Origin of the sequence: Rhizobium leguminosarum, from assembly GCF_019798305.1 — a bacterium.
Taxonomy (GTDB): domain Bacteria; phylum Pseudomonadota; class Alphaproteobacteria; order Rhizobiales; family Rhizobiaceae; genus Rhizobium; species Rhizobium leguminosarum_U.
Genome location: NZ_JAAXDD010000005.1, coordinates 115,344 through 170,897, shown reverse-complemented (window position 1 = coordinate 170,897; position 55,554 = coordinate 115,344). Strand labels below are relative to the sequence as shown.

General features: G+C 59.7%; 56 protein-coding genes and 2 pseudogenes (2 of these 58 running past the window's edge). 28 read left to right on the top strand and 30 right to left on the bottom strand.

Annotated features, from left to right (window positions below; all coding sequences use genetic code 11):
* Window positions 1-829, bottom strand: the 5' portion of a protein-coding gene (locus tag HFO99_RS10925) for a LysR family transcriptional regulator (RefSeq protein WP_222252279.1). The gene continues 71 nt to the left of window position 1, outside the view; 829 of the gene's 900 nt are visible here — the first part of the coding sequence; the start codon lies at window positions 827-829; its stop codon lies beyond the left edge, outside the window.
* 101 nt (window positions 830-930) lie between these two features.
* Between HFO99_RS10925 and HFO99_RS10920 the strand changes: the two genes are divergently transcribed.
* Entirely contained in the window at window positions 931-1,953 is a 1,023-nt protein-coding gene (locus tag HFO99_RS10920; protein WP_222361144.1) for a zinc-dependent alcohol dehydrogenase family protein, read from the top strand.
* Between the two features lie 55 nt (window positions 1,954-2,008).
* Here HFO99_RS10920 and HFO99_RS10915 read toward each other — a convergent pair whose 3' ends face one another.
* Entirely contained in the window at window positions 2,009-2,419 is a 411-nt protein-coding gene (locus tag HFO99_RS10915; RefSeq protein ID WP_222361142.1) for a rhodanese-like domain-containing protein, read from the bottom strand.
* A 68-nt stretch (window positions 2,420-2,487) separates the two neighbouring features.
* Between HFO99_RS10915 and ftrA the strand changes: the two genes are divergently transcribed.
* Together ftrA and HFO99_RS10905 are read left to right on the top strand one after the other, a co-directional pair.
* A complete protein-coding gene (gene ftrA / locus HFO99_RS10910) occupies window positions 2,488-3,489 on the top strand; it encodes a transcriptional regulator FtrA (protein WP_222308888.1) in 1,002 nt (333 codons plus the stop codon).
* Window positions 3,490-3,684: 195 nt separating this feature from the next.
* Window positions 3,685-4,695, top strand: coding sequence for an SDR family oxidoreductase (locus tag HFO99_RS10905; RefSeq protein WP_222252275.1), 1,011 nt, complete (start codon window positions 3,685-3,687; stop codon window positions 4,693-4,695).
* A 166-nt stretch (window positions 4,696-4,861) separates the two neighbouring features.
* On the opposite strand, the gene HFO99_RS10900 is transcribed toward HFO99_RS10905, so the two are convergent.
* Window positions 4,862-6,547 (bottom strand): glycoside hydrolase family 13 protein, encoded by a 1,686-nt coding sequence (locus tag HFO99_RS10900; protein WP_222361140.1) that lies wholly within the window; start codon window positions 6,545-6,547, stop codon window positions 4,862-4,864.
* Between the two features lie 180 nt (window positions 6,548-6,727).
* On the opposite strand from HFO99_RS10900, the gene HFO99_RS10895 reads away from it, so the two are divergent.
* The 3 genes from HFO99_RS10895 to HFO99_RS10885 all read left to right on the top strand — a co-directional run bounded on the left by HFO99_RS10895 (window position 6,728) and on the right by HFO99_RS10885 (window position 10,404).
* Window positions 6,728-8,371, top strand: coding sequence for an alpha-amylase family protein (locus HFO99_RS10895; protein WP_222361138.1), 1,644 nt, complete (start codon window positions 6,728-6,730; stop codon window positions 8,369-8,371).
* Window positions 8,368-9,405 carry a TIGR03885 family FMN-dependent LLM class oxidoreductase gene (locus HFO99_RS10890; protein WP_222361136.1) on the top strand — a complete coding sequence of 346 codons (1,038 nt, stop codon included), beginning with the start codon at window positions 8,368-8,370 and terminating at the stop codon, window positions 9,403-9,405. Before HFO99_RS10895 ends, HFO99_RS10890 begins: the two co-directional genes overlap by 4 nt.
* A gap of 246 nt (window positions 9,406-9,651) precedes the next feature.
* A complete protein-coding gene (locus HFO99_RS10885; RefSeq protein ID WP_261316844.1) occupies window positions 9,652-10,404 on the top strand; it encodes an SIR2 family protein in 753 nt (250 codons plus the stop codon).
* On the opposite strand, the gene treZ is transcribed toward HFO99_RS10885, so the two are convergent.
* From treZ to HFO99_RS10860, 5 genes are all read right to left on the bottom strand, one after another.
* A complete protein-coding gene (gene treZ / locus HFO99_RS10880; RefSeq protein ID WP_222361134.1) occupies window positions 10,401-12,389 on the bottom strand; it encodes a malto-oligosyltrehalose trehalohydrolase in 1,989 nt (662 codons plus the stop codon). The genes HFO99_RS10885 and treZ overlap by 4 nt on opposite strands.
* Window positions 12,390-12,546: 157 nt before the next feature.
* Window positions 12,547-13,860 (bottom strand): NAD-dependent dihydropyrimidine dehydrogenase subunit PreA, encoded by a 1,314-nt coding sequence (preA, locus tag HFO99_RS10875; protein ID WP_222361132.1) that lies wholly within the window; start codon window positions 13,858-13,860, stop codon window positions 12,547-12,549.
* A 15-nt stretch (window positions 13,861-13,875) separates the two neighbouring features.
* Window positions 13,876-15,237 carry an NAD(P)-dependent oxidoreductase gene (locus HFO99_RS10870; protein WP_222361130.1) on the bottom strand — a complete coding sequence of 454 codons (1,362 nt, stop codon included), beginning with the start codon at window positions 15,235-15,237 and terminating at the stop codon, window positions 13,876-13,878.
* Window positions 15,238-15,644: 407 nt separating this feature from the next.
* Window positions 15,645-16,640, bottom strand: coding sequence for a sensor histidine kinase (locus tag HFO99_RS10865; protein WP_222361347.1), 996 nt, complete (start codon window positions 16,638-16,640; stop codon window positions 15,645-15,647).
* 191 nt (window positions 16,641-16,831) lie between these two features.
* Entirely contained in the window at window positions 16,832-17,626 is a 795-nt protein-coding gene (locus HFO99_RS10860) for a response regulator (protein WP_064248309.1), read from the bottom strand.
* 368 nt (window positions 17,627-17,994) lie between these two features.
* Here HFO99_RS10860 and HFO99_RS10855 point away from each other — a divergent pair, with 368 nt between their 5' ends.
* Both HFO99_RS10855 and HFO99_RS10850 read left to right on the top strand, forming a co-directional pair.
* Entirely contained in the window at window positions 17,995-18,201 is a 207-nt protein-coding gene (locus HFO99_RS10855; protein ID WP_024319398.1) for a NepR family anti-sigma factor, read from the top strand.
* Window positions 18,202-18,212: 11 nt separating this feature from the next.
* Window positions 18,213-18,770 (top strand): RNA polymerase sigma factor, encoded by a 558-nt coding sequence (locus tag HFO99_RS10850; RefSeq protein ID WP_003542247.1) that lies wholly within the window; start codon window positions 18,213-18,215, stop codon window positions 18,768-18,770.
* Between the two features lie 221 nt (window positions 18,771-18,991).
* Here the strand turns inward: HFO99_RS10850 and HFO99_RS10845 are convergent, their stop codons facing one another.
* The 7 genes from HFO99_RS10845 to hemP all read right to left on the bottom strand — a co-directional run bounded on the left by HFO99_RS10845 (window position 18,992) and on the right by hemP (window position 24,023).
* Window positions 18,992-19,393 (bottom strand): hypothetical protein, encoded by a 402-nt coding sequence (locus HFO99_RS10845; RefSeq protein WP_222361128.1) that lies wholly within the window; start codon window positions 19,391-19,393, stop codon window positions 18,992-18,994.
* A gap of 9 nt (window positions 19,394-19,402) precedes the next feature.
* Window positions 19,403-19,747 carry a hypothetical protein gene (locus tag HFO99_RS10840; RefSeq protein ID WP_222361126.1) on the bottom strand — a complete coding sequence of 115 codons (345 nt, stop codon included), beginning with the start codon at window positions 19,745-19,747 and terminating at the stop codon, window positions 19,403-19,405.
* A 147-nt stretch (window positions 19,748-19,894) separates the two neighbouring features.
* Complete coding sequence (locus tag HFO99_RS10835; protein ID WP_222361346.1) at window positions 19,895-20,689, bottom strand: heme ABC transporter ATP-binding protein; 795 nt, start codon at window positions 20,687-20,689, stop codon at window positions 19,895-19,897.
* Between the two features lie 37 nt (window positions 20,690-20,726).
* Window positions 20,727-21,839, bottom strand: a complete 1,113-nt coding sequence (locus HFO99_RS10830; protein ID WP_222361124.1) for a FecCD family ABC transporter permease — start codon at window positions 21,837-21,839, stop codon at window positions 20,727-20,729.
* Window positions 21,840-21,841: 2 nt separating this feature from the next.
* On the bottom strand, window positions 21,842-22,771 hold the full coding sequence (locus HFO99_RS10825) for a hemin ABC transporter substrate-binding protein (protein WP_222361122.1): 930 nt from the start codon (window positions 22,769-22,771) through the stop codon (window positions 21,842-21,844).
* 11 nt (window positions 22,772-22,782) lie between these two features.
* Window positions 22,783-23,832, bottom strand: coding sequence for a hemin-degrading factor (locus tag HFO99_RS10820; RefSeq protein ID WP_222361120.1), 1,050 nt, complete (start codon window positions 23,830-23,832; stop codon window positions 22,783-22,785).
* A gap of 8 nt (window positions 23,833-23,840) precedes the next feature.
* Entirely contained in the window at window positions 23,841-24,023 is a 183-nt protein-coding gene (gene hemP / locus HFO99_RS10815; RefSeq protein WP_222361118.1) for a hemin uptake protein HemP, read from the bottom strand.
* 176 nt (window positions 24,024-24,199) lie between these two features.
* Here hemP and HFO99_RS10810 point away from each other — a divergent pair, with 176 nt between their 5' ends.
* The 5 genes from HFO99_RS10810 to HFO99_RS10790 all read left to right on the top strand — a co-directional run bounded on the left by HFO99_RS10810 (window position 24,200) and on the right by HFO99_RS10790 (window position 27,219).
* Complete coding sequence (locus tag HFO99_RS10810) at window positions 24,200-24,622, top strand: hypothetical protein (RefSeq protein WP_222361116.1); 423 nt, start codon at window positions 24,200-24,202, stop codon at window positions 24,620-24,622.
* Between the two features lie 158 nt (window positions 24,623-24,780).
* Window positions 24,781-26,112: a TonB C-terminal domain-containing protein gene (locus tag HFO99_RS10805; RefSeq protein WP_222361115.1), complete on the top strand. Its 1,332-nt coding sequence runs from the start codon at window positions 24,781-24,783 to the stop codon at window positions 26,110-26,112.
* Window positions 26,113-26,218: 106 nt separating this feature from the next.
* The gene (locus HFO99_RS10800) at window positions 26,219-26,626 is read left to right on the top strand and encodes a DUF2325 domain-containing protein (protein ID WP_222361113.1); all 408 of its coding nucleotides are present in this window, start codon (window positions 26,219-26,221) and stop codon (window positions 26,624-26,626) included.
* A complete protein-coding gene (locus HFO99_RS10795) occupies window positions 26,623-26,895 on the top strand; it encodes a hypothetical protein (RefSeq protein WP_222361111.1) in 273 nt (90 codons plus the stop codon). Before HFO99_RS10800 ends, HFO99_RS10795 begins: the two co-directional genes overlap by 4 nt.
* Before the next feature lie 9 nt (window positions 26,896-26,904).
* Window positions 26,905-27,219 (top strand): antibiotic biosynthesis monooxygenase family protein, encoded by a 315-nt coding sequence (locus HFO99_RS10790; protein WP_222361109.1) that lies wholly within the window; start codon window positions 26,905-26,907, stop codon window positions 27,217-27,219.
* A 242-nt stretch (window positions 27,220-27,461) separates the two neighbouring features.
* On the opposite strand, the gene HFO99_RS10785 is transcribed toward HFO99_RS10790, so the two are convergent.
* Window positions 27,462-27,833, bottom strand: a complete 372-nt coding sequence (locus HFO99_RS10785; RefSeq protein WP_222361107.1) for a DUF423 domain-containing protein — start codon at window positions 27,831-27,833, stop codon at window positions 27,462-27,464.
* Window positions 27,830-28,240 carry a group II truncated hemoglobin gene (locus tag HFO99_RS10780; RefSeq protein ID WP_222361105.1) on the bottom strand — a complete coding sequence of 137 codons (411 nt, stop codon included), beginning with the start codon at window positions 28,238-28,240 and terminating at the stop codon, window positions 27,830-27,832. Before HFO99_RS10780 ends, HFO99_RS10785 begins: the two co-directional genes overlap by 4 nt.
* A gap of 165 nt (window positions 28,241-28,405) precedes the next feature.
* On the opposite strand from HFO99_RS10780, the gene HFO99_RS10775 reads away from it, so the two are divergent.
* The 6 genes and pseudogenes from HFO99_RS10775 to HFO99_RS10750 all read left to right on the top strand — a co-directional run bounded on the left by HFO99_RS10775 (window position 28,406) and on the right by HFO99_RS10750 (window position 32,319).
* A complete protein-coding gene (locus HFO99_RS10775) occupies window positions 28,406-28,969 on the top strand; it encodes a TetR/AcrR family transcriptional regulator (RefSeq protein ID WP_222361103.1) in 564 nt (187 codons plus the stop codon).
* 18 nt (window positions 28,970-28,987) lie between these two features.
* Window positions 28,988-29,329 (top strand): DMT family transporter, encoded by a 342-nt coding sequence (locus tag HFO99_RS10770; protein WP_222361100.1) that lies wholly within the window; start codon window positions 28,988-28,990, stop codon window positions 29,327-29,329.
* Between the two features lie 191 nt (window positions 29,330-29,520).
* Complete coding sequence (locus HFO99_RS10765; protein ID WP_222361098.1) at window positions 29,521-30,306, top strand: ThuA domain-containing protein; 786 nt, start codon at window positions 29,521-29,523, stop codon at window positions 30,304-30,306.
* A 9-nt stretch (window positions 30,307-30,315) separates the two neighbouring features.
* Window positions 30,316-31,359 carry a Gfo/Idh/MocA family protein gene (locus HFO99_RS10760; RefSeq protein WP_222361096.1) on the top strand — a complete coding sequence of 348 codons (1,044 nt, stop codon included), beginning with the start codon at window positions 30,316-30,318 and terminating at the stop codon, window positions 31,357-31,359.
* 40 nt (window positions 31,360-31,399) lie between these two features.
* Window positions 31,400-32,007, top strand: a pseudogene (locus HFO99_RS10755) (tetratricopeptide repeat protein); the annotation flags it as partial.
* A 99-nt stretch (window positions 32,008-32,106) separates the two neighbouring features.
* Entirely contained in the window at window positions 32,107-32,319 is a 213-nt protein-coding gene (locus HFO99_RS10750) for a hypothetical protein (RefSeq protein ID WP_222361094.1), read from the top strand.
* Here HFO99_RS10750 and HFO99_RS10745 read toward each other — a convergent pair whose 3' ends face one another.
* The 6 genes from HFO99_RS10745 to HFO99_RS10720 all read right to left on the bottom strand — a co-directional run bounded on the left by HFO99_RS10745 (window position 32,320) and on the right by HFO99_RS10720 (window position 38,535).
* The gene (locus HFO99_RS10745) at window positions 32,320-32,715 is read right to left on the bottom strand and encodes a DUF1236 domain-containing protein (RefSeq protein ID WP_222361092.1); all 396 of its coding nucleotides are present in this window, start codon (window positions 32,713-32,715) and stop codon (window positions 32,320-32,322) included.
* 131 nt (window positions 32,716-32,846) lie between these two features.
* Window positions 32,847-33,956: an ABC transporter permease gene (locus HFO99_RS10740; RefSeq protein WP_222361090.1), complete on the bottom strand. Its 1,110-nt coding sequence runs from the start codon at window positions 33,954-33,956 to the stop codon at window positions 32,847-32,849.
* Between the two features lies 1 nt (window position 33,957).
* Complete coding sequence (locus HFO99_RS10735) at window positions 33,958-35,085, bottom strand: ABC transporter permease (protein ID WP_222361088.1); 1,128 nt, start codon at window positions 35,083-35,085, stop codon at window positions 33,958-33,960.
* Complete coding sequence (locus HFO99_RS10730; protein WP_222361086.1) at window positions 35,082-36,827, bottom strand: ATP-binding cassette domain-containing protein; 1,746 nt, start codon at window positions 36,825-36,827, stop codon at window positions 35,082-35,084. Before HFO99_RS10730 ends, HFO99_RS10735 begins: the two co-directional genes overlap by 4 nt.
* The gene (gene hlyD, locus HFO99_RS10725) at window positions 36,824-37,837 is read right to left on the bottom strand and encodes a secretion protein HlyD (RefSeq protein WP_222361084.1); all 1,014 of its coding nucleotides are present in this window, start codon (window positions 37,835-37,837) and stop codon (window positions 36,824-36,826) included. The genes HFO99_RS10730 and hlyD overlap by 4 nt, the downstream gene beginning before the upstream one ends.
* Entirely contained in the window at window positions 37,834-38,535 is a 702-nt protein-coding gene (locus HFO99_RS10720) for a CerR family C-terminal domain-containing protein (RefSeq protein WP_222361082.1), read from the bottom strand. Before HFO99_RS10720 ends, hlyD begins: the two co-directional genes overlap by 4 nt.
* An 828-nt stretch (window positions 38,536-39,363) precedes the next feature.
* Here HFO99_RS10720 and HFO99_RS10715 point away from each other — a divergent pair.
* On the top strand, window positions 39,364-39,678 hold the full coding sequence (locus HFO99_RS10715) for a hypothetical protein (RefSeq protein ID WP_026154313.1): 315 nt from the start codon (window positions 39,364-39,366) through the stop codon (window positions 39,676-39,678).
* Window positions 39,679-39,797: 119 nt separating this feature from the next.
* Here the strand turns inward: HFO99_RS10715 and HFO99_RS10710 are convergent, their stop codons facing one another.
* Window positions 39,798-40,814 carry an NAD-dependent epimerase gene (locus tag HFO99_RS10710; protein ID WP_222331227.1) on the bottom strand — a complete coding sequence of 339 codons (1,017 nt, stop codon included), beginning with the start codon at window positions 40,812-40,814 and terminating at the stop codon, window positions 39,798-39,800.
* 246 nt (window positions 40,815-41,060) lie between these two features.
* On the opposite strand from HFO99_RS10710, the gene HFO99_RS10705 reads away from it, so the two are divergent.
* Window positions 41,061-42,017: an endonuclease/exonuclease/phosphatase family protein gene (locus HFO99_RS10705; protein ID WP_222361079.1), complete on the top strand. Its 957-nt coding sequence runs from the start codon at window positions 41,061-41,063 to the stop codon at window positions 42,015-42,017.
* Between the two features lie 97 nt (window positions 42,018-42,114).
* Here HFO99_RS10705 and HFO99_RS10700 read toward each other — a convergent pair whose 3' ends face one another.
* The 3 genes from HFO99_RS10700 to HFO99_RS10690 all read right to left on the bottom strand — a co-directional run bounded on the left by HFO99_RS10700 (window position 42,115) and on the right by HFO99_RS10690 (window position 45,426).
* A complete protein-coding gene (locus HFO99_RS10700; protein WP_222252243.1) occupies window positions 42,115-42,420 on the bottom strand; it encodes a hypothetical protein in 306 nt (101 codons plus the stop codon).
* A gap of 117 nt (window positions 42,421-42,537) precedes the next feature.
* Window positions 42,538-43,965 (bottom strand): mannose-1-phosphate guanylyltransferase/mannose-6-phosphate isomerase, encoded by a 1,428-nt coding sequence (locus tag HFO99_RS10695; RefSeq protein WP_222361077.1) that lies wholly within the window; start codon window positions 43,963-43,965, stop codon window positions 42,538-42,540.
* Between the two features lie 36 nt (window positions 43,966-44,001).
* The gene (locus HFO99_RS10690) at window positions 44,002-45,426 is read right to left on the bottom strand and encodes a phosphomannomutase (RefSeq protein ID WP_222252241.1); all 1,425 of its coding nucleotides are present in this window, start codon (window positions 45,424-45,426) and stop codon (window positions 44,002-44,004) included.
* A gap of 237 nt (window positions 45,427-45,663) precedes the next feature.
* Between HFO99_RS10690 and ung the strand changes: the two genes are divergently transcribed.
* From ung to HFO99_RS10675, 3 genes are all read left to right on the top strand, one after another.
* A complete protein-coding gene (gene ung, locus HFO99_RS10685) occupies window positions 45,664-46,365 on the top strand; it encodes a uracil-DNA glycosylase (RefSeq protein ID WP_222331230.1) in 702 nt (233 codons plus the stop codon).
* A 139-nt stretch (window positions 46,366-46,504) separates the two neighbouring features.
* Window positions 46,505-47,437 carry a VOC family protein gene (locus HFO99_RS10680; RefSeq protein WP_222361075.1) on the top strand — a complete coding sequence of 311 codons (933 nt, stop codon included), beginning with the start codon at window positions 46,505-46,507 and terminating at the stop codon, window positions 47,435-47,437.
* A gap of 11 nt (window positions 47,438-47,448) precedes the next feature.
* Entirely contained in the window at window positions 47,449-48,054 is a 606-nt protein-coding gene (locus tag HFO99_RS10675) for an alpha/beta hydrolase (RefSeq protein ID WP_222252238.1), read from the top strand.
* Between the two features lie 204 nt (window positions 48,055-48,258).
* Here the strand turns inward: HFO99_RS10675 and HFO99_RS10670 are convergent, their stop codons facing one another.
* On the bottom strand, window positions 48,259-48,510 hold the full coding sequence (locus tag HFO99_RS10670; protein ID WP_018481622.1) for a KTSC domain-containing protein: 252 nt from the start codon (window positions 48,508-48,510) through the stop codon (window positions 48,259-48,261).
* A 284-nt stretch (window positions 48,511-48,794) separates the two neighbouring features.
* On the opposite strand from HFO99_RS10670, the pseudogene HFO99_RS10665 reads away from it, so the two are divergent.
* Window positions 48,795-49,335: pseudogene (locus tag HFO99_RS10665) on the top strand (TolC family protein); the annotation flags it as partial.
* An 80-nt stretch (window positions 49,336-49,415) separates the two neighbouring features.
* Entirely contained in the window at window positions 49,416-50,207 is a 792-nt protein-coding gene (locus tag HFO99_RS10660) for a metallophosphoesterase (RefSeq protein WP_222252237.1), read from the top strand.
* 115 nt (window positions 50,208-50,322) lie between these two features.
* On the opposite strand, the gene HFO99_RS10655 is transcribed toward HFO99_RS10660, so the two are convergent.
* Window positions 50,323-51,651: a UDP-glucose dehydrogenase family protein gene (locus HFO99_RS10655; protein ID WP_222308860.1), complete on the bottom strand. Its 1,329-nt coding sequence runs from the start codon at window positions 51,649-51,651 to the stop codon at window positions 50,323-50,325.
* 269 nt (window positions 51,652-51,920) lie between these two features.
* Window positions 51,921-52,520: a transglutaminase-like cysteine peptidase gene (locus HFO99_RS10650; protein WP_222252236.1), complete on the bottom strand. Its 600-nt coding sequence runs from the start codon at window positions 52,518-52,520 to the stop codon at window positions 51,921-51,923.
* Window positions 52,521-52,828: 308 nt separating this feature from the next.
* Between HFO99_RS10650 and HFO99_RS10645 the strand changes: the two genes are divergently transcribed.
* Together HFO99_RS10645 and HFO99_RS10640 are read left to right on the top strand one after the other, a co-directional pair.
* The gene (locus tag HFO99_RS10645; RefSeq protein ID WP_222361073.1) at window positions 52,829-54,253 is read left to right on the top strand and encodes an O-antigen ligase family protein; all 1,425 of its coding nucleotides are present in this window, start codon (window positions 52,829-52,831) and stop codon (window positions 54,251-54,253) included.
* A 287-nt stretch (window positions 54,254-54,540) separates the two neighbouring features.
* On the top strand, window positions 54,541-55,554 hold the 5' portion of the coding sequence (locus HFO99_RS10640) for an SLBB domain-containing protein (protein ID WP_222331232.1). 198 nt of this gene lie beyond the right edge of the window; only the first 1,014 of its 1,212 coding nucleotides appear in the window; it begins with the start codon at window positions 54,541-54,543; its stop codon lies beyond the right edge, outside the window.

Below are 55,554 nucleotides of genomic sequence, written 5' to 3'. Positions count from 1 at the left end.
GTGAGCGCAGCCAAACGGCATGGGCATCGGAGATATTGGGCGGTTCGTGCTTCAACACCTGAATGAGCCGGCCTGCCAGCACCTCCTCGCGGACCAGCCAGCAGGGGAGCCAGGCAAGACCGCGCCCGGCGACGGCGGCATCGGAAATCGAAGCGAGGTCGTCGAGCCGCAGTCGCGCCTTTGGCACCAGCCGCCGCCCGGGATCAGCCGCAGTCGGAAAGATCCAACCCTTGTCATCATCGCCCCGCCTGTAGACGATGCCTTCATACCTCGGAATATCGAAGACCGTCTGCGGTGCGCCATGTTTTTCCAGATAGGCGGGCGATGCGCAGACGGTCATGCGCTGGCGCGCAATCGCCCGGGCCATCAAATCCGGATTGTCCTTCAGCGGCCCGTTGCGGATGACAAGATCGAACCCGTCCTCGAGCAGGTCGACGATACGGTCGTTGAAGGAAAGGTCGAGTTCGAGGTTCGGATGTTCATCGAGCAGGCGTGCGAGGGTCGGCGCGATGCAGTGGCGGCCGAAAAGCACGGGCATCGAGATGCGCAATCGGCCGCGCACGTCACGCCGGCCGGATTCCAGCATGGCTTCCCCGAGGCGGATTTCCTCCACCGCCCGCAGGCAGCGCTCGTAGAAGAAGCGGCCTTCCTCGGTAAGGCTCTGCATGCGTGTTGTACGGTTGAAGAGGCGCACGCCGAGACGCTGTTCCAGACGTGCGATCGTCTTGCCGACGGCCGAGCGCGTGAGATGGAGTCGCTCGGCGGCAGCCGAAAAGCCACCTGCCTCGACGGCTTCGACAAAGATCGAGATACCCTTCAGCTGTTCCATTTGTTTCCCCTTTGGAACCATTCTGGTGAATTAATATCGCAACTGGTGCGAAATATTCAACGATATCCTTGTGCTCCCTGCAATGAACAAGGAGCAAGGCAATGCAAACAACACGGCAATGGCAGATCGACGCGGTTGGGCCGGAGCGCCAGCTGACGATCGGCGAGCGGAGGCTCGAACCGGTTTCGGGAAACAGGATTCTGGTCCGGACGGAAGCCGTTTCGCTCAATTTCCGCGACCGGCTGGTGATGGAGAGCGGCATGGGGTTGCCGCTGCAGTTTCCCTTCGTGCCGGCTTCCGATATGGCGGGGGTCGTCGAGGCCGTCGGACCCGAAGTCAGCCGTTTCAAGCCGGGCGATCGGGTCATCTCGACGTTTTCGCCCGACTGGACCGACGGACGCGGGTTGGGCGATGCGCGCACGCCGCCTTACAGGACGCGCGGCGGCTTTTATCCCGGCGTCCTCTCGCAATATACCGTGCTTTCCGAAGAATGGTATTCACGCGCGCCCGACACGCTCGATGCGGCGCAGGCGAGCACCTTGCCCTGCGCCGGGCTGACTGCCTGGTTCGCACTGATCGAACGCGGCGGTCTGAAGGCCGGCGACAAGGTGCTGGTGGAAGGCACCGGCGGGGTGGCGCTCTTCGGTCTGCAGATCGCCAAGGCGCATGGTGCGGAGGTCTTCATCACATCAGGCAGCGCGGAGAAGCTCGAGCGCGCCGTTGCCCTCGGCGCCGATCACGCGATCAACCGCCATGAGGGCGACTGGGTGGAAGAACTCTATCAGTTGACCGGCGGCTATGGCGCCGATCACGTGCTTGAGATCGTCGGCGGCCCGCATCTCGGCCAGGCGCTGAAGGCGGTGGCGATCAATGGCCGCATTTCCCTCATCGGCGTGTTCGAGGGGTTCGAGGTTTCCGGCCCGACCGGGCCGTTGCTGCTCAAGGCGCCTGTTGTGCAGGGCATTTCCGTCGGCCACCGCCGTGCGCTTGAAGATCTGGTGCGGGCAATCGACCAGACCGGGCTGAAGCCTGTGATCGACAAGCGCTATGCCTTCGACGAATTCCCTGAGGCGCTCGATCATCTCTATCGCGGGCCTTTCGGCAAGGTGGTCGTCGAGTTCTGACGGTCGCGATTTCCCGTCTCCCCGCTGCATGATTGTAGGGGGAGACGGGAGGCCATCAGGCGGCAGCGGGGATGCCCTGTTCGAAGGCGAAGCCTTCATCGGCCCAGCCGGTCATGCCGCCGATCATCAGCTTCACCTGGAGGCCGAGATTGGCGAGGCGGAAGGCGGCCTTGTCGGCGCCGTTGCAATGCGGGCCGGCGCAATAGACGACGAAGAGTGTATCGCTTGCCCATGTCGACATGCGGTGTGCCGTCATCTTGCCGTGCGGCAGGTTGATGGCTCCGGGAACGTGGGACTCTGCGAAGAGCTGCGGCGAGCGCACGTCGAGGAGAACGAAATCGACTTTGCCGGCCGCAAAGGCGGCATGCACATCCGCGCAATCGGTTTCGAAAGCGAGCTTGGCGGCAAAGTGAGCGACAACGGCATCCGGAGCTGCAGCAGGTATTTGGGAAACGGGGCTTAGCATCGGCTTTTCCTTTTTCTGAAGTTGCCGCCTGGTATCGCCGATGCTAGAGCTTTGCGAAATTGGCCATCATGACTGACAGCGTAAAGATCATGCCAAACTCATTGCCGCAGCAAACCAAAGGACCGCTGGTCGCCGCACTTGCCTATGACGGGCTCTGCACCTTCGAATTCGGCATTGCCTACGAGGTCTTCGGCCTGCCGCGACCGGAAATGGGCGAAGGCTGGTATCGCTTTTCGGTCTGCGGCATCGAACCAGGCCCGCTTCGCGCCGCCGGAGGACTGACGGTCGCGGTAGACAAGGGACTGGAAGTGCTTGACGAAGCGGACCTGATCGTCGTGCCGGGTTGGCGGTCGATCGATGCCGCCGTTCCCGAGCCGCTGGTTTCAGCGCTCAAGGCCGCACATGAACGCGGCGCAAGGATCATGTCTCTTTGCTCGGGTGTTGCCGTTCTTGCCGGGTCGGGTCTGCTGACGAACCGCAGGGCGACGACGCATTGGCGTTATGTCGCCTCGATCGCCGCGCGTTATCCCGATATCGCACTCGATGCCGACGTTCTCTACATGGACGAGGGCAGCCTGCTGACGGCGGCGGGCAGTGCCGCCGGCATCGATCTCTGCCTGCATGTGGTGCGCGGCGATTTCGGTTCGGAAGCCGCAAACAGCGTTGCAAGACGCCTCGTCGTGCCGCCGCACCGCGAAGGCGGACAGGCGCAGTTCATTCACGCGCCGGTTCCCGAGGAACGCGAGGGTATCCGCTTGGGGCCGCTGATCGAATGGATGCGCGAAAGTCTTTCCGAGGAACAGCCAATCAGCCTGCTTGCGAAAAGAGCGGGCATGAGCATGCGCACCTTCCAGCGGCGCTTCGAAGCGACGACAGGCCTCAGCGTCGGCGAATGGCTGCTGAAGGAGCGGCTGCGGCATGCCCGCGATCTGCTGGAGAAGGAACTTGCCGTTTCGCTCGATGACATCGCCGCTGCCAGCGGCTTTGGAACACTGGCAACCATGCGACATCATTTTCGCAAGCGGATCGGGACAAGCCCTCATGCCTATCGAAAATCATTCGGTGGCTAAGGCATCCTTTGCCTGCATTTAACCTAAATGGCCGCTCTGGATCGCATCTCGAGAGGGCGTGTGGTGATGAGCGACATCTCAGCACGCTCCGAGACAGCAAGAGCTGCCTGAAAAGGCGCGATGTCCGCTGGCCGGGAACTTCAATGGCGCCGGGTTGTTTGCGCAGAAAGGGTAAATCGAAAGGACGATTCGACTATGACAACCAATCTCAAGGATGCTGTTGTCGTCATTACCGGTGCATCGAGTGGTATCGGCCAAGCCGCAGCCGAGGCATTCGCCAGGCAGGGTAGCAGGCTGGTGCTCGCGTCGCGCAACGGTGCCGCATTGGAAAAAGTGGCAGAGGACTGCCGCCGCCTTGGCGGCGAGGCCACTTCAGTTGTTGCGGATGTCACCGACCCCGATGCCGTCAAGGCTCTTGCCTCGAAAGCTGCCTCGTTCGGCAAGATCGATGTCTGGGTCAGCAATGTCGGCGTCGGCGCGGTTGGTCGGTTCGAGGAGACGCCAATTGAGGCGCATGAGCAGGTCATCCGCGCGAACTTGCTGGGACATATCAACGACGCACACGCGGCTCTCCCGGTGTTTTTACGCCAGGGTAGGGGCGTATTCATCAATATGATTTCACTCGGCGGTTTTGCAGCGGCGCCGTTCGCCACAGCCTACAGCGCCAGCAAGTTCGGGCTTCGCGGATTTTCCGAGGCCTTACGGGCGGAGGTGGCGGATAAGCCTTACATCCATATCTGTGACATTTACCCCGCCTTCGTCGATACGCCCGGCCTGATGCATGGTGCCAACTATGTCGGCCGAAAGGTCTCCGCGCCGCCGCCGCTGATCGATGCCCGGCGCGTTGCCGAAGCCATAGTCCACGTGGCAAAACATCCGCGAGCAACGACCACCGTTGGCGCCGTAACCAACGCAACGCGCCTCGCCCACCTGCTGGCGCCAAACCTGGCGGCGCGGTTGCTCGGCCGCTTCATGGCGGCCTATTTCAACCGCGCGTCACCCGTCGCGAAAAGCGACGGTAATCTCTATCGGCCTTCCCAGGACACGGCGCATATCGATGGCGGATTACGCTCGCGCTCGCGGTCATCGCTGTCGACGCCTCTGATGCTGGGCCTTACAGCCCTTGCTTCCATCGCGGTCGCCGTGGCCATTGCATCGAGAGGCAGCCGGCGCCAGCCTCTTTCGCTGCCCCGGCGCTTGCGATAGCCGAGAAGATCGGAGCACCGAGCACCATCAAAAGCCCGAGCAACTGTAACCGGATCCCAGCTTCACCTAGAGCATGATGCCGAAAAGTGTGAGCGGTTTTCGGACGACATCATGCTCTAACTCTTTAATTGAGAACAGGATGACTTTAGGCCGACCCGGCCTAAAGTCATCCTGTTCTAGACACTATGGCGAAGGCCTCGTATGGGCTGAGTTCAATGGTCTCGTTGATCATGTTCACCGGTTCATAGTTGCAAATGAGACATTCTCCGTTCATCCCGAGCTCCGATGGCAAACTCAGCGCAATGTGCCGCGGCGTGAAATTAGCGATGACAATCATCCGTGTCCTGTCGAATGTACGGGTATAGACGAAGACATCAGGATGTTGGTCGAGCCAGGACCGATATTCCCCGTAGACGATGACAGGGTGGGTCTTCCGGAGCGCTATCAGTTTGCGATAGTGGTTCCAGATCGACTTCTCATCCTTGATGGCCGCTTCGGCGTTGACCTTCGAGTAATTGGGATTGACCTCGATCCAGGGTACGCCGGTCGAAAAACCGCCATAGGGGGCCGCACTCCATTGCATCGGTGTGCGGGCGTTATCGCGGCCGTTCTCGTTTGCTCCGCGAATAAACTCTTGTGGGGAAAGGCCGGCCTCCACGTGCAGCCTGTGCATGTTGAGGGTTTCGATGTCCCGGTACTGATCGATGGAGGTGAAGGGAACGTTCGTCATGCCGATCTCCTCACCCTGATAGATGAAAGGCGTGCCTTTCAGGAGATGCAACACGGTCGCCAGCATCTTGGCGGACTCGATATGAAAGCCGGTCACGTCGCCGTAGCGGGAGACGGCGCGCGGCAGATCGTGATTGCCCCAGAAGAGCGAATTCCACCCGTCTTCGGATAGGGCAAGCTGCCATTTGCTGAGGACGGTCTTGAGATTGACAAGGTCGAACGGTTTCGGGCGCCATTTTCCATAGACCTCGTCCCACTGTTGGGTGACGTGTTCAAACTGGAAGATCATCGACAGTTCTTGGCGGTCACGCCCGGAATAGAGGAGGGCTGCACCGGGAGTGGCGCTCCAGGCTTCGCCGACCGTCAGGATATCGCGGCTGCCGAAGGTCCTGGCATTCATCTCCTGCAGATAGTCGTGCAGATGCGGTCCGTCCTTGACGAGCTCCCTGTCCACCTGCTTGCCGATATAATCGATGACGTCCATGCGGAAGCCGCCAATGCCTCGCTCAAGCCACCAGTTCATCATGTCATAGATTTCCGCCCGCACTCGTTCGTTCTCCCAGTTGAGATCCGGCTGGCGGCGAGAAAACATATGCAGGTAATATTCGCCGCTCGCCGGGTCGAGTGTCCAGGCCGGTCCACCGAAGGAGGATTTCAGGCTGTTCGGCGGGCCTCCGTCGCGGGCAGGTTTGCGCCAGATGTAGAAGTCGCGGAATGGATTGTCCCGCCTCTGGCGGGATTGGAGAAACCACGGATGTTCGTCCGATGTGTGGTTGACGACGAGGTCGAGCATGATGCCGATCCCGCGGTCTCTTGCCTCAGCCACCAGCTGGTCGAAATCTGCGAGCGTGCCAAACTCGGGGGCAATGTCCCGATAGTCCGATATGTCATAACCATTGTCGTCCATCGGCGACTTGTAGATCGGCGACAGCCAGATGATGTCGATCCCGAGCTTTTTGAGGTAATCGAGCTTTGAGGTGATGCCGGGGATATCGCCAATGCCGTCTCCGTTGGAATCGCTGAAGCTGCGCGGATAGACCTGGTAGACAGTTGCGGTATGCCACCATTTCGGTTGGAGAGGTGATCGCTCGGAACTTGCCAGCGGTGTCGTGGAGTGATCCATCGGAGGCTTTCCTATCTGTTCGGAATATTGGGAAAACACCGGTGATGTCTGCAGGTTCCACCGGGCCAGACCTTCCTTCCGCTTCCCCCCGCACCCGTGGACTTGGCGCAATCCGAGGAACCGCCTCGTTCCGGAACCGTTAGAAGGGGTGGCAACAGAGATTATCGGGAGACCGTCGCGGTGCCGAACCGAAGCAGCAGCTGGTATGAGGAGGTAGTGATCTACAGCATCGATGTCGAGAAATTCGCCGATGGAAATGGCGACGGCATTGGCGACTTCGTGGGCCTGACTGAAAAGCTGACCTACCTTTCAGAACTCGGAATCACATGCATCTGGCTCCTGCCGTTTTATCGCAGTCCGGATCGCGACAATGGTTATGACGTCAGCGATTTCTATTCGATCAACCCAAAGGTCGGAACGCTTGATGACTTCCTGACATTTCTGCACAGCGCCGGTGAGCATGGCATTCGGGTGATCATCGACCTCGTCGTCAATCATACATCCGATCAGCATCCCTGGTTCCAGGCCGCCAGGCGGGACGACGAGACGCGCTACCGCGGCTATTATGTCTGGAGCGCCGATCCTCCGCCTGTCGCTTCCGGGGCAAGGTCGATTTTTCCGGGCGAAGTGGACAGCCTCTGGACCTATGATGAAGTGGCGAGGGCGTATTATTTCCATAGTTTCTACGAGTTTCAGCCTGAACTGAACGCTGCTAATCCGCGGGTTCGCGAAGAGATCTTGCGCATCGTCGACTATTGGATCGCGTTCGGGGTGAGCGGGTTCAGGCTCGACGCCGCGCCGCTTATCATTGCCGATAAAGGACTTGAGCATGCCAATCCTCGTGATCCACATGGTATTCTAAGGGAGATCGGCAGCTATCTACAAAGCAGGCGGCCGGGTGGTGTGCTCCTTGGCGAAGTCAATCTTCCGCCGGAGGCTTCCGATGCCTATTTTGGTGAAGGAGACCAACTCCAGCTTCTGCTCAACTTCATGCTCGCCTGCTATCTCTTCGCGGGCTTCGCGAGGGAAGACGCGGCCTCGATCAATCAGGGACTGAGCCTGCTTCCGGAGCCACCGCCCGGCTGCGGCTGGGTCAATTTCCTGCGCAATCTCGACGAGCTCGATTTTTCCCGGGTTCCTGCGGATTTGAAGAAGAACGTCTTCGACGCCTTCGCGCCGCAGGAAGAGATGCAGGCATTCGGCCGCGGCATCAGACGTCGCGTCGCGCCGATGTTGAACGGCGAGCAGCGACGGTTGGAACTCGCCTTCAGCATCATTTTTTCGCTAGGCGGGCCGCCGCTTATCGTCTACGGCGACGAGATCGGTATCGGCGAGGACCTTTCCCAGCCCGGACGCAATGCAGTGAGGGTACCGATGCAATGGTCGGCGGAAAGGAATGCCGGTTTCTCCGGTGCCAGCGCCGGAAAACTGTGCCAGCCGATCGTCGCTGACGGGCCGTTTTCCTACAAGAAAGTCAATGTTGCCGACCAATCCAGCGATCCTAATTCCCTGTTGAACGGGATCAGGCGCTTTATTTCTCTTCGCAGGAATCAGCCGATCTTCACGAAGGGGCGGCTGGTGCGATTGAGCGCCGAGGATCCGGCCATTTTGGTTCACGGCTTTGAAGACGCCGGGTCGCTTCTGTTGCTCGTCCACAACCTCGCAGGCCGGCGTATTAAGACGGAAATCAATTTTGGCGGAATGCAGCCTGGGAAGTTTCGAGATCTGATCGGCGAGGTGGAGTACGCAGGCGCCATCCAGCCACGCCTGGAACTCGAGCCCTATGCCTACCACTGGTTTATTTCTGAGGGCAACGGATCATGACTCTCATCGGCTATCACGCGTCCCATGAACAATTTTCGCCAAGCGAGCTCCTCGGATATGTGCAGGCTGCGGAGGCTGCAGGCTTCGGTGCCGTGATGTCGTCCGATCACCTGACGCCGTGGAGTGAGAGGCAGGGCCAGTCGGGCTTCGCTTGGGCTTGGTTAGGGGCGGCGCTCCAGGCCACGCGATCTATTCCCTTCGGTATCATCACAGTCCCTATGGGCTGGCGTTATCATCCGGCGATTACCGCACAGGCTGGCGCGACGATCGCGGAAATGTTTTCCGAACGGTTGCCGTGGATAGCGGTGGGCAGCGGGCAGGCCATGAATGAACACGTCGTCGGTGAACGCTGGCCTTCCAAGGCCGAAAGAAATGAACGGCTGCTGGCGGCGGTAGAAATCATGCGGGACTTGTGGTCGGGGAAGCTTGTCAGTCGGAGAGAGCCGATCAAAGTCGATCAGGCCCGCGTCCATACTCTCCCTGATGAGATCCCGCGCATCGTTGCCGGCGCTCTTTCGCCAGAAACGGCCGAGTGGGCGGGAGGCTGGGCGGATGCGCTTATCACCATCAATCAGCCGCCCGACAGGCTCGGCAAAGTCGTCGAAGCCTTCCGGCGTGGCGGCGGGCAGCAAAAGCCGCTCTACTTACAAACGCATATTTCCTATGCCGGCTCCGAAGAGGAAGCCAGAGCAAGCGCCTTCGAGCAGTGGCGGAGCAACGCGATTTCTGCTGCGATCTCGGAAACCCTTCGTTTGCCCGAGGAGTTCGATGAGGCGTGTCTGAAGGTGCGGCCGGAAGATATGGATGAGCATGTGCGCATTTCGGCCGATCCACGACAGCATGTCGAGTGGTTGAAAGCCGATGTCGCGATGGGATTTGAAGAAATCTATATTCACAATATCGGGCGCAATCAGCGCGAGTTCATCGAAGTTTTTGGTCGAGAGGTACTACGCTCATTCAGGACTGGTGCGCCGGTCGATCCATCCGATCTTTCAACGGAAGATGGCTTGAAGGGCAGTCCAGGTATCAGTTGATGAGGAGCGAATGCGGCTGGCGGTCGCAATTGCCCGCGCTGTCGGGAATATGCTGCTCCGAAGAACAGCGAGCTCCAATCCGAAGTGCGCCACCGAGTGCGCTACCGCACAGAAACAAGTCTCTCCAGACGACGTTCGGTCTTACGGTAGTCAGGAGGATGCGTGCCACACGACAAACAAATATCGGCGATTGCCACCGCGATTGAACGCCGGCAGGCCATTTTGTTCGTTGGCGCAGGAATATCGATGAACGTCGGCCTGCCGTCATGGAGCTGTCTCATCGATCATATGCTGATGGATCTCGGCCTGCCTTCGTCGTTCGCCGCCGCTCACGGCACGACCTACCAGGAAATTGCCGAATATTACCGGTTGAAGCACGGTTCATTGTCTCAGTTGGTCGAATGGATGAAACGCGAGTGGCAGATTTTGCCGGAGCAACTGAGGACATCGGAGCTGCATCGGCTCATCGTCGAATTGGATTTTCCTCTCGTTTACACCACTAACTACGATGCAAATCTCGAAATGTCCTATGAGACGTTCGGGCGGCCATTCACGCGGATCACAAGCGCGAAAGACATGGCGACCGCTCCAGTCGGCGAAACTCAAATCGTCAAATACCACGGCGATTTCTCCGATCCGGACACACTGGTGCTGACAGAGTCGGACTACTTCGATCGCCTGTCCTTTGATGCTCCTCTGGACATTAAATTCAGGAGCGATGCCTTCGCCTCGACATTGCTGTTTATCGGCTACAGCATGTCCGATCTGAACATTCGCTTTTTGCTCCATCACCTGTGGTCGACATGGCGACGGACTGGACTAGACCGACACCGGCCGCCGTTATTTCTCTTCATGCACGAGCCGACCGAAGTTCAGGTGCATGTTCTGAAGAGGTGGGGCGTTACCGTCCTCAGCGGCGATGGCGAGAGTTCAGGCGACTCCCTCTCTCATTTTCTCGAACGTCTGCTTCAACGACGAAACTCGAATGCCCGCAGTTAAGTGCCAGGGGCCCCGGCTCGCAAGATGCCGGCTTGCCAGTCCCCTGTGGGCATTGCCGCGACGTTTTGCCGGTTCTGGAGTTTTAAGGGGGCGAGGACCAGAGCAATATCCCCGTTCAATACCCAACGCTTCCGAAAATCGTATGGGCGGCATCCGCTGCCACCGTAGGCGGCATCCTCACTCGACCAAGAGAGATGCCATTGGTGAGCTTCTGGTGGAGCAAAAAGCGGATCCGGTAGGCTATCGATCACGAGGTCATTGCCGAAGTTGATCAACAATATTCTCTCGTCCGGCGGTTTCTCTGCGAAGAACCTCAGGAGGAAGGCGGAGCTGGACAAAATATTGCCGTCCATCTGGCCGTCACGAGCGCAGGCTTGGCGAGAAAATGCCTTGTTTGTCTGACGTAGATTCAGCAGGTCGCGATGAAGCAGCACGACTGCCGCGTTCCTCTCCCATTCGGCCCAATCGAGCTTCACCTTCTCAAACGTCGTGCGAGCACACGGATCCGCCATCTGTCTGATGAGCTCTTCATCCCTCAGGTTCGGGAATTGGCTGATGAAACTGCGCCGCCCCTGCCGGACCATGTCGGCGATTTCCCCTTCGTGATCTGCGAAATAATAAAACGGAGAGGATGCACCAAATTCCTGCCCCTGAAAGAGCATGGGCGTCTGCGGCCCCAGCAGTTGGAGCGCCGTCAGAGCCCGAAGGCGGGCTGGCGATGTTATGTGGCCGATCCTCGCGCCTGTGCCGGAATTGGCGACCTGGTCGTGATTCTGGAGGAAGTGCACGAAATTCCACGGCTTGAGGTCGAGCCCAGCCGTTCCACGCGCTTTATCCTGCCAATCATACCGCTGCCCCTGAAACAGGCAGCCATATTTGGCGGCAGAAACGAGCTCCTGGGCCGTACCGCGGTGATCATGATAATAGGCTTCGTTGCGGCCGGTCAGCGCCACTGTCGCGGAGCGGTGAAAATCATCATTCCACAAGGCGTCCAGCCCATGCCCTCCGACATCAGCCGGCCGTACCATGTTGGTTTGTTGCGGCTCATTTTCGCTCACGAGATAGATCTGCCGCTGTCCCGCTGCCGCCCGAGATTCCCTGACGATGACCGTGACGATATGTTCGCGGCTTGAGTCGAACAACGCCTGCGTTGCATCGATACGCAGTCCATCGAAATGGAATTCGTCGATCCAGTAGCCCGCGTTCTTTGCTATATATTCCCGAACACCGTGGCAGTTCGGACCGTCGAAGTTGATCGACTTGCCCCATTCGTTCGAGTACCGCTCCGTGAAATAGTCGGGCGTGAACTCGCAGAAACGCTCGCCGACACCGAAGTGGTTGTAGACCACATCGAGAATCACGCCAATGCCGATCCGGTGGGCTTCATCGACGAAGGCGCGCACATCATCCGGCGATCCATATAGCCGGGTCGGAGCATAGAGCAATGTGCCGTCGTAGCCCCAGCCGAATTCGCCTTCAAATTCATTGATGGGCATTACTTCCAGGCAGTTGATGCCAATCGCACGAAGTTTTGCCAATTTTTCCTTGGCAGCCGCAAAGGTGCCCTCCCTTGTGAAAGTGCCGATGTGCAACTCGTAGAGGGTAGTTCCGAAAGTGGAGATTCCATGCCAATCGTGATCATTCCACTGATACAGCGCGGGATCCACGACGACTGAAGGGCCCGATGGTCCATTCGGCTGGAAACGCGAGGCGGGATCGGCAAGAAGATCATTCGCGTCGCCAAAGTGGAACTGGTATCGCGTGCCTGCAGCCAAACCGCTGAGATAGAGGCTGTAGTAGCCGCCTTCCTCCCGTTTCATCTCGTATTCGGCGTTTCCCTCAATCACGAGGAAACAGCGTTTCCTGACGGGCGCCCATAGTCGGAACGAAACGCCGCCGGCCTCAACCTCCGCTCCGATCGGGAAGCGTCGGCTCGAACTGGGAGGCTTCGGTTTCGACTTTTCGCTGCTTGAGTGGTCGTGCATGGCTCTCTCATGGAATCGCCTGCGCTAACTTCGGCAGCCTTATGATGTTCCCATAATCGCCTTTCGCCACCTTTGGAGCCGCCCATCAAAACCGAAACTTGTATTTGCGGTACAGCGCAATGCCGCGAACCGAGCTTGTCCGCGGCATTGCGCGCCCTCACTCCGCCGCCTGGCGCGCCATCGGGTTGTTCGGGTGCGTCGTCCAGTTGGCGTAGTTGGGGTCGACGACGCGGCCGGTGCGCTTGTCGAGAGTGCCGGCGGGAAGCTGCTCCATGGTGATGCAGTTCTCGACCGGACAGACGCTGACGCAGAGATTGCAGCCGACGCATTCCTCGTCCATCACCTCGAAATGGCGAGCGCCGTCGACGAAGTTGGTGATTGCCTGGTGCGAAGTATCCTCGCAGGCGATGTAGCAGCGGCCGCATTTGATGCAGGCGTCCTGGTCGATCTTCGCCTTGGCGATGTAGTTGAGGTTCAGATATTGCCAGTCGGTGACGTTGGGCACGGCGCGGCCGGTAATGTCGTCGAGGCTGCGGTGGCCTTTTTCGTCCATCCAGTCGGAGAGGCCAGTGATCATCTCCTCGACAATCTTGAAGCCGTAGGTCATCGCCGCCGTGCAGACCTGGACGTTGCCGGCGCCGAGCACGAGGAATTCGGCCGCGTCCCGCCAGGTGGTGATGCCGCCGATGCCGGAGATCGGCAGACCGTAGGTTTCGGGATCACGGGCGATCTCGGCCACCATGTTGAGCGCGATCGGCTTCACTGCCGGGCCGCAATAACCGCCATGGCTGCCCTTGCCGCCCACAGTCGGGTTGGGGGCGAAGTTGTCGAGATCGACGGAGACGATCGAATTGATCGTGTTGATCAGCGAGACGGCATCGGTGCCGCCGGCCTTGGCGGCGCGGGCGGGGCGGCGGACATCGGTGATGTTGGGCGTCAGCTTGGTGATAACAGGCATGCGGGTGTACTGCTTGCACCAGCGCACGACCATTTCGATATATTCCGGCACCTGGCCGACCGCCGAACCCATGCCGCGCTCCGACATGCCGTGCGGACAGCCGAAATTGAGCTCGATGCCGTCGGCGCCGGTCTCTTCGACCAGCGGCAGGATCGCCTTCCAGGCCTCTTCCTCGCAGGGAACCATGATCGAGGCGATCAGTGCCCGGTCCGGCCAGTTCATCTTCACCTGCTTCATTTCGCGCAGGTTGGTGTAAAGGTCGCGGTCGGTGATGAGCTCGATATTGTTCAGACCGAGCAGGCGGCGGTCGGCGCCCCAGATCGCGCCGTAGCGCGGGCCGTTGACGTTGACGACGGGCGGGCCTTCCTCGCCCAGCGTCTTCCAGACCACGCCGCCCCAGCCGGCGTTGAAGGCGCGCTCGACGTTGTAGGCCTTGTCGGTCGGCGGCGCAGACGCCAGCCAGAATGGGTTCGGGGATTTGATGCCGACGAAATTATTGCGTAGATCAGCCATTGTTCATTCTCCCCTTCAAGCAACGGCGACAGCCGGAGCGGCTGCTGCGGTGAGGGTGCGATGGATGGATTCAGCCGCGTCGCGGCCGTGGGCGACGGCCGAAACCGTGAGATCGTCACCGCCGAAGACGCAGTCGCCGCCTGCCCAGACGCCATCGAGCGAGGTATGGCCTTCGCCATTGACAGCGATGCGGCCGGATTCCATGCGCAGCGAACCGAGACCGGAGGCGTCAAAGCTCTGGCCGATCGCCTTGAAGATCTGGTCTGCGGCAATCACACCGGTTTCGCCGGTTCCGACGAGGCGGCCTTCGAGCATCCTCGTATATTCCACTTCGATGGCAGCGACCTTGCCGTCCTGCGACAGGATCGATTTCGGCGCCAGCCAGTGGCGGATGATGACGCCCTTGGAGCTTGCCAGATCCTGCTCGTATTCGGAGGCGTTCATCTGCTCCTTGCCGCGGCGGTAACAGATCGTCACCTCCTCGGCGCCGAGCAGCTTTGCCTGCACGCCAGCGTCGATGGCCGTCATGCCGCCGCCAAGGACCACGACGCGGCGGCCGATCGCGATGTCACTTTTGTCTTCGGCCTGGCGGAGTGCGGCGATGAAATCGACGGCGTCGTCGACGCCTGCAAGTTTCTCGCCCTCGATGCGCAGAGCGTTGACGCCGGCAAGGCCGATACCGAGGAAGACGCCGTCAAATTGCGCCTGTAGATCGGAAAGCGAGAAGTCGCGACCGAGACGCTGCCCATGCCGAACCTCGATGCCGCCGATCGAAAGGACGTAATCGACTTCCTTCTGGGCGAAGTCGTCGACGGTCTTGTAAGTGGCGATCCCATATTCGTTGAGACCGCCGGATTTTTCCCTGGCATCATAGATGACGACGGAATGGCCGTTCACTGCCAGGCGATGGGCGGCGGCAAGGCCGGCCGGGCCTGCGCCGACGACGGCGATCGTCTTTCCGCTCGGTTCGGCTCTGGCATAGAACTGTCGGCCCGCCTGCATGGCGGCATCGGTCGCATAACGCTGCAGGCGGCCGATCTCGACCGGCCGCTCTTCAGCCGTGTTGCGCACACAGGCCTGTTCGCAGAGCTCTTCGGTGGGACAGACGCGGGCGCACATGCCGCCGAGGATGTTCTGGTCAAAGATCGTCTTTGCCGAGCCGATGGGATTGCCGGTTGAAATCTGGCGGATGAACAGCGGTATGTCGATCGAGGTGGGACAGGCCGTCATGCACGGCGCGTCATAACAGAAATAACAGCGGTCGGCGGCGACCAGCGCCTCGTGATTGTCGAGGCGCGGATGAAGATCGGAAAAATTAGCCTCATACTCGGCGGGCGAAAGCCGGCCGGCATGAATCCCTGTTTCCAGTCGTTCCATTGAAGTTCCCTCATTATTGGTAAACGGCCTGTAAGGGAAAGCGTAACTCAGGTTTAAAAATTTATCAAACGGTAAAATTTTGACGACTTTCTCTTCTTATCTCGCGCGTAATCCCCTGTTTTTGCTGGAAGAATTTATTCGGCCTGAATCAGTGAAATGGCTGAGCGCGCGACGAGGGAAGGGCACCCGAAAAAAGATTCAAAAAAGTCGAATTTTTTTCGGATGGCAGGGAACCAAAGTTTGAGGTCGTCGTTATTGCGATATCCGGATGGTGATCGCATCGACCCAACATGCGCGCCCCCAACCCACTATCCGGACGTACTCACGGTCCCCTCCCGGTGAGTGAAGACAGCTGGTGCGCCGCCCTCGCACCGGCTGTTTTTCGTTCTCGGCTGTCTCCAGGGCTTTCACACCCGCTTGAAGATCTCGAATTCGGTTTCCGGAATGGTCAGACGGTACTCGATGCGGCCGGGAACGAGGTTCAACTCCGCTTTGCCATTGACCGACGAAGGCACGACACGCTCCAGCACGGTGCGACCGAAGCTGTTGTCGCTGAATTCGTGGACTTCCGACTGATCATGCAGAACTTCCGCCCAGGCAACTTCGATCGCCTTTCTGTCGTTGATCATGGCCTCGCGGCAATTCAGCGTGATGGAGGCGGCGCCGCCTGATATTGCGCCAAAGGAGGCGGAATTGACGATGAGCTCGTGGAGGGCGAGCCCGAGGTGCACGGCGGCATTCGGTGTCAGATGAGCGTTGATGCCATAGATCGGCATGGAGCCGGCCGTCTCCGGCCAATAGGGGGCGAACTGCTTTTCGGCGAGTTCGAAGAGGTAGGCGCCGCGCCAGCTCGAATCCGTGATCAGGTCCTGCGAATTGGAAAGCGATTGCAGCCGTCCGCGGAACTTGAGGAGGAAGCTGTCGAGAGAGAGCGTATTGCGCGCCGTCTGCGTGGCAATGCCCTGGATGATGGCGAGAAGGTTCTTCGAGCGGTGAGAGAGTTCGCGCAGCAGCGATTTCAGAACTTTTTCGCGATGCCGGCTTTCGGTGACTTCAGTCATGACGGACAGAAGTCCATGTGCGCCGCGTTCGCCGGTGCGCTGGATCTTCAGTTCATAAGTGCGCCTTTCGCCGTCAACGTCGATCTCGACCTCGGCATTGTTAGGGATGCCGGTTTCCAGCACCTTGTGTTTCAGCGCTGTCAGATATCGCCCATGGGCGTCGCCGAAAAGGGCGGCGTCGCTGCCGCCGGGCATAAAGAGCGCTGCGAAATGCAGTGGCAGATTTTCGGCGTAGAAGATCGACAGTCGGGCGTCCTGGCAGAGGATCGAAATCCCGGCGCTGCCGAGCGCGCGTTCCATCATTGCGGCTTTGCCTTCGAAGGTAAAAGGCATGCCGGACAATGGTTCAGTCGTATTCACGCGGCCGCCTTTCCTTGTGACATCTTGACCGTCGCTGAAGGGAGCGCCCTTCCAGACACGCCTGCCAACTCTAGAACAAAGCGCTGCAAAAACCGTTAAAGCCATCGGAGCGTCCCGGTAGCACCGGAACGCCTGTTTTGGCGATTTGGTTCCGAAAGCCGGAAAATTGCCTCTCAGGCGGCCACTCTGGTCGATTCATTGAAGAAAAGAGCCTGGCTGATCAGTGCCTTGACCATGTCCGGATTGAAGGGCTTGGTGACAAGGAAAGTCGGTTCCGGGCGCTCGCCGGTCAGAAGCCGTTCCGGGAAAGCGGTGATGAAGATCACCGGCACGCTCGACGTCTTGAGGATGTCGTTGACTGCGTCGATACCGGAACTGCCGTCGGCAAGCTGGATGTCGGCCAGCACCATGCTCGGCTTGGTCTTATTATAGAGCGCCACGGCCTCGGCATGCGTACGGGCAATGCCGGTGACGCGATGGCCGAGGCTCTCGACCATCTGCTCGATATCCATGGCGATCAGCGGTTCGTCCTCGATGATCATGATATCGGTTGCGACCTGTCGGGAAATCTCCTGCGACGCTACGTCGAGCAACTGCATGACATCCTGCTCCTCGGTTTCCAGGATTTCGGCGATTTCAGCGACGCGGAAATTCTCTACAGAGGCGAGCAGGAAAGCCTGACGGGCGCGCGGCGAAACCTTGGAAAGGTTCAGCGTGGCGCGCTGCTCCCAAGCATAGGGCGAGGTTGGCTCCGGAATCTGGACTGCGGTGGAACCAAACAGTTGCGTGAACAGTTTGTAGAGTGCGACCCGGTCATTCGCCGTATCCGGGAAAATCGACAAATCGGCGATGATGGCTTCGAGAACGGCGGCGACGTAAGCGTCGCCCGAAGTCTGAGTGCCGGTAAGGGCGCGGGAATAGCGGCGCAGATAAGGAAGGTGCGGCGCAATTCGAGTAGAAAGTGTCATTAATGGCTCCTGAATGCAGACCGGCATTGGCTTCAATGAGCGGTTAACGCCGCCTTGATAAAAAAGTTCCGGAAAGGCAGGAACTTTTTTCGTCGCGCCGCATTATTCCAGCCGACGAAGAAAGGGCGTAGCGTTTTGACCCATGCAGCGGCAAATACCAGCGATATCGACAATCGAACGTTCGATGTCGATGGTTGAAATCGTGATTGATCCCATCCACGCCCCTAGAATAGGATGACTTTCGGCCGGGTCGGCCTAAAATCCGAATCCTGTTCTGAATTAGAAAGTTAGAGCATGATGTCATCCGAAAACCGCTCACACTTTTCGGCATCATACTCTGGACAGACAACCGGCGAGAAGACGAATTGATGACTACACGCAAGAAAGAAGCAGCCGATCAGCGAAAGCTGGAGCTGCGGGCGAGCGACATCCTGGACCCGAACAATCAGATCGGCGTCAGGCTGCGGTCGCTGTATGCGGCCGCACAGGATGAGGCGATCCCCGATCGTTTTCTCGACCTTCTCGAAAAGCTCGACCATGCTGAAATGATGGCTTCTGCCAAGATGGCCGAATAGGATCTCGCTGCATGGAAGACAAATCGCAACCCAGCTTCAAGCGGGAACTGCTGGCGGCACTCCCAAGTCTTCGCGCCTTCGCGATCTCGCTCATCGGGCGGCACGACCGTGCCGACGATCTCGTCCAGGACACCATCATGAAAGCCTGGGCCAAACAGGATCATTTCGAGATGGGCACCAATATGAAGGCCTGGCTGTTTACGATCCTGCGCAACGAACTCTACAGCCAGATGCGCAAAAGCGGCCGCGAAGTGCAGGACAGCGACGGGCTGTTCACTGAATCGATGGCGATGCACCCCTCGCAATATGGCGCGCTCGACCTGCAGGACTTCAAGAAGGCGCTCGACCAGCTGCCGCCGGATCAACGCGAGGCGATCATCCTCGTCGGCGCCTCGGGTTTTTCCTACGAGGAGGCGGCCGAAATCTGCGGCTGTGCCGTGGGTACCATCAAGAGCCGCGTTAACCGAGCCCGCCAGCGGCTGCAGGAGCTGCTGCAGATATCAGGCGAGGCTGATTTCGGCCCCGACGCGACCTCGGCGCCGCTGACGTCGAAGGCCTTCGCATTCTGAACGAGTTACATTTGGGAAGAAAGCCGGCCGCCTTCGGGGAGCCGGCTTTGTCGATTATATCATTGATATGATTGTGGATCCGCCCTCATCCGGCTGCCGCCACCTTCTCCCCGTAAACGGGGCGAAGGTGATCTCGCGTCTCGTATGGCACGTCCCCTCTCCCCGTTTTTACGGGGAGAGGGCTAGGGTGAGGGGCCGCCGCCTGTTGCAGTCCTCCTCAATCAATCCTCGCGCTTCGATCCCACCAGATTGGCTGCGACAATTGCCGCCAGAACACCAGCGGTCAGGAGCGGTTGCGCGCGGATAAGGCCGAGCCCGACCGTTGCCAGCGATTCCAGCGCCGCGCGGCGTTCCCTGGTGCGGCGCGCTTCCCGGGCGTTGATGATCGACATTACCACTAGCGCGATGATGGCGATCAGCAGCGCGCAGGCGGCCAGGAAAAGAGCAGCGCCGATCGAGCCGTATATGCCGGCGAGCCAGATGGCGCCGGCGGTGACGGCCAGAGCGTAGGCAGTGAGGAGGAAGAGCACGGCAAGCGCAATGAAGATACCATTGCGCTTTGCGCGCGCAACGGTTCGGTGCACTCTTGCGCCTGTCAGCAGGCTAAGGATTGGGAGGAACATCGCGCTTCCTCAGCGCCGGGCGAGGAAGGCGATGGCAAGGCCGAAAGCGGCCGCGGCGCCGATGGTTGCTAAGGGATGCTTGCGCGCCGTCTCACGCATTTCCGTCGCTCCACGCTCATAGCCGTGCTGCAGTTCGCGCAGCAGATCTTCGCTGCGGCCGAGCAGCTCCTCGTAGCCGGCACCGGCCTGGCTACGGATTTTCTCACCCTGGTGGCGCGAGCTCTTGCCAACGAGGCGCGTCAGTTCTGCGAGTTCGTCGCGTAGCGCTTCGATCTGCTCCTCAATGCCGGATTCCAGATTGTGGAAGGTGCCGTTGCGGCGGCTGCGGCCGGACTGGAAGATAGAATAGCTCATGGCTGTCTCCATTGGCTGGGGCGCGCGCAAGCCCGCCTGTTTCGCACGAGGGTCACAACCGTCAGTTGCATTAATGATATCGCCCGGCATTGACCCAGATCATGCCGGAAACGTGCCGGGCGATCAAAAGTTCCGCTCGCGCGGTGCTCAGGGGCGGGAAACGGCGCTGTGGGCGAGCACGAAGGGCGTGCCGTCGGCCGGCACCTGGTTGATGCGCAGCGCGCAGCCGAACACCGAGAGCATCGTTTCATTCGTCAGCACGTCAGCGATGCTGCCGGCGGCCGCGAGCCGGCGGGATTTCATCAGCACGATGCGGTCGGCAAAGAGCGCCGCCAAGTTGAGATCGTGCATGACGGCGATGACACCGCCGCCGCGTTCGCAGAAATTGCGGGCGAGCGTCATGATGGTCAACTGGTGGCTGATGTCGAGGCTCGAGACCGGCTCGTCGAGCAGCAGCCAGCAGGGCTTGCCGTCGACGACGGGCTCGGCGATCTGGCAGAGCACGCGGGCAAGCTGCACGCGCTGCTGCTCGCCGCCGGAGAGCTCCTGATAGAAACGGCCTTCGAAGCCGGTCAAGTCGACGGAGGCAAGTGCTGCGGCTGCCGTCTGCTCGGCCTTGTCGGGATGCAGGTTGAGGCCCGAAGTCAGGCCCATGCGGACGATCTCGCGCACGGTGAACGGAAAGGAGATCGTGCTTGCCTGCGGCAGCACGCCACGAATGGCGGCAAGCTGCCAGGGTTTCAGCTCCTTCACCTCCTCGCCGCCGATGCGCACCGAGCCGCCATAGACAAGTTCGCCGGAGATGGCTTTCATCGTCGTCGTCTTGCCGGAACCGTTCGGCCCTGCGATCGCCGTCAGCTCGCCGGCTCTTGCCGTAAAAGTGACGTCGTTGATGATGGTCTTGCTGGAAAGGCGCACGGAGACGCCGGAAACTTCGATCATCTCAATATCACTCACGGGGGTCACTCACAGCGGCCACTCACAGGGCAAGGCGCGAACGCTGCCTCAGCAGGATCCACAGGAAGAACGGCCCGCCGACTGCCGCGGTGATGATGCCGATCGGCAGCTCGGCCGGGGCGACCAGGGTGCGCGCCAGGACATCCGCGAAGATCAGCAGAGAGCCGCCGAGCAGAGCTGCGGCCGGCAGCAGGAAACGATGGTCGGGGCCGATCGCCATGCGCAGGATATGCGGCACGACGATCCCGACGAAACCGATGCCGCCGCTGACGGCGACGGACGCGCCGGTCGCCGCGGCGACGCCGACGATCGCGACATTCTTCAGCCGCTGCACCGGCACGCCCATATGAAAGGCGGCCGCCTCGCCGAGCGTGATGGCATTGAGGCCGCGGGCCATGAAGGGCAGGGCGGTGAAGGACAACAGGATGATCGGGCTGGCGGCGGCGATCTTCGTCCATGTGGCGCCGGCAAGCGAGCCCATGCTCCAGAAGGTCAGGTCGCGCAGCTGCTGGTCGTTGGCCACGTAGATCAGCAGCCCCGTGATGGCGAGGGCGAGTGCGCCGAGCGCGATGCCGGCAAGCAGCATCGTCGCCACCGAGGTCTGGCCATGACGGGTGGCGATCCTATAGAGCAGCAGCGTGGTGACGAGGCCGCCGCCGAAAGCGGCCGCCGGCAAAGCGTAGATGCCGAGAAGCGCCTGGAGCGGAGCTGCGATGCGGCTGCCGAGCACGATCATCGCGACCGCGCCGAGGCTAGCACCGGAGGAGACGCCGACGAGGCCGGGATCGGCCAGCGGATTGCGGAACAGGCCCTGCATCACCGTACCGGAGACGGCAAGCGAGGCGCCGATCAGGAAGCCGAGGATCGCCCTTGGCAGGCGGATATCGAAGATGATGATCCGGTCACGCGTGCTGAGCGCCGTCTCGGAGCCGGCCATGTTGCTGATGACGTCGAGGATCGAGGCATCCGAGGCGCCTGTCGCCACCGAAAACAGCATCGAGAAGACCGAGCCGGCGACGAGCAGCGCGATCGCCAGCAAGGCGAGCCGCGTCCTGTCGCCTGCCTGCCTGGTTTCGCGAATGTCCGCCATCGGGAATGGTCGCCTTCGTTCCGTCATGGCTTGCGGCAGGGCCATGATCAGCCTCCGTAGATCGCCGTGTTGAGCTCACGTGCGGCGGCTGCAGCGCGCGGGCCGAAGCCGAGCAGGTAGACGCCATCCATTCGGATGATCGCTTTCTTCTCGCCTGCCGGCGTCAGCGCGATCGCCGGCTGAGCCAGCAGGTCTTCGTTCTTGGTGCCGGCGCCATCGCCGCGGTTCATCATCAGGATGATGTCGGGCTTGGCTTCGATGATCGCCTCGTCCGTCAGCGGTTTGTAGCCCGGGAATGCGCCGACGGCGTTGATGGCGCCGGCGAGCTTGACGATGCCATCGGCAGCCGTGCCGGTGCCCGATGCCATGATCCGGCCGTTCTGGGCGCTGAGGATGAAGAGAACGCGCTTGCGCTCGGCCTCCGGGCGCTTTTCGGCATCGGTGATTGCCGCGTCGAGATCGGCTGCGACCTTTTCTTCAAGCGCCTTCGCCTTGTCAGGCACGCCAAGCAGCGTGCCGACACGGTCGATCTTGGCGATGATGCCATCGCGGGTAAAGGCGCTCGGCACGGTCTCGAAGGGTACGCTGGCATTCTTCAGGACGGTCAGCGCCTCCTGCGGGCCTGAACCTTCGACGGCGATGATCGCCGTCGGGTTCATGGCGAGGATGCCTTCCGGCGAGAGCGCGCGCATGTAGCCGACGTTGGGCAGCTTCAATGCCGCCTCCGGATACATGCTCGTGGTATCGCGGGCGATCAGCCGGCTTTCTTCACCGAGCGCATAGACGATCTCGGTGATGTCGCCGCCGACCGAAACCAGGCGCGAGGTGTCGAGCTTCCTTTCGTCAGCATGGGCGGCGCGGACGAAGGCGAAGCCTTCGACCGTCGGCGCCATCGGGATCAGCGGCAGCGCCATGGCGGCCGTCGTCAGCGCCAGTTCCCACGCACGGATCCGGCGCAGATTGCTACGCATCGTCATCGTTGCGATCCTTATGCGGCCACGCTTGCTGCCCGCGGCAGGTTTTCCATGATCTCGCGCCATTCGGCGCGTTCGTCGGAACCTTCCTGCCGCTTGCCGAAGAACTGGATGATCATCTCGCCTTCGGCATTGTAAGCTTCCAGCGAGGTGACGTGGCCATCCGTGGTCGGCTTGCGCACGGCCCAGGTCTCGGCAATGTGATCCAGCCGTAGATGCAGGTGAAAGCTCGGGTCCATGATATTGATCCACGGACCCATCGCCTGCACGTTGAAGATCGGGCCGGAATGGATCTGGACGATGCCGTCATTGGCGACAAAGCACATGATCGGCAGTCCGGACTTCACCGAGGCATGCATCATGTCTGCCGTGGCGCTCTTGTCGAGCTTCCAGGCATAGTCGTCGCCGACGGTGCGCACGGCCGCCTGGCGGCCGATCTTCAAGCGCTTCAGCATGCCGAAGAACTGATGCGTATCGGTGAGCTTGCTCCAGTTATCGCGCAGTTCGTCGCGGCTGACGTCGGCGGTCTCATCGGCGGCGTTGGAGGTCTCAGCCTCGGCAAATTCCTGCGACTGGTCTTCCAGCTTCAGCTCGGCGACGATCGCGTGATAGGCCTCGACATTCGAGCTCGGGCGCAGGTGCACCTTATGCATGGCGTTGCCGGCCTTGCCGAAATATTGCAGGCTGAGGCGCTCCTGATCGCCATCCTTCTTGGATACGGCGAAACCATGCTCCCAGCGGCTCGGGAAGATGCGCAGATCGATATTCTCGCCGAGAACGATCGCGGCCTGCGCGCCGCTCTTGATGTTTTCGTAGACGCCGATCTTCTCGTGAACGGCACTTTCGTTGCGCGACAACGCCATCACTTCGCCGAGGCGGGCTACACGTTCGAGAAACTTCAGCGCGCTGCCGTCGATGCGTGTGACGCTGATGCCGGTCTCGGCGGCGACGAGGGCTGCCTCGGAAATCTTTAGCTGGGCGGCGATATCGCGCTCGCGCATCTTCGGATTTTCGGCGCGAAACGCACGGATTTCGGCTGGCGCCGGTCTTGTCTGTTCGGTCATGTCCTACCCTACTTATTGAGAATGAGCTTGCCCTGACGGGTGATCTTCAGACGATAGACCAAGCCGTCGTGTTGAATCATGATCTCGTTCGTGCCGCGGAAAAGATCAGCGCTTTCGACGATCCGGTGCTGCGCCGCAGGCTGGCTCTGCAGCGGCACGTGTTTAAAGTTATCTGGCTTTTCAACCATCATTTCGGTTGGCAATTCCGTGGGACCGGTGATCGGGGTCCCCGGTGGTGATGACAATTATCTTGACTTTCTTACTCATAGTTTTTTAAAGACGCAATAGGAGACTAATACAGTCAAGTTTTCGAGATTGCTGATATGAGGCCGCCTGGCGGCGGTTCGCGACAATGGCGGAGAAGATGATGACAGTGAGGTTTGCGGCTGTTGCAGCCAGCATGGTGATGGCAGTTTCAAGCGTATGCCAGGCGCAGAATGTGGCAACCGCCAAGCTGGACGTCGAACTCAACGCTTTGGCGCCATCGCAAAAGGGCTGCATGATGACCTTCGTCGCCGAGAACAATCTTCAGGCGCCGATCAACAAGATCTCCTTCGAGCTCGCTTTCTTCAATGACAGGAATGCTGTCGACCGCATCACCGTGCTCGATTTCCGCGATCTGCCGCAGGGCAAGAAGCGTGTGCGCCAGTTCGATATGCCGAATGTGAAGTGCGAGACGGTCACGCGCATCATCATCAACGACACGCCGGTCTGCGACGGCCCGGCGGTGGGCGAATGCATGAAGGGTCTCGTCACCCGCTCTCAGATTTCGGTTCCCTTCGAGGGCTAGAGCGGTTCAGCTTTTCACGGAAGCGCTGAACCGCTCTAGCCATTTGTTTTTGCGCAATTCCGCACGGAAAACCGCTTCACACTTTTCCTGGAATTGCTTTGAGAATACGCCGGGGATGAACCCCGGCGGACATGTTTCAGGCTGTCCGAGGCATACAAATGGCAATTTCAGCGAAGACCAGATCGAGACAGGTGCTCATCGGGGAGCCGGACGCTGACGGCGGTCTGAACGACAACAACATGCATCCCGGCCACGAGCTTTCCGACCTGCGCAACGTGCAGCGGCAGCCGGCCGGCGAGGCGGTCGTCCACTATGCGCGTTTCGCGCAGATACCCTCCTTTCCCGATCATCCGGAAGCCGAGCCGGTAGCCTCCGTTCCTGCGCCGCCGATGGATGCGGCGGTGGAAAAGCAGGAGGGTGAGAAGGCACCGGTGCGGCGACGGGTGGCGCTTGCCTGCGTTAGTTCGCTGATTTTCCACGCGACGCTGGCCGCTGTATTGCTCATTGCCTTCCCCAGGGCGCCGGAGGAGACACTGATGGAGGCAGGCGAAGCGATCAGCGTCGTCATGCTGGGCAGCGCTGACGCCGATCAGAGCGCTGCCGGCGAGACCGAGGTGACCATACAGCAAGAAATTGTTCCGGAAGCTGTCGAACCCGACACGGTCAAGCCAATGGAAACAACGGAGATGCAGCCGGACGCCGTCCAACCGGAAACTGTCCAGCCGACTGATGCAGAGCCGGTCGAGGCCGTTCAGCCCATGCAGGAGGTGACGCGCCAGTCAGCGGAGACGATGACGACTGCGGAACCAGAGGTGCTCGTATCGGAAACCCCTGCGGAAACGTCAGTTGCGCAGCCAATGTCGACAGTAGTGCCGGAGCAATCCCCGGAGATGCCGATAACATCCGCCGAACCACTCGCCGCAACCGCGACGCAATCCGAGCCGGAAGAGATCAAGCCTGTCGAGACGGCCGCGATTTCTCCCGAGCCGGAACCGCCGGCAGAGATCGCCACGCCACAACCAAAACCGAAGCTGGAAAAGCCCGCGGAAAAGAAGCCGGTCGAACTAAAGCAACCTCCAAAGAAGTCACAGCGTTCAGAGGGAGAGGGCAAACAGGAGTCACGCAGGGGCGCCGCGGACGGGCAGGCAGACGCCAACACCGATAATAATTCACGAACGTTGGGCGGAAGGAGTGGATCGGGCGGCGCATCCGAAGCCAATTACAAGGGCAAGATCGTCTCGCAACTGTTTCGTTGCGTTGACCGGATTGAATCGCGATATCGTCGCGATTCTGCATCCTTGAATGTTCGCATCACGATTAACCACAGCGGAGATATCACTGCATCGGGCCTTGTCCGAGGTTCGGGCTTGGCCGAGGTGGACGGTGCCGTTATGTCCCGGATCGCTTCCTGTAATCTTCCCGCTATGCCGGATGACTGGGTCGGATCCTCGCGGTCGTACAGTTTTCCAGTGCAGGTCACGCCTCGATAAAATATGATAAAAATAATCAACTTTATACTTTACTCTAATCAAGTTTAATAAGGTCCGCTCGCACACGCAGGAATCGTGTGACGATCAACGAGCGAATGGGTGGCATATGGCTCGCAAGGGCAAGAAGGGTTCGAACCGGGAGGTCCGCGAGAGCGCGGGCGAGGACGCCGGTCAGGCATCCTCCGGACGATCCAAACTGGATGGCCGCAGTTTCCTCTATGTCGGCGGCCGCGACTGCCAGGTGGCACATCTTCGCCAGATCTGCAGCAATTTCGGTGCCGAGCTTATTCATCACGACGGCGGGCTGCGCGAGGCGGTTTCCCGCATCGATACCGTCCTTCCCTCGGTCGACTGCGTGTTCTGCCCGATCGACTGTATCAGCCACGATGCCTGCCTGCGCGTGAAGACCGGCTGCAAGAAGTTCGGCAAGGCCTTCATCCCGCTTCGCAACGGCAGCAAGTCCAGCCTGGAGCGTGCGCTGCAAACGATGAACGAACGAGACAATTCCCGATGAACGACCAGCGCCCTGACGGCTTCACCATGATCGGCCTGCACAAGCTCGCCGCGCAGACAGGCGAGGGCCTCGTGCCCGAACTCTACGAACTTTTCCAGCAGCATGCCGAACGCCAGCAGATCTACCAGAATGTGACGCTGTTCCCGACCTGGGAAGCGCGCATGCCTGGGGAAGCGACAACAAGACCGCTTGGCCCGGCGGCGGCAAACGGCGATAATGTTCTCGCCTTTCCCTTTCGTTCTGCAAGGGCGGGCAAGAGGAAGGTGTAGGGAGATTTCATGTATATCGCAATGAACCGCTTCAAGGTTGCAACCGGGAGCGAAGGCGATTTCGAGACGGTCTGGCGCAATCGTGATTCCAGCTTGCCCGAGGTGCCCGGTTTCGTCGAATTCTGCCTGCTGCGCGGCAAGATCAACGAAGAGGAGGGCTATACGCTCTATTCTTCGCACACGGTCTGGAAAAGCGAAGCTGATTTTCAGAACTGGACGAAGTCCGAGAGCTTTCGCACAGCACACCGCAATGCCGGCGATCACAAGGCAATTTACAAGGGGCCGCCTGTTTTTGAAGGCTTCAACGTGGTCGACGGGATTTAATTGCGGTTGATGCGGCATGACTTAGCTCTTGGTTGAAATCTTGATTTTGTATTCGCCCTAGCCCCACGCACACCCTCATTCCTGTGCCCGTCACAGGAATCCAGCCACGGCGCATCTGCGCCGTGAATGAACCATACCGCGGGAGAAGAGTCTTTTGCGCCCAAGGACTTGAGCTCACTGGATTCCTGTGACAGGCAAAGGAATGAGGGAGGAGAGGGCTTGAGCGGTCAGTAAAAGCTCTCTTAAGTCCTGACGCGGAAGACAGCGCCTGCCGCAACGGCCAGCCAGCCAAGCATCATCGCCCAGCCGCCGATCGGCGCGGCATAGGGGAAGAGGCCGGAGCCGGTGAAGCGCAGGGTGACGAGATCGCCCGCAAAAAGCAGCGTTCCGACAATCATCAGGAAACCGGCCAGCCAGGCGGTTCTGAACCTGGCGTTGCCGAGAGCCAATGCCAGCAGGGCAGGGGCGTGGGCAAGGCACATGGCAGATGCGGATGCCGCAAGATTGGCCTCGCCGCCGCCATGGGCAGCAAGGGCGGCAAGCGCCACGCCGGCTACGCCCAACAGGCCGGCAAAGAGATAGAGCACCGGTTCCAGACGCGCGTTCAAGCTCATGGTTGTTCCTTGTTGTCAGGGGCCTTGTTCTGCATATGGTAGGCGAGCCGTTCGACCGGCGCCCAGATGAGATCGCGCAGCGCTTGGCTTGCGATCGTCTCGTCCAGGGCGCGGCGGAAGCAGAGCAGCCATTCGTCGCGCTCGACAGGACCGATCTCGGCGACGAAATGGCGGCTGCGCAGGCGCGGATGACCGCGCTTATCGGTATAGAGCGGCGGGCCGCCGAGATAACCGCTCATATATTCGTAGAATTTCTCTTCACTGCCGGTAAGGCTCGGCGGATGCAAGGCGCGCACGTTTCTCGCCTCCGGCAGCCTGTCCATCAGCTCGTAGAAGCGGTGCGTCAGCGCCCGTACGACAGGATCGCCGCCGATCGCCTCATAGAGTGTGATGACCTTCTCCGTCACGAAACCATCCCGTGCCATCCTAATCCCCAGGCCCTTCATGCACCGGGCGGAAAATGATCGCAACTGTCATCAAGGTGCCGCGGCATTTCGCGCATAATGCTGGCAACGTAGGGGTTGCGGCCGATTCTCCTTGACAAAACCGTCCAGACGGTATCTTTTACTTTCATGTCGAACGCTCATCATCGCAAGAAGCAGCCCGTCCTCGTGCGCCAGCAGTTGCTGGAGGTCGCAGCGCGCCTTGCTGCCAGCGAGGGCATGGCCGCCGTCACGCTCGATGCGGTTTCCGCTGCGTCCAGCGTCAGCAAGGGTGGGCTGCTGCATCACTTCCCGACGAAGAATGCGCTGCTCGACGCCCTGTTCGAGAGCCTGCTCGAAAAGTTCGACGCCGATATCGAAGAACTGATGCGCGGCGATCCGCTGCCGCAGGGCCGCTTCACCCGCGCCTATCTCAGGGCCGTATCCGGTCTCAAGGAACGTCCCGACGAATCCCGGAATTGGACGCAGGTGACGATCGCGCTTCTTGCCGAACCCCGGCTGCGTCTTCGCTGGCGCCAATGGGTGCTGGCGCGGGCGGAGGAATATATCGGCACCGACTCCTCCCTCGACGCACACGTCGTGCGTTTCGCCGCCGACGGACTTTGGTTCGCAGATACGTTGGAAAGCCATGATATCAACGGCGCTCTGAGGCGGGATCTCATCGATCGCCTTGTCGAACTGACCGGCAAGTAATTCGAAAAGGAATTCGCCATGAGCCAGGCCGCCGTCTACGGGCTGCTGTTTGCAGCCATCGTGCTCGAAGTCATCGGTACGACCGCGCTGCAGCTGTCGCAGCAATTCACCCGCATCGGGCCGACGGTACTCGTCGTCGCCTGTTACGCGGCTGCCTTCTATTGCCTGTCGCTGACCTTGAAAAGCATTCCGGTCGGTATCGCCTACGCGATTTGGAGCGCTTTGGGAATCGTGCTGATTTCCTCGGTTGGCCTGGTCCTCTTCAAGCAGCGCCTCGAACTGCCGGCAATCGTCGGGCTCGGGCTGATCATAACAGGCGTTGTGGTCGTCAATCTATTCTCGAAATCCGTTTCGCATTGATATTGCTGTAATGTTGGCAGGCGGATTCTCCGTCTCCGGCCGGCAAATTTTCCCCTTTGTCAAAATACTGACAACGGTCTATGTGTTCTTTGAACGTGGAGGAGACGAGGCGCAGCCAGCGCCGTTTTCCAAAGCGCTTTGAATCCTGCCTTCCCGCCTATCGATATTTCCAGGTTCTACAGGAGCACATCATGGCCATTCGCACCGTCGTCTGGGGAGAGAATATCCACGAGAATACCAATGGCGTCGTCCGGGGGATCTATCCCGAAGGCATGCACACGACGATCGCCAACGCGCTGAACACCGATCCCAGTATTTCGGCGACGACAGCGACGCTGCAGGAGCCGGAACATGGCCTCAGCGAAGCCCGTCTTGCCGAGACCGACGTCTTGACCTGGTGGGGCCACAAGGATCACGGCGCGGTCTCCGACGTCGTCGTCGAGCGGGTTGCCAAGCGCGTCTGGGAAGGCATGGGCCTGCTCGTGCTACATTCCGGCCATTTCTCCAAGATCTTCAAGCGGCTGATGGGCACGCCCTGCGCGCTGAAATGGCGCGAGGCGGGCGAGCGCGAGCGTCTGTGGACAATCAACCAGCGCCATCCGATCGCCGCAGGCATCGGCGAGCATTTCGAACTCGAGAACGAGGAAATGTACGGCGAGCAGTTCTCGGTGCCGGAACCGCTTGAAACGGTGTTCATCTCCTGGTTCCAGGGCGGGGAAGTGTTCCGCTCGGGCCTGACCTGGCGCCGTGGCGCCGGCAACATCTTCTATTTCCGCCCCGGCCACGAGACCTATCCGACCTATCACGACGTCAATGTGCAGAAGGTGCTGATCAACGGCGTGAAGTGGGCCTATAACCCTGAGGGGGCGTTGACTGGCATTACCGACGCTCCAAATGTGCCGGTAGAAAAAGCACTGGAGCCGATCGTCGAACGCGGCCCGAGACTGCACCAGGCCGGCGAAGCCGGTTACCGCTGAGGAGCATCCATGCGACTACTCGTTCTTGGCACGGGGGTGATGGCGAAAAACCAGCTCGCCCGCTTCCCCCTCATCGACGGCGTGACGGTGGTCGGCGCCGTCGACACCGATCCCGAACGGCTTTCGGCCTTCGCCGACAAGTTCAACATCGAAAAGCGGTTTCTTTCGCTGGAGGAGGCGATCGCCTGGGGTGAATTCGATGCGGCGACAAATGTCACGCCCGACCGCATCCATCACCCGACGACGATGGCGCTGATTGCTGCGGGCAAGCACGTTTTCTGCGAAAAGCCGCTGGCGGAGAACTATGCGAAGGCGCTGGAGATGACGGAGGCGGCCGAAAAGGCCGGCGTCATCAACATGGTCAACCTCACCTATCGCAACGTCGCGCCGTTGCAGCGCGCCCGTGAGATGGTGCTCGCCGGCGAGCTCGGCACGATCAGACATGTGGAAGCCTCTTATCTCCAGAGCTGGCTGGTGTCGCGCGCCTGGGGCGACTGGCGCACGGAATCGACCTGGTTGTGGCGGCTTTCCACCGGCCATGGTTCGAACGGCGTGCTCGGCGACGTCGGCATCCATATTCTCGATTTCGCCGCCTATGGCGCGGCGACCGACATCGATCACGTCTTTGCCCGGCTGAAGACCTTCAACAAGGCGCCGGGCGGCCAGATCGGCGAGTATCTGCTCGATGCCAATGACAGCTTCACCATGTCTGTCGATTTCGCCAACGGCGCGCTCGGCGTCATCCATGCCAGCCGCTGGGCGACAGGGCATCTGAACGAGTTGAAGCTGCGTGTTTATGGCGAGAGGGGCAGCCTTGAGGTCATTCATCGTCCCAGCGGTTCCGAGCTGCATGGCTGCCTCGGCGAGGATGTCGAAACCGCGACCTGGACGAAGATCGAGGTTGAACCGGTGGCGACCAACTACGAGCGTTTTGCCGAGGCCGTGGCAAGCGGCATCCAGCCGGACCCGAACTTCCGCCACGCCGCCAACCTGCAGAAGGTGCTCGACCTTGCGATGGTGACCGAGCGCGAACGGCGCGAGCTGAAGGTCTGATCCTGTCCGCTGGATAAGCTGCCGTTCATCCGACGGTGGCTTATCCATGGGCTGGCCGCCGCTCGGAGAAGACGACAAGGCGGAATGCCTCAGGCTTGCACGCCGGGGCCTCCAGCATTCGGCCGGCGATCCCCGGGTGATGGTCCATTGCGGTGTGGCGCTGCTGCAGACGGGCAAGGATTACGAAGGCGGCATGGCCGTGTTGGAGGCTGCCGCTGCCGCCAATCCTAATGATCTTCGTGTCGCGGCATGCTCCGGCATCGCGGCCCTGCACTGCGGCGATATCGATGACGCGCTCGAGCGTCTGCACCGCGCCTTGAGGCTGGGGCCGCGAGATCCGGACGCGCGTTTTTCGCTGACGGGCATCGCGATGGCCGAGATCTTCCGCGGCAATTACGGGGCGGCGGTCTCTTTCGGCGCTCGCTCGCTGGCGCTCAATGCCCATTTCGACCCGACCTACTGGATGCTGATCGCAGCACATGCGCATCTCGGCAACATGGCCGAGGCGCGCAGTACCTTCATGCGCTTGAGGCGATCGCACCCGGTGTGACGCTCGAGAAATTTCAAGCCGGTCAACCGGCCAAGGACCCGCGGCGCTTTGTGCCCGTTCTGGAAGGACTGGCGCGGGCCGGAATGCGGGCGTGCTGAAAGCTCTTGGAAGTTTTAGTAGCCTTTAATCGGTCTCTTAAAGACCCAAAGCGGACGTTTCGGCGACGCTGATCCCGTCAATCGATGGAGGATCGGCTCATGCTTTCCACCATGCATATTCTATCGCTCAGACAGGGCAAGCTCTACGGCGACCGAATTCCAATAGAGGCGCTGCCGCAGGGGTTCGAGCTGCCACAGCACTTTGTCGTTCTGTTCTCGCTGATCGGCATGTGGCGCGAGCGCACGAAAAAAGGCCCCGCCGAAGCGGAGCCGGAAGTTGCCGAGCCGCAACAGGCGGCTTCGGTTGCCTGATTATTCGATGACCTGCACCACACGGTGGGTGCGGGGTTCGACAATCACGCGTTGATTGTTGATGACCGTATAGGCATATCTCGGATTGTCAGGCACCGGCGTCACGACGACGTCTGCCGGAAGCGGCTTGCCGACGACGATCGGTTCCTGGACCACCACGGAGGCGGTCGGGGCTGGCTGCTGCTGGACATAGGTGACGACCTCGCGCGGCGGCGGATCGATCACTGCGCCGGCGACACCGCCGGCCACGCCGCCAACGGCAGCACCCACGGGGCCGCCGACGATTGCGCCGGTGATGGCGCCACCGGCTGCACCGGTCACGGCTCCATCAGCGAGCGCATTGGTTGCAAATGACGACAGCGCAAGGGCGCTGGAAACAACGAGAATCTTGTACATTTTGCTTCTCCTTTTCTGGGGATTGCACTGGGGTAACGACCGCGCTAATCCGAGGTTCCGGCAGGAGAGTGTCACGCTTTGGACGGCCGGTTCACATTATGTGAGGCCGCTAAAGCCTGGGTGGGGATGCGTTATTCCAGCCGCCGGCGGAAAAGCCAGGCGGCGGCGCTGAGCGTAACAGTGGCGATCAGCGCCAGTGGGATTGTCTGGTTCACCACCTCGCTCAAGGGGATATCCTTGAGGAAGACGCCTTTGACGATCACCAGGAAATAGCGCAGCGGATTGATCAGGGTCACCGGCTGCAACCACCCTGGCATGTTCTCGATCGGCGTCGCAAAGCCGGAGAGCAGCATGGCCGGAACCATGAACAGGAAGGCGCCGAGGATCGCCTGCTGTTGCGTCATCGACAGCGCCGAGATGAAGAGGCCGAGGCCGGCGACTGAACCGAGATAGAAGATCGCGCTGCCGTATAGCAAAAAGAGCGAGCCGCGCAGCGGCACCTCGAAGAGGAAGATGGCGGCCAGGACATAGACGGTGATATGGAAGAGGCCGATCATCATAGGTGGAATCAACTTGCCGATCAGAATCTCGTGCATACGCAGCGGCGAGACCATCAGCTGATCGAAGGTGCCGAGCTCGCGCTCGCGAGCAATCGACAGCGCCGTGACGATCAGGCCGATCAGCAGCGCGATGCTGGCGATCAGGTTCGGCACCATGAACCATTGATAGGTGAGGTTCGGGTTGAACCAATTGCGCGGCACTGTCGAGACGATGTCGGCGCCGGCACGTTTGCCGGCCGGTGTCTCGGCGGCAAGGGCTGCGCCGATTTGCGAGAGATAGCCCGCGACAATCTGCGAGGCGTTGGAGCGACGGCCATCAAGCACCATTTGCAGGTCGGCCGGCGTCCCGGCCTCGATATTGCGGGAAAAGTCTGGGCCGATCTCAACGGCGGCAATGGCCGTCTGATTGTCGATCGCCACCCGGACCTCCGCCTGACTTTCCGCAATCTCGATTTTCCGGAAAGTCGGCGAGCCATCGATGCGCTCGATCAGTTCCTGGCCCCAGTGACCGCTGTCGCGGTTGAGGATCATCACATCGACATTCCGCACTTCGAGCGTCGCGGCATAGGAGAAGACGAGAAGCTGGACGATCGGCGGGCCGATCAGGATGGCGCGGCCCTTGGGATCACGCAGGACGGCGAGCAGCTCCTTGACGATCAGGGCGTAAAGCCTTGTCCACATCTCAGCCGATCCTCTTTCTGGTGCTGCGGGCTGCTAGCACGAACATGATGGCACCCATCGTCAGCATCACGCCGATCGCCTGCAGAAACATCGGCCAGATGTCGCCGGCGAGGAACACCGTCTGCAGGCTGGGGATCAGGTAGCGCGCCGGCACGATGAAGGTGATCCACTGGATCACGGTCGGCATGGAATTGATCTCGAAGAGAAAGCCTGACAGCAGGAATGCCGGCAGAAAGGCCGAAATCAGCGCCAACTGCGAGGCGAGGAACTGGTTCTTGGTGACCGTCGAGATCAACAGGCCCTGGCCGAGCGCCGGGATCAGGAAGGCGGCCGATAGGGCATAGAGGGCAGCGACGGAGCCACGGAACGGCACGCCGAAGAGAAAGACCGCAAGCAGCACGCAGAGCGTCATCGAGGTAAGGCCGAGCAGAAAATAAGGCAGGATCTTGCCTGCGAGCAGCTCGACCGCTGTTACCGGCGTTGCCATCATCGCCTCCATCGTGCCCCGCTCCCATTCGCGGGCGACGACGAGCGAGGTCAGAAGCGTGCCGACCAGCGTCATGACGATGGCGATCGAGCCCGGCACAAGGAAGTTGCGGCTGGTCAGTTCAGGATTGAACCAGAAGCGCTGCTCGACCGAGATGGCAGGACTATGGGAGGCGACGTCCGCTTGCCTCTGCCGCTCCCAGTTGGCAATGGTGCCCTGCGCATAATTCTGTACGAAATTCGCCGTGTTCGGATCCGAGCCGTCGACGATCACCTGAACATCGGGACGGTTGCCGGCGGTGTAGCGCGTGGTGAAATCGGCGGGAATGACGACAATGCCGCGTACCTTGCCGAGCACAAGATCGTCCTCGAACAGGCGCCGGTCGCGGCTGACGGCGACCTCGAAATAGCGCGAGGCCTGGAAACTCGCCGACAGATCCTGTGTCAGCGGCGTCATCTCCTCGGTCACGAGGCCGATGCGGGTGCGGGTGGTATCGAGCGAGACGCCGTAGCCGAAGAGAAAGAGCAGGATCAGCGGCAGCACGAAGGCGATGAGGATGCTGCTCGGATCGCGGATCGCCTGAAGACTTTCCTTGCGCACGAGGGCCAAGAGACGCCGCATCCGGCCGGAAGAGGTGCTCATGCTGCATCCTCCTTCTCGGATTGCTGTACCAGGGCGATGAAGGCATCCTCCATTGTCGGGTCGGGCAGTTCCTTGGTCGCGACGCGGGCCTTCAATTCATCGGGCGAGCCGAGCGCGATCGAGCGGCCGCGATAGATCAGCGAGATGCGGTCGCAATATTCGGCCTCGTCCATGAAATGGGTGGTGACGAGCACGGTGACGCCCTTTTCGACCAGCGCATTGATATGCGTCCAGAATTCGCGCCGGGTGATCGGATCGACGCCGGAGGTCGGTTCGTCGAGGAAGAGGGCGCGCGGCTCGTGCATGACGGCGCAGGCGAGCGCCAGACGCTGCTTCAGGCCAAGCGGCAGGTCCTTGGCCGGCTGGCTGATATGGCGGCCGAAATCGAAGATGCTGGCCATCAGCTCGATGCGTTCGCGCCTGTGGGGCCCGCGAAGGCCATAGACGCCAGAGAAGAATTCGAGATTCTGCATGACAGTCAGATCGCCATAGAGCGAGAATTTTTGCGCCATGTAGCCGAGCTGGTTGCGGGCCTCGGCGGCATCGCGGCGAAGGTCGAAACCGGCGACGCGGCCTTCGCCGCTGGTCGGCTTCAGCAAGCCGCAGAGCATCTTGAAGGTGGTGGATTTGCCGGCGCCGTTTGGGCCGAGCAGGCCGAAGATCTCGCCGCGGCGGATATCGAAGCTGATATTGTCGGCAGCGGTGAAATCGCCGAAGCGCTTGGTCAGCGCCTTGGCTTCGATCACCGGCCGGTCATCCTCGCCTTTCGTCGGCTCTTGCGCCTCGGCCAGTCTCGAGCGGCCGCCAGGACCACCACCCAGCATGTCGATAAAGGCATCTTCGAAGCGTGGCGGGACAGGGGTGAGTGTCGCGCCATCACCGGCCGAGCCTATATCCGGTTTCTTGTCCTTGGCGGCGACGAGGCGGATCGCCTCACCCTGGATCACGCCGTCGATGACGCCATCAGCCTGCAGAAGTCCGGCGAGCACCTGCCGGCGGCGCCCTGTCAAGCCCGAGACGCGGAAAACCCGGTCGCTGACGCGGCCGGTCATGTCAGCCGGTTTCCCCGAAAAGAGCAGCTTGCCCTGGTTCAAGAGCAGCACATGATCGCAGGCTTCGGCCTCGTCGAGATAGGCGGTCGACCAAAGGACGCCGATGCCTTCCTTCGTCAGGTTCTCAACCATCTTCCAGAGATCGCGCCGCGAGATTGGATCGACGCCGACGCCCGGCTCGTCGAGCAGCAGCAGGCGCGGCTTCTTCAGAAGCGCGCAGGCAAGACCGAGCTTTTGCTTCATGCCGCCGGAAAGCTTTCCAGCGAGCCTGCCGGTGAAACGCTTGAGATCGGTAAAGGTGAGCAGTTCGTCGAAGGCGCTCGCACGTTCGCTCTTCGGCAGGCCACGCAGATCGGCGTAAAGGTCGAGGTTTTCCTGTACCGAAAGGTCCTCATAGAGACCGAAGCGCTGCGGCATGTAGCCGATCGCCGCCTGGATGCCGGCGGCATTCTTCCGGGTATCGAAGCCGAGAACCTCCATAGCTCCCGTGTCGGGCAGCATCAGGCCGGTCATCAGGCGGATCAGCGTCGTCTTGCCGGCGCCGTCAGGGCCGACGAGACCGGTGATTGCGCCGCCACCGATGACGCCGGAGACGGCGTCAAGGGCGGCCGGCGCATCACCGAAGCGCTTGGTGACGCCGTCGATCCGGACAAGTGGCTTGTCGCCCCGGCCGGTCTCGGCGGCGGTCATCGTCCGTCCGCCGTCGGCGTAGGAAAACGCATGGTGACTGGCATGCCCTGGCGCAGATCCGGGCCGGGCTTATCGATGACAATCCGCAGGCGATAGACGAGGTCGGTCCTGAGCTCCGGCGTCTCCACCGATTTCGGGGTGAATTCGGCAACCGGCGAGATGAAGCCGATCGTGCCTTCATAGGGTTTGTTGGACGCCGTATCGGAGGTGACCGAAACCTTCATGCCGGGATGGATGCGGCCGAGATCGGATTCGGCGACATAGGTGCGAACCCAGACGGGTTCTGTCAGCGACAACACGAAGACGGTGTCGGCGGGGGAAACAATCGCGCCATTTTCCCGGACTCGGGAGAGGATGACGCCGTCGTTCGGCGCGCGCAGTTCGGTGTCATCGAGCGAAGTGCGGGCGGAAGCGAGTGTTGCCTGTGCCGCCTTCAATTGGGCGTCGGCAGCGGCGATATCCTCGACACGGGAGCCTTCCAGCAGCAGTTTCAGCGCCTCGTTGGCGGAATCGGAGCGTGCGGCGGCCATGGCCCTTGCAGCGGTCGCCTGATCAAGGCTCGCCTCGGAAATCGTGCCCTGCGGGCGCAACTGGCGGGCGCGGTCATAGGCGAGGTTGGCATTGCGGAGATCGGCGACACTTTCGTCATAGGCGGCGCGTGCCTGGGCGATCTCGGTCGGCCGCGGACCTGCCTTCAGCTTGTCGAGTGTCGCCCGGAGGGCTGCGACATTGGCCTCGCCGGAGCGGACCGCGAAGTCATAGGGGGCTGCGTCGAGCTTCGCCATGACCGTTCCGCTCTTGATGACGTCACCTTCGTCGGCAAGGAGTTCGGAGAGGCGGCCACTGACGCGGAAGCCGAGCGAGACCTGGCGGATATCGATATTGCCGTAAAGGACGAACTCGCGGCTGGCCTCAGGCAACCAGCCGAGCTTTTGGGGCAGGCCGTACCACCAGCCGGCGGCACCTGCCGCAACGAGAAGAAGGATGGCGAGGGGAAGAATGCGTTTCATGCTGCACTTCCTTTCGGCGAGCCGATGGAATCGACCAACTCTGCGGCAAGGCCGCGCACCGTATCCACCTGTTCCGGGCCGACACCGTCCCACTCCATCTGGGCGAGCACGGCCGCGTGGGCGACGCGGAAGACGAGGATGCTGCCGAGAAGGGTGAAGGTGCGCAGGCGCACATGTTCCGAGGCGGGATCCTCGTGAAGGATGGCGCCGATCAGCCGCCGGCCCATCTCGATCATCGGCCGCATGAGGCCCTGATAGACCCGTGTGAAGGCTTCGGTCGGCTCCATCTGCTCGCGGATCAGGAAGCGCGCCCAGGATTCGGATTCCCCGCCGACGAACAGCGTCACCATGGTCTGCAAGATCTCGATCAAGAAATGGCGGGCGTCCGCTTCATCAAGCGGTTTGCCCGCAGCGTCGAGCGCCAGCAGATGCGCACCGACGCGCGCCCTCATGTCACCGACATGCGTATTGATCCGCATCATCAGATATTCGGCGGTGGCGATGTAGAGACCTTCTTTGCTGCCGAAATAATAGGGGATCGCCTGCAGGTTGACGCCGGCCGCATCCGCGAGCTGGCGCGTCGAGGCGCCATCGAAGCCATAGCGGCCGAAGACGTCGAGGGCAGCGGACAGCATCTTCTGGCGCGCGATCTCGGCACGGGCGGAGGCTGGTGGCTGGTTGTTAGCTTCTCGGATCATGGCAATTTTATAACATTAGTGGATAAGTAAGTCAATCGATTGATATATTTTGAGAGCAGATGTTATCGACCGATGCCTTTGCTGATGCCAAGGCAAGAAGATGATATTGCGCGGGTGGGACGGGTGGTCTGATTGGGGATCGAGATATGCCGTTCAGCGGTCCAACGTCAATTCGGATCAGGCGATCACACTGGTCTCGAAAAACGTTCGGAAAGAAAGCAAAGAGGCCCGTGCGGTACGGACCTCTCAGGGTTTTCGGGGTGGGAAGAGGAACCAAGCCTCGGGGTCGGCTGCTAACAGGTAGCAGTGCAATATCACTAATTTTCACGACACTAATATGTCTGGCGCCAGCTGGCTGCGAAACAAACAACGCGCCACTTTTTCGTGATCCCTGTGACTATGTTTTGACACAAAACTGCCTTGCTCTTTCCGTATCGCCAGTTCGATGCGTATTCAGATTTATATAATCGCTCTGCTACTCAGCGCCATCATGTGGTCGATCTCGTTCGATGCGGCGCGAGAATCCTATCATGCTGCGCAAAGTGCGGGATTGATGCCGAACCTGCACATCAACAAGAAGCTGGATCGCGTCCTGTAGACTGCGATGCAGCGTCGAGGCCATCGGCATTTCCGCGTTTTTCCCGTGGATTCCGAACCGGTGCGACCGGAAAATCAAATTTCGTAAAATTTGACCGATCTGCTTAAAAGCCCTGAAAATACTGATGTGTAGGGTGGTCTCATGAAAGCGACCGAAGCGTGGACAGACGCGTCGATCGTTTGGAGCCGGGCAAAATGAAAGCCCGCCGATCCGCAAACGGGGACTTCGACATGCACAGAACTCTTGCCGCCATCGCCTTGAGCCTGACCATCACTGCCGCTGCCGGGCCGGCTTTCGCCATCGGCCCCGCCAGCCTTGCCCGCGACCTGATGTACACTTCCGCCATCGGCCATTCGAGCGAGGTTCCGCTGACGACTCGCGCCGGTTTCGTGCGCCCGGGCGTTCCCTTCGTTCTGCGCAGCCCTGCTACGGTCGAAGGCGAGGGCTACCGCCTCAAGACCTATTCGCAGAGCCTGACCGTTGTCGTCGGTTATGTGTTTGCGACGGCGGTCGCTGCCGTCGACGCCGTCACGTTTCTCCGCTGAAACTCGGGTCTTCGCTGAAACATTGGGCCGGCTGGGAACCGTTCGGCCTGTCGCATCCTCTGCGACTGCCTAGAGCATGGTGCCGAAAAGCGTGAGCGGTTTTCGGACGACATCCTGTTCTAAGCGTCGAGTTCGCCGCGCACGTCGAGATACCAGTCGACGAAGGTCTTGACGCCGATATCCAATGTCGTATCCGGCTTGTATCCCGTCAGCGCGACGAGCAGGTCGGGGGCTGCGAAGGTGCGCGGCACGTCACCCTTCTGCATTGCCAGCATCTTGCGGATGGCAGGACGGCCGAGCGCTTTCTCCACCGTTTCGACGAAATCCATCAGGCTAACCGGCTGGCCCCCGCCAATATTGACGACGCGGAAGGGCGCCTGGCGCGAAAGCGTTTCGACAGCCGTGTTTTCGAGGCGATTTTCCTCGGACGGGACGACCGCGGATAGTCTGACGATCGCTTCAATAAGATCATCGATATAGGTGAAGTCACGGCTCATATTGCCTTCGCCGTAAATCTCGATCGGCTGGCCCTCGAGCATGTTCTTGGTGAATTTGAACAGCGCCATATCAGGCCGTCCCCATGGGCCATAAACCGTAAAGAAGCGAAAAGCCGTGGTCGGAATCTTGTGAAGATGGGCATAACTGTGCGCCATCAGTTCCATTGATTTCTTCGTCGCGGCATAGATGGTCAACGGCTCGTCGGCACGATCGGTCTCGTGAAAGGGCACGGTCGGATTGGCGCCATAGATCGACGAGGTGGAAGCCAGCATAAGGTGGCGGATCTCGACGTGCCGTGCGATTTCTAGGATGTTCCACGAGCCTTCGACGTTCGAACGAAGATAGGCCTCGGGATTTTCCAGGCTGTAGCGGACGCCAGCCTGTGCGGCGAGGTGGATTAAAATGTCGGGCTTGGCCTCCAGAACGGCCGCTTCCAGCGCTGGGCGGTCTTCAAGCATAGCGATGACGGGTTTGAAGGTGGGAAACTGAGAGAGCGCCGCATGGCGCATTTCCTTGAGCTTGACGTTGTAATAGGGAGTCAGGCCGTCGAAGCCTGTGACGTCGTGCCCTTCCTGCAGCAGGCGCCTGGCCAGATGAAAACCGATAAAGCCGGCAGTCCCTGTAATGAAGTAGCGCATTCCCACCTTTTCTCGGCTCCCTGCCGACGGCAAAGAGCCGATTCCGTATCAAGTGACCCCACTTACAAGATAAGAAGAGGCCGAGTCGATAGGTCTTTGAAAGAGAAGGCCACAGCACCGTCTGTGCTGCCGTCGGGCTATCCGCCGCTGTTTTGCCGGGTGCCGGCTCCCGACTGTTATGCTGCATTGCACCATAACTGATCGCATGTTATGGCCGGGCGGTCGTCTGCAAGCAGGTCAGGATCGATGCGAGATATAATTTATTGGATTCTCTGCGCGTTTCTGACCGTTGTCATCGCGATCGTATCGTTACGCTATGTCACGAACTTCTGGCTTCTGTCCTTCGTCTACAGCTTTCAGGCTCACCTCGGCGTCGTGTTCGTCGCCGCCAGTCTCATCATTCTGGCTATCAAAAGACAGATCTACGGCTTTATCCTTCTGCTTGCCTCGCTTCTCCTCATCGCTCACGGCATCATCATGCTGCGCGAATTCGCGGAGGGCGACAGAAGCACCGACATGCCGCCGCTTTTCCGTCTGATGTCGTTCAACATCGCGATCGACAACTGGAAAAACTCGACTGAGATCACCAACATGGTGATCGCGTCGAATGCCGACGTCGTCAATCTGCTCGAAGCCAAACCCCTGACGTTTCACCTGCAGCAATTGTTCAAGGCCTATCCCTATCATATTGGTTGTGACACCGGAAAGGATGCCTGCGATACGTTGGTGCTCTCCAAACGCCCGTTCGTCAACCGGCAGGTCGAAAGCATGGGCAGTCTTCGAAAAAACAGGCTTGTGATAGCAAGCGTCGACTTCGGCGGCGAGACCATCAATCTGGTTTCGGCGCACCTGACCAAACCATACTTCGACGATTTCCAGATGGCTGAATTGGAAGATCTTACCAAAGCGCTTGGTTCGATCGACGGCCCGCTGGTGCTGTCAGGTGATTTCAACTCCTCGGTGATCGCCCCGAGTATCCAGGGTTTCCTACGCGAACATAAGTTGAAAACCATCGTGCCGGAACCAGCAACATGGCCGGTCGCCGCCGGCTCGCTCGGGATCGCCATCGATCACATATTTGCGCGCGCGCCGCTTCATCTGACATCGCTGAAACGTCTCGATGACAATCTCGGCTCGAACCATTCAGGCCTGATCGCTGACTTCGTTCTGGACAGGGATGGCGAAACGTCACCGGCAAAATAATTTTGCCTGGGGCAAGACAAGCTTGCCCGGGCAAGATAAGCTTGCCCCAGGCAAAGGCAAGCTTGCCCGGGCAAAGACAACTTGCCGGGGGTCAAAATCAGAATCTGGTTCGGCCGCCCTTTTTGTCGATCATCTGAAAGGTCTTGCCGTCGGTCTTCACGTTGACGCAGTCGGTCTTCTTGCTGGGGAACAGGACGCACACCTGGCCATTGTTTATTTTGTAGCCATTCTTGTTGCCGTCGCGATATTCGTAGCCGTTCTTGCCTTCTTTCAGCTCGGACGTGCCGGGCAGGTGCTGGCGAATTTCCGACTCGCTTGCCGCTCTCATGCTTGCCGTTTCGGCAAACGCCATTCCCGGCACCATGATTGAAAGAAATCCAGCAAGGACGGTCAGGGCACGCATCAGGGGGTATCTCCGGTCATGTCTGTCGGTACATCCATTCTACGAGAACCCCAAGAGGAAATTCAACAGCGAGATGGTCGCGCCGGAAAAGGCCCGACCATCGCTCCGGCTGCGATTTTACGTTCTTCCAAACTCGTCGACGATACGGATGATGTCGTCCTCGCCGAGATAGGAGCCTGTCTGAACCTCGATGAGCTCAAGAAGAATCTTTCCGGGGTTGGCGAGGCGGTGGACTTCGCCGAGCGGAATATAGACGCTCTCGTTCTCGCGCAGCATACGCACGTTCTCGCCGACCGTCACCTCAGCCGTTCCCTTGACGACGACCCAGTGTTCGGAGCGATGGTGGTGTTTTTGCAGCGATAGCTTCTTGCCCGGCGTGACGAAGATGCGCTTCACCTGGAAACGATCGCCGTTGAAGATGGAGGTATAGCCGCCCCAGGGGCGATAGGATGTCGGATGGGTTTCGGCGAATTTCGCCGTGGCGGAGGTAGAGGCCAGCATCTTGACCAATTGGCCGACATTCTGGCTGTCTTTGAGTGGTCCGACATAGACGGCGTCTTCACTGGCGATGACAGCGACATCATCCATGCCCTGGACGGCAAGATGCACGCCATGGGTCATGACGAGCGAGTTGCGGGTATTGACGACGGTGGTGTTTGCGGCGGCGACATTGCCGTTGTCGTCGCGGGCGCCTGATTTCCAGACGGCATCCCAGCTACCCATGTCCGACCATTTGAACGGCGAGGGGACGATGGCGGCCTTGGACGTCTTTTCCATGATCGCATAGTCGATGGAGATATCGGGGCTCTTGGCGAAATGGTCGGCGTCGAGGCGGGTGAAATCGAGGTCGCGGCTTGCTTTCGAAACGGCCTTGCTGGCCGCCTTCAGTACATCGGGCGCATATTCCTGCAGCTCGGCGATGAGTTCCGTCACCGGGAACATGAATATGCCTGAGTTCCAGTAGAAGCCACCGTCGGCGAGCATCTGCTCGGCCTTCTCGAGTGCCGGCTTTTCGACAAAGCGCTTGACCTTGTGCGCACCGTTTTCGAGGGCATCGCCGATCTCGATATAGCCGTAACCCGTCGCCGCCTCCGTCGGGGTGATGCCGAAGGTTACGAGCTTGCCGTCGGCAGCGGCATCGCGGGCGATGCGGATGCAATCGAAATAGCTCTTGTCAGCAAGGATCTCGTGATCCGAGGCGAGCATCTGAATGATGGTGTGCTTGCCGAAGAGATCGGCGCCAAGCGTTGCGGCCGCAGCCACCGCTGCGGCTGTGTTGCGGGCGACTGGTTCGAGCAGGACCGCTGCGAGCGGGATGGCGCGTTCGCGAGCCTGTTCGGCGACCAGGAAGCGGAATTCCTCATTGGTGACGACGATGGGGGCTTCATAGAGTTCGGGATCGGATACGCGTTCGAGAGTTTCCTGAAACAGCGTCTTGTCGCCGACGAACTGGATGAACTGTTTCGGGGCGGTGGCACGGGAAAGCGGCCAGAGCCGCGTGCCTTTGCCGCCGGCCATGATCACGGGAACGATTTTCTGCGTCATAGGCGGGTTCCTTGAAAAAGCGTGTTCGTCGCATGTTTAGCGGGCGTCTGCCCAGTCTCGTATACGGGTCAGCCCGGCGGTCAGCAGATCCAGGGCTGCGGTCTCGCTCCTGGCTTCCACGTAACAGCGCATTTCCGGCGCATTGCCTGATGGGCGGAAATGGATGATCCTACCGTCTTTCAGTGTCACGCGAAGTCCGTCGATGTCGGACTTCGCAGCCACTTCGCCGATCGGCTGCAGGAAAGCCGAAAGATTTTCATCGGTGGCACGCAGATACTGCATCAGCGCCGCGCTCGTCTCGACCGGAAAATTCTCCAGGCGGTCGGCGGCGGCAAATGGCAGATGGTAGGAGGCGGCAACGGCCGAAAGCTGCTGCTTGCGGGTGGCGGCGAGCGACAGGATCGCGAGCATCGGGATAAAGCAATCGCGCGTCGGCAAGGCTCGCACGGCTCTGTCATTGATATCGAAAGGGGTTGCAGTCAGCAGACCGCCATTGGCTTCAAAGCCCATGACATGATCCTCGCCGGCCGCTACGGCCTCTTCCATGCCTGAAATGACGAAGGGCGAGCCGACGCGGGTGCGCCGGACGGCGAACGAGCCCGCGGCCTCGATGCCCGAATTGGAGGTAACCGGCGTCACCACCGTGCCGGCGCCGAGGAAATTGGCTGCCACAAGGCCGAGAAGGTCACCGCGAAGCGGTGTGCCGGTTTCGTCTGCGACCAGCGGGCGATCGCCGTCGCCATCGGTCGAGACGATCGCATCCAACTTGTGCTCGGACACCCAGCGCTTCATCAGCGTGATCGTCTCGTCGGAAACGGCTTCGGTGTCGACAGGAATGAAACTCTCCGAACGTCCAAGAGCGGTGATCTCGGCGCCGTAATGGGCGAGAACATCAACCAACAGGTCGCGGGCGACGCTGCTATGCTGGTAGACACCGACCTTCATGCCGGACAGCGCGCCCTGCGGAAGCAGGGCTGCATTGCGTTCGAAAAAGAGCTGCCGGCAAGCGGCCTCGTGGTCTTCCGTCTCGGCCGGTGGTTGTACCACCGTTTCGCCGTTTCGTTCGATCTCGGCGGCCAGTGCAGTAATCGCCGCCTCGTCCGATTTGTCGATCTCGCCATCCGGCCGATAGAACTTAATGCCGTTGCGGTCCGCCGGAATATGCGAGCCCGTGATCATCAGGCAGGCGGCGTTTCTTTCGAGGCCATAGAGGGCAAGTGCGGGTGTCGGCACATTGCCGCAGTCGAATATCGGGAAGCCGAGCGCAGCGAGTGCATCGGCGCAATTGCCCGAGATTTCAGGGCTGGAATCGCGAAAATCGCGGCCGATCAGAATGGCATCGCCAGCTTTGGCCCTACCAGTTCCGAGCAGATATTTGCCGAACGCCGTAGCATAAAGGGCGGAGGCATGTCCCTTTAGATCCACTGAAAGTCCGCGAAGGCCGCTCGTGCCGAATTTCATAGGAAGACATGACTCCGATTTCACCATCAAGGTTCTACTCAGGCCGCCCGCCGGCGTAAATACCGAAGCCATCATATAGTTAAATACGGACGACGATGCCTCGGACAGCTTCTCGCGATTTTCTCACCGAATTCTCAAGGTGTAGACCCATTGCCGCGCCGGCAGGCATTGCAGCGTAGATCGATTTTGTTAGAACCGTGTGTCCGTTGTTTCGTCATATGCGAAGGATTTTCCTAGATGAGCGATACATCCGTCAGTATCGAGGAGAGCTGGAAGGCTGCGCTGGAGGGGGAGTTTTCAAGCCCTTACATGCAACAGCTCAAGTCCTTCCTCGTCGCGCAGAAGCAGGTCGGCAAGCGGATTTTCCCCAAGGGCAGCGAATATTTCCGCGCCCTTGATCTGACGCCGATCTCCAACGTCAAGGCCGTCATCCTCGGCCAGGATCCCTATCATGGACTTGGGCAAGCCCATGGGCTGTGTTTCAGTGTCCGGCCGGGCGTGCGCATACCGCCCTCCCTCGTCAATATCTACAAAGAGATGGAGACGGATCTCGGCATAGCGCCGGCACGGCACGGTTTTCTCGAACATTGGGCAAGACAGGGCGTGCTCCTGCTGAACAGCGTGCTGACCGTCGAGGAAGGGCAGGCGGCTGCTCATCAGGGCAAGGGGTGGGAGCGCTTCACCGACGCCGTCATCCGCAAGGTCAACGATGAATGTGAATCCGTGGTCTTCATGCTCTGGGGTTCCTATGCCCAGCGCAAGGCCGCCTTCGTCGATACGACGCGGCATCTCGTGCTCAGGGCGCCGCATCCCTCGCCGCTTTCGGCCCATAACGGGTTTTTTGGCTGCGGGCATTTTTCAAAGGCGAATGCCTTCCTGCAGTCGCGCGGGCGCGCGCCGATCGACTGGCAATTGCCGGTCAGTCCGCACGATTTCTGAGTTTTCCTGAACGATGACAGCGGAGTGTTCACAAAAAGAAGACGATGCGTTTTGGTTGGCGAGTCTATTCCGCGGGCGTCGGAAAGCGCATTTATGGCCCATCGAAAGCCCGCAACGGCGGGCATGAAAGGGGTCTCAAATGCTCAATCAGATCAAGGGTCTGCACCACGTCACTTCGATGGCGCAGGACGCCCGCACCAACAACCAGTTTTTCACCAATGCGCTCGGTCTGCGCCGCGTCAAGAAGACTGTCAATTTCGACGCGCCTGATGTCTATCACCTCTATTACGGTGACGAGGCCGGCACACCCGGCAGCGTAATGACCTATTTCCCGTTCCCGAAGATGGCGCAGGGCCGTCCCGGCACCGGTGAGGTCGGCACGACGGTGTTTTCCGTTCCCCAGGGCTCGCTCAGTTTCTGGAGCGATCGGTTCAGCACGCTTGGTATCGACGGGCTGAAGGCTGAGGAAGGTTTCGGCGAGAAACGCCTGAATTTTTCCGGTCCTGACGGTGACGGTTTCGCGCTTGTTGAAGTCGAGGACGATAACCGCCAGCCGTGGACGCATGGCGGCATCAGCGAGGATCACGCCATTCGCGGCTTCCATTCCGTTGCCATGCGGCTGCGGGACGAGGGCGCCACGGCCGAACTCTTGAAGTTCATGGGCTACGAGGTCGCTGAAGAAAGGGACGGCGTCAAGCGGCTGATCAAGCCCTCCGGCAATGGTGCGCATCTCATCGATCTCGAGACCATGCCGAACATCGCCCGCGCGCTTCCCGGCGCCGGCTCGGTTCATCATGTCGCCTTCGCCGTCGAAAACCGCGAGAAGCAGCTCGAAGTCCGCAAGGCGCTGATGGACACGGGTTATCAGGTCACGCCGGTGATCGACCGCGACTATTTCTGGGCGATCTATTTCCGTACGCCGGGCGGCGTGCTGTTCGAGGTCGCGACCAATGAGCCAGGTTTCGACCACGACGAGGACACGGCCCATCTCGGCGAATCCCTGAAACTGCCGCAGCAGCACGCCCATCTTCGCGCGCTGCTCGAGCAGCACCTGCAGCCGCTCGAAGCGTAAGGAGAGGCGATATGACCGAAACTGGATATGTGCACCGGCTGCATGCCGGTGCGCCTGATAAACCTATCCTGCTGGTGCTGCACGGCACCGGTGGCGACGAAAACCAGTTTTTCGACTTCGGTCGGCGCCTGCTGCCGGAAGCGACGATTCTCTCCCCGCGCGGCGATGTTTCCGAACACGGCGCGGCGCGGTTCTTTCGACGCACCGGGGAAGGGGTCTACGACATGCCCGACCTTTCGCGCGCGACCGAGAAGATGGCTGCCTACGTCAAGGCATTCGCTGACGAGTACCGGGCTTCCGAGATTCTCGGTTTGGGATTTTCGAACGGCGCAAATATTCTTGCCAACGTGCTGATCGAGAAGGGTATCTTCGATGCCGCGGTTTTGATGCACCCGCTCATTCCGTTTCAACCCGAAGCCCAGGTAACGCTTGTGGGAAGAAAGGTGCTGGTGACGGCGGGACAACGGGATCCGATCGCGCCCGTCTCCATGACCGAGGCGCTGTCCGAACACCTTAAAAACCGACAGGCGGACGTCAGGGTGGTCTGGCACCCCGGCGGTCACGAAATTGCGCCGCTCGAGATCAATGCGGTTCGCGATTTCCTCGGCAATTATTGACGGCGCGCCGTGACAGCGCCACGCGTCTTTTTAGACGCACAAGGGACGCTGCAGCATTTTGAAGTGCAGCATATTTGTCCTTCAATCGATTCCGACTTAAGGAATTATGCAAGTAGCTGGCGGGAGACTGATTTGCGGGACCGGCGAATGCCGGTCCCGCATCTTTGCTGGAACGATGGTAGTATCATCCGTTCTCGATAAGCATTAGGGACGGGGGGGATATTTGCCCCTGATTGCCTTCATATAAAAATTTCCTGGCGATGCCGCCATCGTCAAACCGACGACGACACCCTTGGGAACGCCTTCATATTCTCGCCTCTGACCATTGGTCAGATAGACCCTTAGATGCCGGCTGTCTTCGTCGTAGGTGATCGCCTCGATAAGCTTCGAATCAACCGCAGTTTCCACTTTGCACCCCGCAGTCTTGGATCTGAGATTCCTGATCAAGAATGTCATTCACGCTCGCAACGCGCCATCATTATGCTGCGCCGCAAGGGCGTCAAGCGTGATCTGCTTTAACGTTCATTTTTTCCTGCTGCCTCGCGTTATAGTTGATTTATGCAGCTTTTCGAATGTCACGCCTGTGGAAATCCGATATCTGTTGCTCCTCCATTTGGGGAATATTAGCCGATAATGTGGCGACAAACGCAATAATCGCCGGCTTAACGCCGGATTAATCGTCATATAGCAAACTATAGCGTAATATTAACCGCAGCTCCCTCCCAAGCATGAATAATTACATCCGTACAGCGGAGCGTGACCTCGCCGCTGCAACGGCCTATATCGGCGCTGCCGAATCGCAGTTTTATCCGAGCATCACTCTTAGTGGTTCGAGCTCGCCGTCATTCATAAAACAGGCAGGCGGCGCCAATGGCGATCTGACCACCTAGTCCTTCATGCCGACCCTCAACCCGCCGATCTTCGATGGCGGACGGCTGCGCGCGAATGTGGAGATTACGAGATCCGATGCGAAGGTGCAGTATCTGACCGCCCTCAAAGAGCTTGAGCGCGCGCTATTATCTGTTCACCGCGACGCGCAAACCGTTCAGGCGCTGCGGGCGCAGGTGAAGACTACGCAGGAGACGCTTGCGCTTTCAATCGGGAGCTACAAGGATGGACGATCATCCTTGCTTGATATGCTGGATGCGCAGCGTTCGGTCGCGACCAGTCCGGCGGGCTTGGGCGCAGGCGGTGCAGCAGATGGCGAAGGATAATGTCGCTCTGAATGTGGCAATGCGGTTACAACTTCGATGGGCTGCGATTCGCCCAACTTTCTTATGAAGACTGAGCCTCATGCCGTTGCAGCGATGGATAAGAAATGGATTATTTCCGGCAGCCCACCATTCGGTCGGGTCTCATAAATGGGTTACATGTTTAACTATCTAGGGCCGTGGCGACGACGCATACCGATACTGGCCGGCAATCGTAACAGACGTGCTCGGCTGACGTTTGCCGAAGGCGAATTCGCTGCGGTCTACGCGATGAGCGATGTTCACGGATGTTATAACGAGCTCGTCGAGGTGCATCGCCGCATCGTCGAGGATGCCGCGCGCATCCCGGGACCGAAACTCATCGTCATGCTTGGCGACTATGTCGATCGCGGGCCTGATTCGAGTGCGGTGCTGGAGTTCCTGAGCAAGACCCCGCCGCCGGGATTTCAGCGCTTCGTCCTGTGCGGCAATCACGACGCGGAGCTGGTCAAACTCTACCGCAAGCCGGCACGCATTCTCGAATGGCTCGGCTTTGCCGGAACGGAGACGCTGCACTCATACGGTATCGACATCGAGCATCTGCTGGAGTCGGCGGCCGGAAGCGAAACAATTGCCCGCGTCATCCGCAACATGATACCCGAGCGGCATATCAAATTCCTGGAATCGCTGCCGATTATGCTGCGGATAGGAAGGGTCGTCTTTGTTCATGCGGGCATCAAACCGGGCGTCGACCTCAAAAAGCAGAAAGACAGCGACCTCATGTGGATCCGTCAGCCCTTCCTGGATGAAGGGCCGCAGCTTCCTGTCCTCGTGATCCACGGGCATACCCCGGCGCGAATCCCGACATTCGGTCCGCAACGCATCGGTATCGACACTGCGGTTTCGGCGACGGGCCGGCTGACCGTGCTGACGATAAAGGGGACGCGGGTCGGAATCCTCTAAATCGGCAAGCATGGTGTCGTCCGAAAACGCCTACACTTTTCGGCGTCATGCTCAAAACCAAACGCCGCGGATTATGCTCCGCGGCGTCGGGACAATAAAAGTTGATGGAGCTATCTCAGGCGCCGGTCCCTTCCTGATAAAGGTTGGTGCCGATACCGGTATAGGTAAAGCCGTGTTTGCGGACCTCGTCGCTGCGGTAGATATTGCGCAGATCGACCAGGATCGGAGTGCGCATCGACTGCTTCAGGCGATTGAAATCGAGCGCGCGGAACTGGTTCCATTCGGTGACGATGACAATCGCATCCGCACCAGCGGCCGCTTCGTACGGGCCGCTCGCATATTCGATGTTCTCGATCACCTTGCGGGCGTTTTCCATGCCCTCGGGATCGTAACCGACCACTTGCGCGCCGTTGTCCTGCAGGGTCTGGATGACCGCGATCGCCGGGCTGTCGCGCATGTCGTCGGTATTCGGCTTGAAGGTCAGGCCAAGGATCGCGATCTTCTTGCCGCGAATGTCTCCGCCGACGGCCGAAATGACTTTGCGTCCCATCGCCCGCTTGCGGTTGTCGTTGATCGAGATCGTCGTCTCTATGAGACGCATCGGCGCGTCGTAATCCTGCGCCGTCTTGGCAAGAGCAAGCGTATCCTTGGGGAAGCACGAGCCGCCGTAACCCGGGCCGGCATGCAGGAACTTGGAGCCGATACGGCCATCGAGGCCGATGCCGCGTGAAACGTCCTGGACGTTTGCGTCGACCCGTTCGCAAAGATCGGCGATCTCATTGATGAAGGTGATCTTCATCGCGAGAAATGCATTGGCCGCATATTTGATCAGTTCGGAGGTGCGGCGAGTGGTGAAGACCAGTGGGGCCTGGTTGAGATAGAGCGGGCGGTAGACCTCGGTCATGGTTTCGCGCGCCCGGTCGTCGTTCAGGCCGACGACGATACGGTCGGGACGCTTGAAGTCTTCGATCGCCGCACCTTCGCGCAGGAATTCCGGATTGGAAACGACGGCGACATCTGCCGCGGGATTGGTTTCGCGCATGATCCGCTCGACCTCGTCACCCGTGCCGACCGGCACCGTCGACTTGGTGACGATCACGGTGAAGCCTTCCACATAGGTGGCAATCTCGCGTGCAGCGGCGTAGACATAGGAGAGATCCGCGTGGCCGTCGCCGCGCCTGGACGGCGTGCCGACAGCGATGAACACGACGTCGGCGCTGCGGACACTTTCGCCGACATCGGTCGAAAAGGACAGCCGGCCGGTGCTGGTATTTTCGGCGACCAGTTGCTCGAGACCCGGCTCGTAGATCGGAATGCGGCCTTCGCGAAGGGCTTCGATCTTACTCAGATCCTTGTCGACGCAGATGACGTCGTGGCCGAAATCCGCAAAGCAAACGCCTGAAACGAGGCCGACATAGCCTGATCCAATCATCGTGATGCGCATATTTCCCTCAAATCATTAGAGTAGAACGTCATGCTGCGTCGCAGCATGACGTTCGTCATAGTTAATCTGGACGAAAAGACAATACCGAAGATCGCCTGAAACCCACATCGAAAATCGAACTCCAGGCACCGCAGCTTGCCGCGCGCTGCCCCGTCGATAGGCAAAACATAGGTTTGTGTGGGCGATATGACAAGTCGAGCGGCTCGTCAGAGCAGGCTCGACTTCAATCCGGAAACAGGATCAATCAGTCTATGTCTCTGCCTCGGCCGTTATAGCCGGTACCAGACATAGGGGTCTGTTCCCGATTGAATCTTGTCCCAGCGAAGATCGGTATCGCGCCAGTTCTTGATGCTGCTCTTCCTGTTGTCGAGCACGAGATCGCCCTTGTCGGTTCTGACCACGAGGACCGCGTGTCCTTCACCGGAGGGTGTATATGCCGTTGCGATTCGTAAAGCGCGCGACGACCAGCCCATCGCTATTAACCGGCTGCGCTTGGTCAACGCGAAGTCTTCGCAGTCGCCGCTGCGCACATTCACCTTCCAGACATCGCCGTTCAGTTCGTTGCCCGGGTCGTTTCGGCCCATCATCGTGCGATTGACCGACGTATTCACATTCTTCAGTTGCAGCATTTGCGCGTCCGTCAGCGCTACGACTGCAGGGCCATTGTTGTCGCGGCATTCGGTCGGGTTCTGGGCGCAGAACAGCACCTGGGCGAAAGGCGGAATGATCGTGCCTTTTTCAGAGATATAACTGACCGCCGAGTTGCGCGTCAGGCCTCGGGCAATACCTGCGGGACCGGCGGCAAATGCCGAGCACGCATTGCCTGCTGTAAAGGCCAGTGTCAGAAGTGTAACCAATGTTTTCTTCATCTCTTAATCCCCGTCAGGACAACCGATTGAGATCAGGCTTGCCTTTTTTCTCGGTCAATGGCATGGCGATCTGATGATCTGCCAAGTATTGGGCACAGAATATCTGTCCCGTTTCTGCTGCTTGGAAAGGAGCATAGCCGGGCCTCGTCTCGATTGGCTTAAACCTTTCGCGACAATTTTAAACGATGTGGAATTCTGTTACACTTTAGCACGCAAGTGCTTGATGTTCAACTTATGTTAGTACGAGTAAATTAATCTCTTTGGTTGCAATGGCTTTGGTCGCCGCTTACTCTGGTAAACGAATTCACATGTTCTCCAACCTCATCAATAAGCGGGTCTTGCGAGAGGTTTTGCTTTTTGCCTTCATCGGCCTGGTTATATTGACGCTCATACCGTTCGGGAGCGTTACACCCTTTCCCTTCACCTTCGCCGCGATCGGGATGTTTGCCCTCGCCATCATTTCGGGACTGCTGTTCGGAGAGCCGAGACAAAGCAGATGGGTTTTCAGTATCGCTTTGTTTCTACTCGTCGTCCTGGCGGGCTGGGCGTTCATCCAAACCATCGAATTGCCCGCCAATTGGTTGGCGAATCCCGCCTGGAATGCCGCGCGTGACCTGGCAGGTGCCCAGTCCGCGGCGATCTCGGTTGAACCGGCCGACACGTTCGCGTCGATCCTTCGGGTCGCGCTGCCTTTCGTCACGTTCCTGACCGGGCTCCTCTTATGCGATACCGATCAGCGCGCAAGGAAAGTGCTTGCCGGCCTCGGGCTTTCGGCGGGCATCATCGCTACTTTCGGCCTGCTGCAGTTTTTGCTGTTTCCCGACATCCTGATCGTCGTCGAGAAACACGCCTATCTCGACAGCCTGACCGCGGTCTTCGTCAACCGCAATACCGCAGCGACCTTCCTCGGGCTTGGAACGTTGCTGATGTTGACCTTGGTCAGGGATATTACTCGTGCCTATTCGAACTATCCGCCCGGCGAACCGGGCCGAAACGCTCTTCTCTTGAGATCCTGGATCTATATGCTGCTCTTATGCGCATGCTTCACCGCGTTGATGCTGAGCCGCTCGCGCGCCGGGATATTTGCGACCTTTGTTGCCGCTCTCATCTATTTTCCCTGGCTTGTCATCAATTGGAACGGCTCGAGGCGTCATCTGAGACCGGCGCCAAGATGGCATTCGATGCTGAAGCTCCTCTCGGCGATTGCATTCGTGGTCGTGCTGCTGACGGTGTTTGCGGGCCAGGCGATTTTGCGCGCGCAAGAGCGGCGGCTCGAGGATGATGATCGGTTTTGCATCCTGCCGGGCATATGGCGTGCCATTTCGGATCATTGGTTGACGGGAAGCGGGCTCGGTACCTTTCGGACCGTGTTCTCCGCCTACCGCGATCCGGCTTGCGGAATTTTCGGGGTCTTCGACCGTGCGCATAATTTCTATCTCGAAGGATTTCTGGGCCTCGGTATATTGTTTCCGATTGCGACGGTCCTTGCCTTTTTCGTACTCGCCAGAGTGTTTTGGCGCGGGCTCGTCCAAAGGCGGCGCCTGAGGCACTATGTTCTTCTTGGTCTGGCGGCGACGGTTTTGATCGCCCTTCATGCGGCGGTCGATTTTTCGCTGCAGATACCGGGTTTTGCGGTGTTTTACTCCGCCTTTCTCAGTGCGGTTGTCGCGATAAGCCTCGGGCGTAGCAATGGAGAGGCGGACATGGCATATGAGCGGCCGTTAACCACGTAAAGTTTAAATGGATGGATTTTAATAAGATTTTCGGAAAAGATCGATTGTGCAAGTGCGAACGGTTGACTCTGAAACCCAAGAAATTTTATAGCGGGGGCAGCCTTCGTATTGTTGCGACGCAAAAAAGTCGAACCGAAGTCGTTTTCGCTTCCTACAGGGCTCGGCGTTGCCAGCCTGCCACAGTTAGGGGAATGTTAATCGGCTTTCAGTGTTATTGATCGGGGATCGTCTTGTATTTTGTCAGATTGCGGGGCAGTAGCTTCAGGGGCGTAAACGCAGGGTATTCTATGGGTTGTTCTCGTATCGGTAGTACACGCGTCGCCATTGTTGTAGCGCTAACGACTATATTGGCAAGCTGCACATCGTTGCCAAGATCCGGTCCCGATCACAAAGATGTTGATCGCGATGCAGCCGTGAAAGTGACAACGAAGGAACGTCGCGTCGGTATCGACTACGCCCTGATTGATCTCAGCAAGAACGTCTTGTCGTATTTTACCGCTCCCCAGCCAACATCCTTCAAGGGTTTTGGCGGTGGTCGAGGCGGGGCGCCCGAAATTCCGCTTGGTTTCGGTGATGTCGTTCAGGTTGCCATCTTCGAAGCTCAGTCCGGCGGTCTCTTCATTCCATCGGACGCAGGTAGCCGACCCGGCAATTACATCTCGCTGCCAGAGCAGACCATCGATAGAAATGGGACGATCACAATTCCCTATGCGGGTCGGGTTCCGGCTGCCGGTCGCCTGAAGGAGACTGTAGAGCAGGACGTCGAGGATCGCCTGGCAAGCCGCGCAATCGAGCCGCAGGTGGTTATTACGACAACGACAAGCCGCTCCAGTCAGGTTGCCGTGCTCGGTGATGTCAACAATCCCCAACGCGTCGAGATAAGCCCGGCCGGTGAGCGCGTTCTGGATGTCATTTCCGCCGCGGGCGGTTTGACCACCAACAATATCGAAACGAATGTGACGCTGCAGCGCCGTGGCAAGACGGCAACCGTCGCCTACACGACGCTATTGAAGAACCCGGCCGAGAATATCTATGTTGCGCCCGATGACACGATCTCGATCGATCATGAGCGTCGCACATATCTTGCGCTCGGCGCCGCAGGCGTCAGTGGCCGCTTCGATTTCGAAGAGTCTGATCTGACCCTTGGAGAGGCAATCGCCAAGGCGGGCGGCCTGCGCGACGACCGCGCTGATCCGGCTCAGGTCCTGCTCTACCGCCTTGTCCCCAAGAAAACGGTTGCAGCGATGCACGTGGACGCGACGAGATTTACGGGTGAAACGGTTCCGGTGATCATCCGCGCG

Coding starts and splice junctions, on each gene's coding strand:
- HFO99_RS10920 (WP_222361144.1), top strand. CDS start 931: ATGCAAACAACACGGCAATGGCAGATCGACGCGGTTGGGCCGGAGCGC.
- HFO99_RS10915 (WP_222361142.1), bottom strand. CDS start 2,419: ATGCTAAGCCCCGTTTCCCAAATACCTGCTGCAGCTCCGGATGCCGTT.
- ftrA (WP_222308888.1), top strand. CDS start 2,488: ATGACTGACAGCGTAAAGATCATGCCAAACTCATTGCCGCAGCAAACC.
- HFO99_RS10905 (WP_222252275.1), top strand. CDS start 3,685: ATGACAACCAATCTCAAGGATGCTGTTGTCGTCATTACCGGTGCATCG.
- HFO99_RS10900 (WP_222361140.1), bottom strand. CDS start 6,547: ATGGATCACTCCACGACACCGCTGGCAAGTTCCGAGCGATCACCTCTC.
- HFO99_RS10890 (WP_222361136.1), top strand. CDS start 8,368: ATGACTCTCATCGGCTATCACGCGTCCCATGAACAATTTTCGCCAAGC.
- HFO99_RS10885 (WP_261316844.1), top strand. CDS start 9,652: ATGAACGTCGGCCTGCCGTCATGGAGCTGTCTCATCGATCATATGCTG.
- treZ (WP_222361134.1), bottom strand. CDS start 12,389: ATGCACGACCACTCAAGCAGCGAAAAGTCGAAACCGAAGCCTCCCAGT.
- preA (WP_222361132.1), bottom strand. CDS start 13,860: ATGGCTGATCTACGCAATAATTTCGTCGGCATCAAATCCCCGAACCCA.
- HFO99_RS10870 (WP_222361130.1), bottom strand. CDS start 15,237: ATGGAACGACTGGAAACAGGGATTCATGCCGGCCGGCTTTCGCCCGCC.
- HFO99_RS10860 (WP_064248309.1), bottom strand. CDS start 17,626: ATGACACTTTCTACTCGAATTGCGCCGCACCTTCCTTATCTGCGCCGC.
- HFO99_RS10855 (WP_024319398.1), top strand. CDS start 17,995: ATGACTACACGCAAGAAAGAAGCAGCCGATCAGCGAAAGCTGGAGCTG.
- HFO99_RS10850 (WP_003542247.1), top strand. CDS start 18,213: ATGGAAGACAAATCGCAACCCAGCTTCAAGCGGGAACTGCTGGCGGCA.
- HFO99_RS10845 (WP_222361128.1), bottom strand. CDS start 19,393: ATGTTCCTCCCAATCCTTAGCCTGCTGACAGGCGCAAGAGTGCACCGA.
- HFO99_RS10840 (WP_222361126.1), bottom strand. CDS start 19,747: ATGAGCTATTCTATCTTCCAGTCCGGCCGCAGCCGCCGCAACGGCACC.
- HFO99_RS10835 (WP_222361346.1), bottom strand. CDS start 20,689: ATGATCGAAGTTTCCGGCGTCTCCGTGCGCCTTTCCAGCAAGACCATC.
- HFO99_RS10830 (WP_222361124.1), bottom strand. CDS start 21,839: ATGGCCCTGCCGCAAGCCATGACGGAACGAAGGCGACCATTCCCGATG.
- HFO99_RS10825 (WP_222361122.1), bottom strand. CDS start 22,771: ATGACGATGCGTAGCAATCTGCGCCGGATCCGTGCGTGGGAACTGGCG.
- HFO99_RS10820 (WP_222361120.1), bottom strand. CDS start 23,832: ATGACCGAACAGACAAGACCGGCGCCAGCCGAAATCCGTGCGTTTCGC.
- hemP (WP_222361118.1), bottom strand. CDS start 24,023: ATGATGGTTGAAAAGCCAGATAACTTTAAACACGTGCCGCTGCAGAGC.
- HFO99_RS10810 (WP_222361116.1), top strand. CDS start 24,200: ATGACAGTGAGGTTTGCGGCTGTTGCAGCCAGCATGGTGATGGCAGTT.
- HFO99_RS10805 (WP_222361115.1), top strand. CDS start 24,781: ATGGCAATTTCAGCGAAGACCAGATCGAGACAGGTGCTCATCGGGGAG.
- HFO99_RS10800 (WP_222361113.1), top strand. CDS start 26,219: ATGGCTCGCAAGGGCAAGAAGGGTTCGAACCGGGAGGTCCGCGAGAGC.
- HFO99_RS10795 (WP_222361111.1), top strand. CDS start 26,623: ATGAACGACCAGCGCCCTGACGGCTTCACCATGATCGGCCTGCACAAG.
- HFO99_RS10790 (WP_222361109.1), top strand. CDS start 26,905: ATGTATATCGCAATGAACCGCTTCAAGGTTGCAACCGGGAGCGAAGGC.
- HFO99_RS10785 (WP_222361107.1), bottom strand. CDS start 27,833: ATGAGCTTGAACGCGCGTCTGGAACCGGTGCTCTATCTCTTTGCCGGC.
- HFO99_RS10775 (WP_222361103.1), top strand. CDS start 28,406: ATGTCGAACGCTCATCATCGCAAGAAGCAGCCCGTCCTCGTGCGCCAG.
- HFO99_RS10770 (WP_222361100.1), top strand. CDS start 28,988: ATGAGCCAGGCCGCCGTCTACGGGCTGCTGTTTGCAGCCATCGTGCTC.
- HFO99_RS10765 (WP_222361098.1), top strand. CDS start 29,521: ATGGCCATTCGCACCGTCGTCTGGGGAGAGAATATCCACGAGAATACC.
- HFO99_RS10760 (WP_222361096.1), top strand. CDS start 30,316: ATGCGACTACTCGTTCTTGGCACGGGGGTGATGGCGAAAAACCAGCTC.
- HFO99_RS10750 (WP_222361094.1), top strand. CDS start 32,107: ATGCTTTCCACCATGCATATTCTATCGCTCAGACAGGGCAAGCTCTAC.
- HFO99_RS10745 (WP_222361092.1), bottom strand. CDS start 32,715: ATGTACAAGATTCTCGTTGTTTCCAGCGCCCTTGCGCTGTCGTCATTT.
- HFO99_RS10740 (WP_222361090.1), bottom strand. CDS start 33,956: ATGTGGACAAGGCTTTACGCCCTGATCGTCAAGGAGCTGCTCGCCGTC.
- HFO99_RS10735 (WP_222361088.1), bottom strand. CDS start 35,085: ATGAGCACCTCTTCCGGCCGGATGCGGCGTCTCTTGGCCCTCGTGCGC.
- HFO99_RS10730 (WP_222361086.1), bottom strand. CDS start 36,827: ATGACCGCCGCCGAGACCGGCCGGGGCGACAAGCCACTTGTCCGGATC.
- hlyD (WP_222361084.1), bottom strand. CDS start 37,837: ATGAAACGCATTCTTCCCCTCGCCATCCTTCTTCTCGTTGCGGCAGGT.
- HFO99_RS10720 (WP_222361082.1), bottom strand. CDS start 38,535: ATGATCCGAGAAGCTAACAACCAGCCACCAGCCTCCGCCCGTGCCGAG.
- HFO99_RS10715 (WP_026154313.1), top strand. CDS start 39,364: ATGCACAGAACTCTTGCCGCCATCGCCTTGAGCCTGACCATCACTGCC.
- HFO99_RS10710 (WP_222331227.1), bottom strand. CDS start 40,814: ATGCGCTACTTCATTACAGGGACTGCCGGCTTTATCGGTTTTCATCTG.
- HFO99_RS10705 (WP_222361079.1), top strand. CDS start 41,061: ATGCGAGATATAATTTATTGGATTCTCTGCGCGTTTCTGACCGTTGTC.
- HFO99_RS10700 (WP_222252243.1), bottom strand. CDS start 42,420: ATGCGTGCCCTGACCGTCCTTGCTGGATTTCTTTCAATCATGGTGCCG.
- HFO99_RS10695 (WP_222361077.1), bottom strand. CDS start 43,965: ATGACGCAGAAAATCGTTCCCGTGATCATGGCCGGCGGCAAAGGCACG.
- HFO99_RS10690 (WP_222252241.1), bottom strand. CDS start 45,426: ATGAAATTCGGCACGAGCGGCCTTCGCGGACTTTCAGTGGATCTAAAG.
- ung (WP_222331230.1), top strand. CDS start 45,664: ATGAGCGATACATCCGTCAGTATCGAGGAGAGCTGGAAGGCTGCGCTG.
- HFO99_RS10680 (WP_222361075.1), top strand. CDS start 46,505: ATGCTCAATCAGATCAAGGGTCTGCACCACGTCACTTCGATGGCGCAG.
- HFO99_RS10675 (WP_222252238.1), top strand. CDS start 47,449: ATGACCGAAACTGGATATGTGCACCGGCTGCATGCCGGTGCGCCTGAT.
- HFO99_RS10670 (WP_018481622.1), bottom strand. CDS start 48,510: ATGACATTCTTGATCAGGAATCTCAGATCCAAGACTGCGGGGTGCAAA.
- HFO99_RS10660 (WP_222252237.1), top strand. CDS start 49,416: ATGGGTTACATGTTTAACTATCTAGGGCCGTGGCGACGACGCATACCG.
- HFO99_RS10655 (WP_222308860.1), bottom strand. CDS start 51,651: ATGCGCATCACGATGATTGGATCAGGCTATGTCGGCCTCGTTTCAGGC.
- HFO99_RS10650 (WP_222252236.1), bottom strand. CDS start 52,520: ATGAAGAAAACATTGGTTACACTTCTGACACTGGCCTTTACAGCAGGC.
- HFO99_RS10645 (WP_222361073.1), top strand. CDS start 52,829: ATGTTCTCCAACCTCATCAATAAGCGGGTCTTGCGAGAGGTTTTGCTT.